Source organism: Streptacidiphilus sp. MAP5-3, from assembly GCF_041262505.1.
Taxonomy (GTDB): domain Bacteria; phylum Actinomycetota; class Actinomycetes; order Streptomycetales; family Streptomycetaceae; genus Streptacidiphilus.
Genome location: NZ_JBGCCL010000015.1, coordinates 55415 through 111867, shown reverse-complemented (window position 1 = coordinate 111867; position 56453 = coordinate 55415). Strand labels below are relative to the sequence as shown.

At 71.5% G+C, this 56453-nt stretch carries 52 protein-coding genes (2 of these 52 running past the window's edge); 24 read left to right on the top strand and 28 right to left on the bottom strand.

Annotated features, from left to right (window positions below):
• Positions 1-533: the 5' portion of a carbohydrate ABC transporter permease gene (locus ABH928_RS22440; RefSeq protein WP_370069235.1), read on the bottom strand. It extends 376 nt beyond the left edge of the window; 533 of the gene's 909 nt are visible here — the first part of the coding sequence; its start codon is at positions 531-533; its stop codon lies beyond the left edge, outside the window.
• 81 nt (positions 534-614) lie between these two features.
• Positions 615-1928, bottom strand: coding sequence for an ABC transporter substrate-binding protein (locus ABH928_RS22435; RefSeq protein WP_370069233.1), 1314 nt, complete (start codon positions 1926-1928; stop codon positions 615-617).
• Positions 1929-2319: 391 nt separating this feature from the next.
• On the opposite strand from ABH928_RS22435, the gene ABH928_RS22430 reads away from it, so the two are divergent.
• On the top strand, positions 2320-4449 hold the full coding sequence (locus ABH928_RS22430) for an alpha-galactosidase (RefSeq protein ID WP_370069231.1): 2130 nt from the start codon (positions 2320-2322) through the stop codon (positions 4447-4449).
• 185 nt (positions 4450-4634) lie between these two features.
• Here ABH928_RS22430 and ABH928_RS22425 read toward each other — a convergent pair whose 3' ends face one another.
• The 5 genes from ABH928_RS22425 to ABH928_RS22405 form a co-directional block, all read right to left on the bottom strand.
• Positions 4635-4751, bottom strand: a complete 117-nt coding sequence (locus tag ABH928_RS22425; protein ID WP_370069229.1) for a GMC oxidoreductase — start codon at positions 4749-4751, stop codon at positions 4635-4637.
• 225 nt (positions 4752-4976) lie between these two features.
• Positions 4977-5822, bottom strand: a complete 846-nt coding sequence (locus tag ABH928_RS22420; protein ID WP_370069227.1) for an isocitrate lyase/phosphoenolpyruvate mutase family protein — start codon at positions 5820-5822, stop codon at positions 4977-4979.
• A gap of 273 nt (positions 5823-6095) precedes the next feature.
• The gene (locus ABH928_RS22415; RefSeq protein WP_370069225.1) at positions 6096-6332 is read right to left on the bottom strand and encodes a hypothetical protein; all 237 of its coding nucleotides are present in this window, start codon (positions 6330-6332) and stop codon (positions 6096-6098) included.
• 179 nt (positions 6333-6511) lie between these two features.
• Entirely contained in the window at positions 6512-7762 is a 1251-nt protein-coding gene (locus ABH928_RS22410) for a styrene monooxygenase/indole monooxygenase family protein (RefSeq protein WP_370069223.1), read from the bottom strand.
• Positions 7763-7987: 225 nt separating this feature from the next.
• Positions 7988-8299, bottom strand: a complete 312-nt coding sequence (locus tag ABH928_RS22405; protein WP_370069221.1) for a hypothetical protein — start codon at positions 8297-8299, stop codon at positions 7988-7990.
• A gap of 145 nt (positions 8300-8444) precedes the next feature.
• Here ABH928_RS22405 and ABH928_RS22400 point away from each other — a divergent pair, with 145 nt between their 5' ends.
• Positions 8445-9728: an FUSC family protein gene (locus ABH928_RS22400; RefSeq protein ID WP_370069219.1), complete on the top strand. Its 1284-nt coding sequence runs from the start codon at positions 8445-8447 to the stop codon at positions 9726-9728.
• Entirely contained in the window at positions 9712-10260 is a 549-nt protein-coding gene (locus tag ABH928_RS22395) for a MarR family winged helix-turn-helix transcriptional regulator (RefSeq protein ID WP_370069217.1), read from the top strand. The genes ABH928_RS22400 and ABH928_RS22395 overlap by 17 nt, the downstream gene beginning before the upstream one ends.
• 57 nt (positions 10261-10317) lie before the next feature.
• Here the strand turns inward: ABH928_RS22395 and ABH928_RS22390 are convergent, their stop codons facing one another.
• A complete protein-coding gene (locus ABH928_RS22390; protein ID WP_370069215.1) occupies positions 10318-10548 on the bottom strand; it encodes a DUF2277 domain-containing protein in 231 nt (76 codons plus the stop codon).
• A 125-nt stretch (positions 10549-10673) separates the two neighbouring features.
• Between ABH928_RS22390 and ABH928_RS22385 the strand changes: the two genes are divergently transcribed.
• Positions 10674-10862, top strand: coding sequence for a hypothetical protein (locus ABH928_RS22385; protein WP_370069213.1), 189 nt, complete (start codon positions 10674-10676; stop codon positions 10860-10862).
• Positions 10863-10986: 124 nt separating this feature from the next.
• Here the strand turns inward: ABH928_RS22385 and ABH928_RS22380 are convergent, their stop codons facing one another.
• The gene (locus ABH928_RS22380; protein WP_370069211.1) at positions 10987-11598 is read right to left on the bottom strand and encodes a hypothetical protein; all 612 of its coding nucleotides are present in this window, start codon (positions 11596-11598) and stop codon (positions 10987-10989) included.
• Between the two features lie 377 nt (positions 11599-11975).
• Between ABH928_RS22380 and ABH928_RS22375 the strand changes: the two genes are divergently transcribed.
• The gene (locus ABH928_RS22375) at positions 11976-12488 is read left to right on the top strand and encodes a DUF6069 family protein (RefSeq protein WP_370069209.1); all 513 of its coding nucleotides are present in this window, start codon (positions 11976-11978) and stop codon (positions 12486-12488) included.
• 34 nt (positions 12489-12522) lie between these two features.
• Here the strand turns inward: ABH928_RS22375 and ABH928_RS22370 are convergent, their stop codons facing one another.
• On the bottom strand, positions 12523-12936 hold the full coding sequence (locus tag ABH928_RS22370; protein ID WP_370069207.1) for a DUF779 domain-containing protein: 414 nt from the start codon (positions 12934-12936) through the stop codon (positions 12523-12525).
• Entirely contained in the window at positions 12936-14453 is a 1518-nt protein-coding gene (gene adh, locus ABH928_RS22365; RefSeq protein ID WP_370069353.1) for an aldehyde dehydrogenase, read from the bottom strand. Before adh ends, ABH928_RS22370 begins: the two co-directional genes overlap by 1 nt.
• Before the next feature lie 388 nt (positions 14454-14841).
• Between adh and ABH928_RS22360 the strand changes: the two genes are divergently transcribed.
• Positions 14842-17361, top strand: coding sequence for an alpha-amylase family glycosyl hydrolase (locus ABH928_RS22360; RefSeq protein WP_370069205.1), 2520 nt, complete (start codon positions 14842-14844; stop codon positions 17359-17361).
• 367 nt (positions 17362-17728) lie between these two features.
• On the opposite strand, the gene ABH928_RS22355 is transcribed toward ABH928_RS22360, so the two are convergent.
• Complete coding sequence (locus ABH928_RS22355; protein WP_370069203.1) at positions 17729-18910, bottom strand: helix-turn-helix domain-containing protein; 1182 nt, start codon at positions 18908-18910, stop codon at positions 17729-17731.
• Positions 18911-19164: 254 nt separating this feature from the next.
• Here ABH928_RS22355 and ABH928_RS22350 point away from each other — a divergent pair, with 254 nt between their 5' ends.
• Positions 19165-20280: a 3D domain-containing protein gene (locus ABH928_RS22350; protein ID WP_370069201.1), complete on the top strand. Its 1116-nt coding sequence runs from the start codon at positions 19165-19167 to the stop codon at positions 20278-20280.
• 73 nt (positions 20281-20353) lie between these two features.
• Here the strand turns inward: ABH928_RS22350 and ABH928_RS22345 are convergent, their stop codons facing one another.
• Positions 20354-21034, bottom strand: coding sequence for a response regulator transcription factor (locus ABH928_RS22345; protein ID WP_370069199.1), 681 nt, complete (start codon positions 21032-21034; stop codon positions 20354-20356).
• Positions 21031-22221: a sensor histidine kinase gene (locus tag ABH928_RS22340; protein ID WP_370069197.1), complete on the bottom strand. Its 1191-nt coding sequence runs from the start codon at positions 22219-22221 to the stop codon at positions 21031-21033. Before ABH928_RS22340 ends, ABH928_RS22345 begins: the two co-directional genes overlap by 4 nt.
• A gap of 167 nt (positions 22222-22388) precedes the next feature.
• On the opposite strand from ABH928_RS22340, the gene ABH928_RS22335 reads away from it, so the two are divergent.
• From ABH928_RS22335 to ABH928_RS22315, 5 genes are all read left to right on the top strand, one after another.
• Entirely contained in the window at positions 22389-23321 is a 933-nt protein-coding gene (locus ABH928_RS22335) for an ATP-binding cassette domain-containing protein (RefSeq protein ID WP_370069195.1), read from the top strand.
• A 41-nt stretch (positions 23322-23362) separates the two neighbouring features.
• Complete coding sequence (locus ABH928_RS22330; RefSeq protein ID WP_370069193.1) at positions 23363-24868, top strand: hypothetical protein; 1506 nt, start codon at positions 23363-23365, stop codon at positions 24866-24868.
• A complete protein-coding gene (locus ABH928_RS22325; RefSeq protein WP_370069191.1) occupies positions 24865-25611 on the top strand; it encodes an ABC transporter permease in 747 nt (248 codons plus the stop codon). The genes ABH928_RS22330 and ABH928_RS22325 overlap by 4 nt, the downstream gene beginning before the upstream one ends.
• A gap of 277 nt (positions 25612-25888) precedes the next feature.
• A complete protein-coding gene (locus ABH928_RS22320) occupies positions 25889-26806 on the top strand; it encodes a polysaccharide deacetylase family protein (protein ID WP_370069189.1) in 918 nt (305 codons plus the stop codon).
• A gap of 132 nt (positions 26807-26938) precedes the next feature.
• On the top strand, positions 26939-27787 hold the full coding sequence (locus ABH928_RS22315; protein ID WP_370069187.1) for an SAM-dependent methyltransferase: 849 nt from the start codon (positions 26939-26941) through the stop codon (positions 27785-27787).
• Between the two features lie 50 nt (positions 27788-27837).
• Here ABH928_RS22315 and ABH928_RS22310 read toward each other — a convergent pair whose 3' ends face one another.
• Positions 27838-28212, bottom strand: coding sequence for a DUF4267 domain-containing protein (locus ABH928_RS22310; protein ID WP_370069185.1), 375 nt, complete (start codon positions 28210-28212; stop codon positions 27838-27840).
• Between the two features lie 45 nt (positions 28213-28257).
• Positions 28258-28707: a zinc-binding dehydrogenase gene (locus ABH928_RS22305; RefSeq protein ID WP_370069351.1), complete on the bottom strand. Its 450-nt coding sequence runs from the start codon at positions 28705-28707 to the stop codon at positions 28258-28260.
• Positions 28708-28859: 152 nt separating this feature from the next.
• Between ABH928_RS22305 and ABH928_RS22300 the strand changes: the two genes are divergently transcribed.
• The 6 genes from ABH928_RS22300 to ABH928_RS22275 all read left to right on the top strand — a co-directional run bounded on the left by ABH928_RS22300 (position 28860) and on the right by ABH928_RS22275 (position 38485).
• Positions 28860-28982 (top strand): hypothetical protein, encoded by a 123-nt coding sequence (locus ABH928_RS22300; protein WP_370069183.1) that lies wholly within the window; start codon positions 28860-28862, stop codon positions 28980-28982.
• Between the two features lie 140 nt (positions 28983-29122).
• Positions 29123-30856 (top strand): ricin-type beta-trefoil lectin domain protein, encoded by a 1734-nt coding sequence (locus ABH928_RS22295; protein ID WP_370069181.1) that lies wholly within the window; start codon positions 29123-29125, stop codon positions 30854-30856.
• A 152-nt stretch (positions 30857-31008) separates the two neighbouring features.
• Positions 31009-33990, top strand: coding sequence for a glycine--tRNA ligase (locus ABH928_RS22290; protein WP_370069179.1), 2982 nt, complete (start codon positions 31009-31011; stop codon positions 33988-33990).
• Positions 33991-34080: 90 nt separating this feature from the next.
• Complete coding sequence (locus ABH928_RS22285; protein ID WP_370069176.1) at positions 34081-34722, top strand: class I SAM-dependent methyltransferase; 642 nt, start codon at positions 34081-34083, stop codon at positions 34720-34722.
• Positions 34723-34965: 243 nt separating this feature from the next.
• Entirely contained in the window at positions 34966-36201 is a 1236-nt protein-coding gene (locus tag ABH928_RS22280; protein ID WP_370069174.1) for an MFS transporter, read from the top strand.
• Between the two features lie 55 nt (positions 36202-36256).
• Complete coding sequence (locus ABH928_RS22275; protein WP_370069172.1) at positions 36257-38485, top strand: SpoIIE family protein phosphatase; 2229 nt, start codon at positions 36257-36259, stop codon at positions 38483-38485.
• Positions 38486-38555: 70 nt separating this feature from the next.
• Here ABH928_RS22275 and ABH928_RS22270 read toward each other — a convergent pair whose 3' ends face one another.
• Positions 38556-39815, bottom strand: coding sequence for a GAF domain-containing protein (locus ABH928_RS22270; RefSeq protein ID WP_370069170.1), 1260 nt, complete (start codon positions 39813-39815; stop codon positions 38556-38558).
• 284 nt (positions 39816-40099) lie between these two features.
• Between ABH928_RS22270 and ABH928_RS22265 the strand changes: the two genes are divergently transcribed.
• Both ABH928_RS22265 and ABH928_RS22260 read left to right on the top strand, forming a co-directional pair.
• A complete protein-coding gene (locus tag ABH928_RS22265) occupies positions 40100-42184 on the top strand; it encodes a SpoIIE family protein phosphatase (RefSeq protein WP_370069168.1) in 2085 nt (694 codons plus the stop codon).
• 30 nt (positions 42185-42214) lie between these two features.
• A complete protein-coding gene (locus ABH928_RS22260) occupies positions 42215-42763 on the top strand; it encodes a GNAT family N-acetyltransferase (RefSeq protein WP_370069166.1) in 549 nt (182 codons plus the stop codon).
• Here the strand turns inward: ABH928_RS22260 and ABH928_RS22255 are convergent.
• The 8 genes from ABH928_RS22255 to ABH928_RS22220 all read right to left on the bottom strand — a co-directional run bounded on the left by ABH928_RS22255 (position 42733) and on the right by ABH928_RS22220 (position 49446).
• Complete coding sequence (locus ABH928_RS22255) at positions 42733-43272, bottom strand: hypothetical protein (RefSeq protein WP_370069164.1); 540 nt, start codon at positions 43270-43272, stop codon at positions 42733-42735. The two genes, ABH928_RS22260 and ABH928_RS22255, sit on opposite strands and share 31 nt — an antisense overlap.
• A 121-nt stretch (positions 43273-43393) precedes the next feature.
• Positions 43394-43630 carry a hypothetical protein gene (locus tag ABH928_RS22250; protein WP_370069162.1) on the bottom strand — a complete coding sequence of 79 codons (237 nt, stop codon included), beginning with the start codon at positions 43628-43630 and terminating at the stop codon, positions 43394-43396.
• A gap of 126 nt (positions 43631-43756) precedes the next feature.
• Positions 43757-43939: a YegP family protein gene (locus ABH928_RS22245; protein ID WP_370069160.1), complete on the bottom strand. Its 183-nt coding sequence runs from the start codon at positions 43937-43939 to the stop codon at positions 43757-43759.
• A gap of 175 nt (positions 43940-44114) precedes the next feature.
• Positions 44115-45545: an adenylosuccinate lyase gene (gene purB / locus ABH928_RS22240; RefSeq protein ID WP_370069158.1), complete on the bottom strand. Its 1431-nt coding sequence runs from the start codon at positions 45543-45545 to the stop codon at positions 44115-44117.
• A 24-nt stretch (positions 45546-45569) separates the two neighbouring features.
• Entirely contained in the window at positions 45570-46451 is an 882-nt protein-coding gene (locus ABH928_RS22235) for a TetR/AcrR family transcriptional regulator (protein ID WP_370069156.1), read from the bottom strand.
• Positions 46452-46562: 111 nt separating this feature from the next.
• Positions 46563-48134: an MFS transporter gene (locus ABH928_RS22230; RefSeq protein ID WP_370069154.1), complete on the bottom strand. Its 1572-nt coding sequence runs from the start codon at positions 48132-48134 to the stop codon at positions 46563-46565.
• A gap of 122 nt (positions 48135-48256) precedes the next feature.
• On the bottom strand, positions 48257-48703 hold the full coding sequence (locus ABH928_RS22225; protein ID WP_370069152.1) for a DUF3037 domain-containing protein: 447 nt from the start codon (positions 48701-48703) through the stop codon (positions 48257-48259).
• Positions 48703-49446: a HipA family kinase gene (locus tag ABH928_RS22220; RefSeq protein WP_370069150.1), complete on the bottom strand. Its 744-nt coding sequence runs from the start codon at positions 49444-49446 to the stop codon at positions 48703-48705. The genes ABH928_RS22225 and ABH928_RS22220 overlap by 1 nt, the downstream gene beginning before the upstream one ends.
• A 151-nt stretch (positions 49447-49597) precedes the next feature.
• On the opposite strand from ABH928_RS22220, the gene ABH928_RS22215 reads away from it, so the two are divergent.
• Both ABH928_RS22215 and ABH928_RS22210 read left to right on the top strand, forming a co-directional pair.
• Complete coding sequence (locus ABH928_RS22215) at positions 49598-50956, top strand: NAD(P)/FAD-dependent oxidoreductase (protein WP_370069148.1); 1359 nt, start codon at positions 49598-49600, stop codon at positions 50954-50956.
• A 166-nt stretch (positions 50957-51122) separates the two neighbouring features.
• Positions 51123-52661 (top strand): glycoside hydrolase family 47 protein, encoded by a 1539-nt coding sequence (locus ABH928_RS22210; RefSeq protein ID WP_370069146.1) that lies wholly within the window; start codon positions 51123-51125, stop codon positions 52659-52661.
• A 23-nt stretch (positions 52662-52684) separates the two neighbouring features.
• Here the strand turns inward: ABH928_RS22210 and ABH928_RS22205 are convergent, their stop codons facing one another.
• The 3 genes from ABH928_RS22205 to ABH928_RS22195 all read right to left on the bottom strand — a co-directional run bounded on the left by ABH928_RS22205 (position 52685) and on the right by ABH928_RS22195 (position 54516).
• Positions 52685-53176: a hypothetical protein gene (locus ABH928_RS22205; protein WP_370069144.1), complete on the bottom strand. Its 492-nt coding sequence runs from the start codon at positions 53174-53176 to the stop codon at positions 52685-52687.
• Between the two features lie 174 nt (positions 53177-53350).
• A complete protein-coding gene (locus tag ABH928_RS22200) occupies positions 53351-53998 on the bottom strand; it encodes a maleylpyruvate isomerase family mycothiol-dependent enzyme (protein WP_370069142.1) in 648 nt (215 codons plus the stop codon).
• Positions 53995-54516, bottom strand: a complete 522-nt coding sequence (locus ABH928_RS22195; protein ID WP_370069140.1) for a hypothetical protein — start codon at positions 54514-54516, stop codon at positions 53995-53997. Before ABH928_RS22195 ends, ABH928_RS22200 begins: the two co-directional genes overlap by 4 nt.
• 177 nt (positions 54517-54693) lie before the next feature.
• On the opposite strand from ABH928_RS22195, the gene ABH928_RS22190 reads away from it, so the two are divergent.
• Both ABH928_RS22190 and ABH928_RS22185 read left to right on the top strand, forming a co-directional pair.
• Complete coding sequence (locus tag ABH928_RS22190) at positions 54694-55965, top strand: hypothetical protein (protein ID WP_370069138.1); 1272 nt, start codon at positions 54694-54696, stop codon at positions 55963-55965.
• Between the two features lie 17 nt (positions 55966-55982).
• Positions 55983-56453 carry the start of an RNA polymerase subunit sigma-70 gene (locus ABH928_RS22185; protein ID WP_370069136.1) on the top strand. The gene runs 504 nt beyond the window's last position, so 471 of the gene's 975 nt are visible here — the first part of the coding sequence; its start codon is at positions 55983-55985; its stop codon lies off the right edge, out of view.

Sequence of the window (56453 nt, the reverse complement as noted above, 5' to 3'; positions counted from 1 at the left end):
TGCCGCCAGCAGGCCATGACCAGTACGGCCCAGATGTTGAGGTTCGGGTTGCCGAGCCAGTCGATGACCGAGGAGCCCTGGGTGTGGCCGGTGAGGTTGTTGATGAGGCCCTGTGTCGGCGAGAAGATCAGCTCGGTCATGAAGCCGACCAGTGCCAGCGACAGGACGACCGGCATGAACAACACGCTCTGGTAGAGCCGGGAGAACCGGATCTGCTTGTCCAACTGCACGGCGAGGAAGAGGCCGAGTGGCGCCGGCACGCAGAAGAAGACCACGAGCCAGAGCAGGTTGTGCTCCAACGCCGGGTGGAAGGGCGGGTAGATCGAGAAGATGTCCCGGTAGTTCTGCAGCCCCACCCAGTGGATGTTCTGCACCCCGCCGATGCCGGGCCAGCTGGCGAAGGAGAGCACGACGGAGGCCAGGGCGGGCAGCCAGACCAGCGCCACGGTCAGGATCGTGGGTACGCCCGCCATCAGCGTCAGGGTGGTGCGGTCGCGCGCGGACAGGCGCCGGCCGCGTTGGCGAGTGGTCATGAGCGTCTCGTTTCGGTGCCGGGTCGGACGAGAGATGGCGGCCCGGGCGCAGGGGCCGCCATGGTGCGGGTCGTCGTCCCGTCAGCCGTTGCTCGCCCAGATCGACTTGGCCTGCTTGTCGATGGAGGAGATGATCGAGCCCACGTCGCCCGGGTTGTTGAGGAACTGCTGGATCGCCGGGATCATCACCGGGTCGGCGAAGTCGGGCCGGGTGTCCCGGTCCATGAACTGCGAGATGTTGGCGGCCTTCTGAATCAGCGCCACCGAGGCGGTCTGCGCCTGGGTGTACTTCGCCGTGTCCACGCCGTTGGCGGTGGCGATGTCGGCGGGGTTGCTGCCGAGCCAGAACTGCTGCGACTTGGCGGTTCCCAGGTACTGGAGCAGCTTGACGGCGCCGGTGTGGTTCTTCGGAGAGGCGCTCATCATGAAACCGTCGATCGGGGCCTCCACGCTGTCCTGACCGTGTTGCGGGTCGATCTCGGGGAAGGCGAAGAAGCCGAGGTCGGCCGCCTTGGCACCGGTGAAGATCGTGCCGATCTGGTCGAGACCGAGCACCATCATCCCCGCCTGCTGGCCCAGGAGTTGCTGGGCTCCCTCCTGCCAGGTCAGACCGAGCGCGCCCGGGGAGTAGTACGGCAGCAGCTGCGCCCACTGGTCGAACACGGCCTTGACCTGCGGCGTGTTCCACTGGTCGCCCTTGCGCATCAGGTTGATGTGGAAGTCGAACCCGTTCATGCGCATGTTCAGGTAGTCGAACGTGCCCATGGCGGGCCAGCCGTCCTTGTCCGTGAAGGCGATCGGGATCAGGCTGTCGCTCTTCATCTTCTTCGCCAGCGCGATGAACTCGTCCCAGGTGGTCGGCTCGGTGTAGCCCTTGGCCTGCCACAGGCTCTTGCTGTAGTAGACGGCCCACGGGTAGTAGTCGAAGGGCACGAAGTAGTAGTGGCCGTCGCTGCCCTTGCTCTGCGCCTTCATGGCGTCGGTGTAGTTGGCGCCGATGGTCGCCCACACGTCGTCGACCTCGTGCAGCAGGCCCTGCCCGGCGAAGAACTGCATCCGCTCACCAGCGAACCAGTTGAACACGTCCTGCGGGTTGCCCTGCAGGTACGTCGAGATGTTCTGCTGGAACGTGTTGTGGTCCACCCAGTTGACATCGACGCCCAACCCGATGTCCTTCTTCGCCTGGGCGAACAGTGACTGGTAGGCGCCCTTCGGCTCCGGGACCGCGGCGTTCGAGCCGAAGGTGACGGTCTTGGCGTCGGTGGCGGTCGTGGTGCCGCCACTCGCACACGCCGCCAGGAACGGGGCCAGACCTGCGGCGCCGGCTCCCAGGGCTGCGAAGCGAAGCAGCGAGCGTCGAGACAGACCGTCGAGTTCCGCAGAAGAACGCGCCACAACCACTCCCAGGGAATCAATTTCCAACAAGCCCGAACATCGGGTCGAGATGCAACCAGTCTCCCGACTCCGCGTCAAGGAGATTCACAAGACCTCCCGTCCTTGCCGGTTGCCGAAGGCTCGGCGGTCCGGGGACGAGAATCCGCCGCAGGGAGCCTTGACTGTGCGAGCCGATGTCGCTGAAATGCACCTCGCGTTAGGTTTCGTTTAGTCCTGTTCATTTGTGTCTCAAGTCCGAGCCGGAGGTCAATCCACCGTGACCTGGTCGAGCCGCACCACCCGAACAGCACCGGCAGATCCTCGGAGCCACCCGCGCCAACGGCGCCGCAACCTCGCACGGACGCTTGGCGCTTGCCTCCTTGCGCTCGCCCTGCCGACCGTCCTTCCGGTCGTGTCAGGTACGGCGCCGGCTGCCCAGGCCGAGGCGAACGGCGTGGCCGCCACGCCGCCGATGGGATGGAGCAGTTGGAGCTTCGTCCGACGAAGTCCCACCGAGGCGAACATCGAGGCCGAGGCCAAGGGCATGTCCACCAGCGGCCTGGTGTCGCACGGCTACAGCTACGTCAACGTGGACGACTTCTGGTACCTCAACCCGGCGACAACCGTGGACAGTTACGGCCGCTGGGTGACCGACGCCAGCAAGTTCCCCGACGGCATGGCGTCGGTGGCGAGCTACGTGCACGGCCTGGGCGAGAAGTTCGGCATGTACCTCACCCCGGGCATACCCGTGGCCGCCTACCAGCAGAACACTCCGATCCAGGGCACGAGTTACCACGCCCAGGACATCGTCTCGAACACCAGCAGCTATGAGACCAACTACAACTACGGCAACGGTTCGATGTACTACATCGACTACAACAAGAACCCCGCCGCCGCCCAGGCGTACCTGAACTCCTGGGCCGACCAGTTAGCCTCCTACGGCGTCGACTACCTGAAGATCGACGGCGTCGGCGACTGGGACGTCGCGGACATCCAGCACTGGTCCCAGGCGCTCAACCAGACGGGCCGCCCCATCCACCTGGAGCTCTCCAACAACCTGGACGTCAACAACGCGGCCACCTGGAAGCAGTACGCCAACGGCTGGCGCATCGACGGCGACATCGAGTGCTACTGCGGAGCGGGCGGCTCCTCCTACCCGCTCACCGACTGGAACAACGTCGCCGGCCGCTTCAACGACGTCGCCCGGTGGACCCAGGACGCCGGGCCCGGCGGCTGGAACGACCTCGACTCGCTCGAGGTCGGCAACGGCAGCAACGACGGCCTCACCGTCGACGAACGCCGCACCCAGATGACCCTGTGGGCCGTCGAAGGAGCACCGCTGCTCCTCGGCACCGACCTCACCGCCCTCGACCCGACCGACCTCGCCATGCTGACCAACGACCGGGTCATCGCCGTCGACCAGGCCGGCAACCCGGCCCGCCCCGTGGACCGGACCACCCAGCAACAGGTCTGGTACGCGGCCAACCCCGACGGCAGCTACACCGTGGCCCTGTTCAACCTCGGCGGCAGCACCGCGAGCGTCACGGCCCACTTCGCCGACCTCGGGTTCAACGGAACCGCCGACGTCCAGGACGTCTGGAACAACACCGATCTGGGCAACTCCACCGGATCCTTCTCCGCGAGCCTGAACACCCACGCCTCGATGCTGCTGAAGATCACGCCTGCTTCCGGTGACGCGTTCGCCGCGATGCACTACAACATCGTCAACGCCTCCAGTGGCCGGTACCTGGACGTCTCCGGCGCCTCCACCGCCGACGGCGCAACCCTGGTGCAGCAGACGGCGGATGGCGGAACCGACCAGCAGTGGCAGCTGGCGGGAGCCGGCAACCAGCTCTACCGGATCGCCGACGTCAACAGCGGCGACCTGGTCGACATCCCGGGCGGCACCGGCACCAGCGGCACCCAGCTGGTGCAGCGCCACGACGACCACAGCTCGGACTCGCACTGGACCTTCACCCCGACCGGCAACGGCACCTACACCATCGCCTCCGCCCTCGACGGCCAGGTCCTCGACACGAACGGCAGCGCGGTCGTCCAGAACCCCGCCTCCGGCGCCGCCACCCAGCAGTGGAAGCTCGTGCCCGTCCTGGTGGCCGGAGCCCAGTACCGCCTCGTCAACGGTGCCACCGGCGGCAGGATGGACGTGAACAGCGACTCGACCTCCGACAACGCCACGGTCCTGCAGTGGTCGGACAACAGCCAGACGGACCAGCTGTGGGCCTTCCGGCAGCAGTCCGACGGCAGTTACACCGTCGTCAACGACCACAGCGGCCTGCTCCTCAACATCCCCGGGCCCACCACCACCCAGGGCACCCAGCTCATCCAGTACCACGACGACGGCAACAGCAACTCCCGCTGGACCCTCGTCGACGCCGGGCCCAACCTGGTCCAGCTCAAGAGCTCTTACGACGGCCAGCTCGTCGACCTCAGCAACAGCTCCCTGAACCTGGGCGCACCCGTGCTCCAGTGGCCGTCCGACGGCGGCGCGAACCAGACCTGGACCCTGACCGCGCCCAACTGAACCCGCCCACTCGCTGTCGGAACAGTCACCGCGCCTGCAGGCGCACGGCGGCCAGCCTGGGGATCAGGGTGGTCGCCGTGCCGCCGAGGACGGCTGCGCACTCCGGGGCGGTGAGCTCGGGACTGGTCTCGATTCGCCCGCGGGTGGAGACGGCGAGGTCGCGAACGTCATGGCGATCCCCCTGGTCAGTGGGCGTAGACGCGCTGGTGGACGTGCTCGGCCAGCATGATGGTGGTGACGTTGGTGACGGTGGAGGGCACCTCCGGGATGATCGAGGCGTCCACCACGCGCAGCCCGCTCACCCCCTTGACGGCACTCCCTGCGTGTGAGTCTTCTGGATCCACGAGAGCCCGCCGCTGACGGGAAGTTGCCTGGCAGCCATGGCGATGCTCCCGTGCCGGGTAGCTTCACTGCACGCTTCAACCATGACACGCTTGACTTGAAGGTTCAAGTCAAGCGACGGCGTCCGGCGGCGAACCTCCGCCTGGTGCAGCTTCGGTCCGCCGACGTCCGGGAGACCAGCGCGATCAGCCCAGCAGCAGGCTGTTCAGCTGGGGATGGTTCAGGCTCGTCTCCACCTGCTCCGGGTAGCTGCCGGTGGTCAGCAGGGCCTGGGCGAGGCGAGCGGTGTGGGCGTAGGCGGACTCGGCGATGGCCGCGCCCGCGCTGACCCGGGCTGCGCCGGCGGCAGCGAGGCCGGGGATCGGGAGGGTACCCGGGGCCACGCTGACGTTGAGCGGGACCTTCACCGCCTCCACGACGGCGGTGATGCTCTCGGCGCTCAGCGCGCCCAGGAGGAAGACGCCGTCCGCGCCCGCCTCCGTGTAGGCGGTGGCGCGGGTGACGACCTCGCGGAACCAGTCCTCGGGGTCGGGGTCCTGCATCCGGAACACGTCGATCCGGGCGTTGACGTAGAGCGGCACCCCGGCGGCGTCCGCCGCGTCCCGGGCGGCGGCGATCCGGGCCGCGCCCTCGGCGACGGGCCCGAGCGCGTCCTCCAGGTTGACGCCGACCACGCCGGCCGCGAGCACGCCGCGGATGGTCTCGGCGACACCCTCGGGGTCGTCGGCATGGTCGGTGTAGCCGCGCTCGATGTCGGCGGTGACCGGGATGTCGACGGCTCCGGCGATCCGGGCGATCGCGGCGAGCCCCGTCGCGCGGTCCAGGTGGCCGCCGTCGCCGAAGCCGAGGCTCCAGGCCACTCCCGCACTGGTGGTGGCCACCGCCTTGGCTCCCGCCTCGACCACCAGCGCCGCGGACGCTGCATCCCAGGCGTTCGGCAGGATCAGCGGCCTGCCGGGGACGTGCAGGGCGCGGAACGCCCGGGCCTTCTCGACCAGAACTGCCGTGCCGGTGTCAGTTGTCGTCGCCATGCGGCCATCAGATCACAGAACGCGGGCCCGGAGCGGGCCACACGATCATTCCGTCGGGGTCCGATTCGCCGCCGCACCACCCGCGCGCGAACGTCCCGCGCCCGACGGCCACCGGTGGGCGGCACGGGCGCGGGACGTTCATGGCCCCGCAGGTCACGGCGGGTCGGACCGCACCGTGACGCACTGCGTCAATGCGCTTGGGCGTCCCTGCGCTGTTCCATGCGCGCTATGCGCTATGCGCCAGGACTCCGAGCGGAGTTGATCAGCGTCGGCTCAGTTGTGGCCGAAGCGCTTCTCCTTCTTGTGGGACGGCATGCGCATCCCACCCTCCGGCATCGGCGACGACGTCATCATCGGCTCACCGGAGTGGGCCTTGTCGTCCATCATCGCGGCCTTGCCGTGCTGGTGCCGGTCCGGCACCGCCTGCGGCGCGTGCTCGCCGTGGGCCATGGCGGCCGGCTTCCGCTGGCCGGACTTCTGCTTGCGGGGCTGGTTCTTGACCTTCGACATGGTGTGTACTCCCGAATGGGGTGAGGCGCCGTGCCCGGTGCACATGGGACCGGACAATGAAGCGGCGCGCGCTCACCACGATTACAGGGGCCACCGCGCTCCGCATCCCGAACGGATGCGGAGCGTCACCTTTGCAGGTCAGGACCGTTGAAGCCAGGGTGAATCGGCGCGGAGCGCACTCAACTCCCGGACACGGAGGCGAGGTAGGCGCCCGCTGCCTCCGGGGTGAAGAACCAGGACGGGAAGTCCTCGGGGCTGTCGAAGCCGTTGGCGAACCGGTGCGCGACGGCGGGGAGTTGACCGGCCGCGCCGATCAGCTGCAGCACGTGCTCCGGCGGCGGGGCCAGCATCGCGTTGGTCCACGCCGTGACCGGCTCACCGGTCTGCGTCCAGAAGGCGTCGAAGGCGCCCTGCAGGAACTCGCGGTCGAAGGGGCGGTCGCCGTGGGCGCGGATCGACGCGAGGTAGCTCGCGGCGCACTTGGAGGCGGTGTTGGAGCCCTGACCGGTGATCGGGTCGTTGGTGACGACGGCGTCGGAGACGCCCAACACCAGTGTGCCGCTGGGCAGTTCCCCGACCGCGCGGCGCACGGTCGGGGTGAGGCGACCGGCCAGGGTGGCGCGCTCGTCGGTCAGTTCCACGCCGCCACGGGTGCGCTCGTACTCCCACGGGACGTAGGTGCGCATCAGGTCGAGGATCGTGTCGAGCTGCTGCTGCGGGGCAAGTGGCGCACTGGCGTCCTGCTGGAAGACGTCGACCGGACCGCCGGGGACGCCCTCCCAGAAGAGGATGTCGCACGCGCCGGAGTGGGTCAGCGCCGGGATGACGAAGAGCTCGCCGACACCGGGAACCAGGTTGCAGCGCACGGCGGCGAAGTCGTGCTCCGGGCGCGGCCCGAGGCCGTGCACGTAGGCGAGGGCGAGCGAGCGCTGCGGGGCGGTGTAGGGCGAGCGCGCGGGGTCCCGCTCGAGCAGGGCCGACAGGTCGCCCTTGCCCGTGGCGAGCAGGACCAGGTCGTAAGCGGGGGCGACGGAGTCGAGGGAGGCCGCGGTGACCGTCTCCACGACGACCTTGCCGCCACGCTCCGCGAACAGCTCCAGCCAGCGCGGCATCTTGATCCGCTGGTCCACCGAGCGGCCGGGAGCGTCGAGGCGGCCGACCCAGTCGATCACCCGGGCCGCCTCGGGGCCGCTGACGGAGACGCCGAGCCCCTCGACGGTGGGGGCCTCGTCAGCCCAGAGGTCCAGGCCGAGCGCGGCCTCGTGGGCGAGTGCGCCGCCGAACATGCACTGCGTCGACAACACCCGCCCCTCGCGGACCCGTTCGGCGGTCCGGTCGGTGGTCACGATGACGTCGTGGCCGTCGGCCTGGAGGCCGAGGGCGAGTTGCAGTCCGGCCTGGCCGGCGCCGACGACGAGTATGTTCGCCACGGAGAGGCTCCTGATCGCGGGTGTGGTGGGACGGTCTCGGATACAGCGGCATGCGGATGCGTACGGGTACGAGTACGGGTACGGCGGCTGAGCAAAAGTCAGACACCCTGCTGGTGCAGGGTGTCTGAGATTCGTCGTCACCTTATCCGGTGGCTGTTCGAGCGGAACCTCTCCGGCCGACTCCGCGACCTGTCACCGTAGGCCGGGCGGCCGGGCGGCCCGGGGTCACCTCCCGCTGAGCGCCGAGTGCTGTTCCGCGCCGCGGTGCCGGTGGCCAGGGACCAGGTCGTGCGCGGCGGCCAGCGGGGACTGCCCGCGACTGCGCCTCGCACCGCCGGCGTGGTGGGCGAACGGGGTGGCCATCGGCCCGGCTCCGGCTGTGCGGGGCATGCCCGACCCGGCAGCGGGCATCCATTCCATGGCCCCCGGCTCCATGGCTCCCGACATACCAGGCATGCCCGGCATGGCCATCATTCCCTTGCGTCGCAGCAGGTCCTCCGCGTCGCGACGCAGCTTCTTGGACTGGTGAGCCGCCATGACGGCGCTCCCTCCTGGTCCGCGCCCCGGCCGCACACGACACGCGGGGGGCTTATGGGGTAGTTCGACCAGTTTAGGGAGTCGCGCCGCCAGGGAGCCACGCGGAATATCTTTCACGAGTAAAACACCTGCTAATATTCATGGCATGGTCGGCTTCCCTTCCCTCCCCCTGCGCGGAACTCTCCGCCTGCGTCCCGCCGTCGGGCCGTGGCACCGTCCTGCCCTGAGCGTCGCGGTCGCGACGCTGCTGCCGAACCTGCTGCTGCTCGTCCTCGGGCGGCTCGACCTGGTGCTCTACACCTCCGCCGGAACGATGTGCGCACTGTTCACGCACGCCCTCCCGTACCGGGAGCGGGCACGCGCGCTGGCCTGGGTGGTGCTGGGGATGGCCGCGACGGTGGGCGTCGCGCTGACCGCCGCCGCGACAGTGCGGTCGACCGTCGTGCTGATCGCGCTCGCCGCGCTGCTCGCCTGCCTCCACAAGCTGCTCTGCGACGCGACGCGGCTCGGGCCACCCGGCAACGTGATCTTCACCTTCGTCGGGGCGTCGGCGTTCTTCGTACCGCAGCGACTCGGCGAGATCCCGGCGCATCTCGGGCTGGTCCTCGTCGGCGGCGCGGTCGCCTGGGCGGTCTGCCTGGCTCCGGCACTGGTCAAGCCGCACGGTCCGGCGCTGACGCTGGGCGTCCCGCGTGCGCCGCAGGGCCTGGGCAGCCTGCTGCCGCTGGCGGTCAGGGTCGGCGTGAGCTGCGCGTTGGCCGGGTGGGCCTCGCTCGCGGCCGGGGTCGGGCACCCGTACTGGGCCGTGGTGACGGCGGCGGCCGTCCACCGCGCCAACACCAGCGTCTCCTGGCAGCGCGCGCTGCAGCGGACCGTCGGCAGCCTGCTCGGCCTGGTGCTCTTCACCGCGACCGTGCCGCTCAGCCGGGCCTCGGGTTACGGCGCGCTGGTCGCACTGCTGCTGATCGGCGGGTGCCAGATCGGCGCGGAGGCGACGATCACCCGCAACTACTGGGTGGCGCAGGTCTTCGTGACGCCGATGGCACTGCTGCTGGTCTCGATCGGCGACCTGGCCGGCACCGGATCCGCCGAACCCGTGAGCGCGCTGGTCGGCGACCGTTGGCTGGACACCGTGCTCGGCGCGGCGTTCGGCATCCTCAGCGCGGTGCTGGTCACCAACCGCCGTGCCAGCGACCGGCTGGCGCGGGCGCTGCGGCGCACCGAGGCGGCGGTCGCCGCCGTACCGCAGGTCAGCCGGGTCCGGCTCGCCGACTCCCTGCACGAGCTGCGTGAATCCGCGGACGGTCATGCGGGAGAGTGGTGGCAGCGACCGATCGCGATCGAGGAGGTACAGCGCGTGGAACGCGAAGGACACCGGGTGCTCGCCCTGCTGGGAGAACGGGAGTCCGCCGATGTCCGAGCTGCCTGACGGGACGGACGCACACGGGGAGACCCGTGGCGAGGACATCGTCACCGGCGTCATGCGGCAGTGGCGGGCCGTCCACCCCGACCTGGACGTGGAGCCGATGGGCTTGGTCGGCCGGATCAACCGCTGCGCCGCGCTGCTGCAACAGGCCTCCGACGACCAGCTGCGTCACGAGGAGCTGACCCGCGCCGAGTTCGATCTGCTTGGGACGCTGCGCCGCTCGGGCCGATCACTGACCCCGGGCGAGCTGGTCCGCGAGACCTTCGCGTCGGGCGCGGCGGTCACCAAGCGGCTGCGCCGCCTTGAGGAGCGCGGCCTGGTCGAGCGCCGGTCGGACGGCCGTGACCGCCGCGTCGCCCGCCTGACGCTGACGGAGGCCGGTCAGAAGCTGACCGACCGCATTCTGCCCGCCCAACTCGCCTTCGAGCGCTCGCTGTTCTCCGGCCTCCCGGCCACCGAACGTGCCGGGCTGGCGGACGGACTGGCCGACCTGCTGCTCCTGCTGGAAGGCCGCCTCGCGCGTACCCTGGGCTGAGACCGTTACGGCCGGCCCTGAGCCATAAGACAGGCCCCCTGAGCCATGAGACAGGCCCTAAGCGTCGGCGGCGGCACGGGGCGCTCCGCGGACCACCAGGGTGTCGAGGAGGTCGCGGGTGGCCGTGGCAACGGCCTCGACGGCCTCGTCGAAGACCTCCCGGTTGTGCGCGGCCGGGGCGCGGAAGCCGGAGATCTTGCGCACGTACTGCAGCGCGGCGGCGTGGATGTCGGCCTCCTGTGGATCAGGGGTGACCGGGGCGCGGAGGGTCTTGATCGATCGGCACATGCATCCAGCGTAGGACGTGCCTGTGACAGTCCGAGAAGGCCGGAAACGGTGGCGTGCGGGTGGGGCGTCGGCGGCCTACAGTGCAGGGAGTAGGACGACGCGTACGCACCGGCCAGGAGGTACAGATGTCCCAATCCGAGGATGAGTCGCGACCGACCCCGGACCGGCTGCTCCACACCGGGGCCGAGCACCCCGTCGACCCCGAGGACATGGTCCGCGCCAGCGGTCGGGAGCCCACGCCGGAGCTGATCGAGAAGGCGCGCAAGGCCCTCGAGAAGGAGGGGGCGGCGGCGGTCGAGCGCCTGCTGCCCTGACGGTGCCCGCGGCACACCGGGTGCGGCGGCCGACCGGTCCAGTCGCTCGCCGCACCCCGGTCGCGGCTGCGCGCCCCTAGGCCCTGTACCTCCCACTCCGCCGCGCTGAGCACTACGCCTCGCGCTACGCCGCGCTGAAGCGGATGGCCACCGGGCGGCCTCGGGTCGACCCGGCGGGACGGGTCTGCGCGTGCCGCTTGACCAGGCCGCGGTTGGCCGCGCTGTGGAGCACGAAGCGCAGCCAGTCCGCGTCCGCCCCGATCAGCGCCGCGATCTCCGGCGCGCTCCAGTGCCGCTGCGGCTCGCCCGCCAGCACCTCCATCGCGCGGTCCAGATGCCGCCCCGGCCGCTCGCGCGACGCGCCGTCCGCCACGCTGCCACCCGCTCCACCGGTGATCGACCGGCCGGTGATCGACCCGCCGGTGGCCGAGCCGTTGACCCCGCCCCCGTTCGACGCCGACCGTGCCGATCGTGCCGGCCCACGCATCGACCCGCGCCCCGGCGCGGGGACGCGTGGCCGGGCCAGCAACGCGGCATGCGGCTCGTCCTCGGCCGGCTCGCGGCCGTCGAGCAGGGCTTGCAGCCGGTCCTGCGCGCCCACAATGCGCGTCAGTTCCCGGACGATGCTGTCCAGTTGTTCCAGCCGGAGCTGCTCGATCCGCACCCTGTCCTCGAAGATGGCCAAGCAGCTGACCGGATCGGCCACCATGTCGGCAGGTGTCAGGTCCGCGATCACGGCCGTGACGCTAGCGGCCCATGGAGGCAGCGGGCCAGCGAGCCCGGCCCCTTCCACTCAAACGAAGGAAATGGCGAAACCTCGGTGGGGACTTGGTGGGGACAACCCCCTGCCGAATCCACCGGTCGGCGGGAGAGCCACAGCAGCGGCCCCGGCGGCGAGATCGCCGTGGGGCTGGCGACCCGGCTCCCGGTGTTCGCGGCCGCACTGCTGATTGCACGTCAGATGTGGGCGGGCCAAAGCTGGTAGGCAGCGGGCATCCGCACCCCGGTGGCCGCGATCGTTGCGAAACCTCCCCAAAGGGCACGCTTCGCCTGCAATCCCCGCTGTTAGCGTGGCTGGCCGCGCCGCCCATACCGACGGAGGAGAGCCCCCAAGTGACCCATCCCTATCCCGAGGACGACGGACCGCGGATCGATGCCGGACGCCTGTGGGGCGGCGGCATCGCGACGGCCGTGGTGGCGGGGCTGCTCACCGAGGTCGGCATTCTGATCGCGCGTGGAATGCTTCACCTCGCCATCCTCGCTCCTCAGGGCGAGGGCCTGTGGGGCGACGCCAGCACCACCAGCTACGCGGTGGCCGCGGGTGTCGTCGCCCTGGTCGCGACCGGCCTGCTGCACTTTCTGCTCTCGACGACGCCGAGCGCCACGGTCTTCTTCGGCTGGATCATGGCCCTGCTGACCGTCGTCGCCGTCATCATGCCGTTGAAGGTCGTCGGCACGAGCACGGAGGTCATCGCGACGGTCACACTCAACCTCGTCCTCGGAGTCGTGGTCACCCTGCTGCTGATCAGCGCGGCCCGCGGAGCCCAGGAAACCGCGCGACGACGCCCGTACGCCCAGCCCCAGGGCCGTCCCCAGCCGCAGCGCTACGACGCGCGCGAATGGTGACCGGTCTGTGACCGGTCCGGCGGCGGGTCTGCGGTCATGACTCGGGCGGGTCGGCTCCGGTAGGCAGCCGTGGTTCGGCTTCGAGGCGGGCGAGTTCGGCCTCGGTGAGCAGCCGGGAGCGGATCAGGAAGCGGACTCCCTCCGGGGCCTCGACCGAAAAACCGCTGCCTCGGCCGGGCACGACGTCGACCGTCAGATGCGTGTGCTGCCAGTACAGGAACTGATCGGCGCTCATCCAGAACGGGGTGTCGCCGTCGACCTGCCCGAGCAGCACGTCCTGGCCGCCCACACGGAACTCCCCGCGCGGGTAGCACATCGGCGAACTGCCGTCGCAGCAGCCGCCGGACTGGTGGAACATCAGCGGGCCGTGCTGCCGCGCCAGCCGCCGCAGGAGCACGGCGGCCGGCGCGGTCAGCTCCACCCGCGCGGTACGCGGGCCGGGGGCCATCAGAAGAAGCCGAGCTTCTTGTCGGAGTAGCTGACCAGCAGGTTCTTGGTCTGCTGGTAGTGGTCCAGCATCATCTTGTGGTTCTCGCGCCCGATGCCCGACTTCTTGTACCCGCCGAACGCGGCGTGCGCCGGGTAGGCGTGGTAGCAGTTGGTCCAGACACGGCCCGCCTTGATGGCCCGGCCGAAGCGGAAGGCGGTGTTTCCGTCGCGGGACCAGACGCCCGCGCCGAGGCCGTAGAGGGTGTCGTTGGCGATCCGCAGCGCCTCGTCCTCGGTGTCGAAGGTGGTGACCGAGACGACCGGACCGAAGATCTCCTCCTGGAAGATCCGCATGTCGTTGCGGCCCTTGAAGACCGTCGGCTCGATGTAGTAGCCGCCCTCCAGTCCCGGGACCTTGCGCGGACCACCGCCGGTCAGCACCTGCGCACCCTCCTGCACACCGATGTCCAGGTAGGAAAGGATCTTCTCGTACTGGTCGTTGCTGGCCTGGGCGCCGATCATCGTCGCCGGGTCCAGCGGGTCGCCGCCCACGATCGCCTCGGTGCGGCGGAGGCAGCGTGCCATGAACTCGTCGTAGATCGAGGAGTGGACCAGCGCCCGCGAGGGGCAGGTGCAGACCTCGCCCTGGTTGAGCGCGAACATCACGAAGCCCTCGACGGCCTTGTCGAGGAAGTCGTCGTCGTGGGCCATCACGTCCGGCAGGAAGATGTTCGGGCTCTTGCCGCCCAGCTCCAGCGTCACCGGGATGATGTTCTCCGACGCGTACTGCATGATCAGACGCCCGGTCGTGGTCTCACCGGTGAAGGCGACCTTGGCCACGCGCGGGCTGGACGCCAGCGGCTTGCCTGCCTCGACGCCGTAGCCGTTGACGATGTTGACGACACCGGGCGGCAGCAGGTCGGCGATCAACTCCATCACCACCAGGATGCTGACCGGGGTCTGCTCGGCCGGCTTGATGACCACACAGTTACCGGCCGCGAGCGCGGGGGCGAGCTTCCATGTCGCCATCAGGATCGGGAAGTTCCACGGGATGATCTGCCCGACCACGCCCAGCGGCTCGTGCAGGTGGTATGCGACGGTGTCCTCGTCGATCTGGGAGATGCTGCCTTCCTGCGCCCGGATCGCGCCCGCGAAGTAGCGGAAGTGGTCCACCGCGAGCGGCAGGTCGGCGGCCAGCGTCTCGCGTACCGGCTTGCCGTTCTCCCATGTCTCCACGACGGCGAGGCGCTCCAGGTGCTGCTCGATCCGGTCCGCGATCCGGTTCAGCGTGTTGGCACGCTCCGTCGGGGACGTCCGCCCCCACGCCTCCGCCGCGGCGTGGGCGGCGTCCAGCGCCCGCTCGATGTCCGGCGCGGTGGAGCGGGCGACCTGACAGAACGTCTCACCGGTCACCGGTGTCGGGTTGTCGAAGTAGCGGCCCTCCGCCGGAGCGACCCAGTCACCGCCGATGAAGTTGTCGTACCGGGGCTTGAAACTGACGATGCTGCCCTCGGTCCCGGGCTGGGCGTAGACCATCGCGTCCTCCTCGTCGAGCACGTCCGGTGAATCCGGTGAATCCGGTGAGTCGCCGCACACTCTCGCCGACGGAGGTTGGCAAAAGGTTGGCGCCGCGTCCCGCGCTTCCGGCGCGTCAACTCCGGGGAACTGCCGCGGTGAACGCGTGGGCCTGGGCCGACGGTGGCTGCCAAGGCAGCTGGAAGCCTGGTCCGCAAGTTGCAGAAAATGCTTTCAGAAGCCTTGACGCCGCCACCGCAGGGCGGGATTGTCATGGTCCGACGCACCGTGCCCGGGATGCGCGGTGCCTCGGCCTGACCAGGAGGCTTCCCCGCCGATGCGCCTGACCCATCGAAAGACCAGCTGCCGAAGGACCCGCCCCCGAAGGACCACGACAGCCCTCCGCCGGATGGCGGCGCTCGCCGCCGCACTCGCGTTGCTCGGCGGCGGGGCCGTGACCCGGTCTGCGCCCGCGCATGCCGACGCACCCGCGGAGGTGAGTCTGGGGGGGACGTTCGACACGGCGATCGGCTGCTCCGCCACCTGGCAACCCGCCTGCGCGCAGGCGCAGATGACGCTCGCCGCGGACGGCCGGTGGAAGGCGTCGCTGGACCTGCCCGCGGGGAGCTACTCGTACAAGGTCGCCATCGACGACGCGTGGACCGTCAACTACGGCGCGGGCGGGGCGCCCGGGGGCGCGAACATCGAGATCACCGTCCCCGCCGGCGGGGAGGCGGTCGCGTTCGTCTACGACCCGGACACGCACGTCGTCACCGACAACTCGGCCATGCCGGTCGTCACCGCCACCGGCGACTGGCAGACCGCAGCAGGCTGCAGCGCGACCTGGGACGCCACCTGTGCGGGCACCACGATGACGGATCCGAACGGCACCGGGGTCTCCACCTGGTCCACCACCGCGATCCCGGCCGGGACCTGGAACACCAAGGTGACCCTCGGACAGTCCTGGACCACCAACTACGGTGCGGGCGGCGCCGCCAACGGTGCGAACATCCCCTTCACCGTGCCGGCCGACGGGGACACCACGACCTTCTCCTACAACGAGGCCACCCACCTGCTGACCGTGGTGAGCAACTCGGGCAGCACCGCGCCGCTCGACACCCTCGGTGCGCTGTACACGTCGACCGCGACGACCTTCCGCATCTGGTCGCCGGACAGCTCCAATGTCACCCTCAGCGTCAGCGGCAGCAGCTACACCCTCACCCCGACCACACTCGCGGGCTACTCCTCCGTCTACCAGACCGTGGTCACCGGGAACCTGCTCGACCAGGACTACCAGTTCTACGTCAACGGCGTTGCCGTGCCCGACCCGTACGCGCAGATGGTGGTGCCGAACACCACCGAGGGCGTCGTGGTGGACACCGCCGCGGTGACGCCGACGGACGGGGGCTGGGATCCGCGACCCGCGCTGGTCAACCGGACGGACGCGGTCGTCTACGAGTTGAGCGTCCACGACTACACCGTCGACCCGAGTTCGGGCGTCGACCCGGCCAAGCGCGGCAAGTTCCTCGGCCTGGTCGAGAACGGGACGACCTACGACGGCGTCAGCACCGGGATCGACCACCTCAAGCAGCTGGGCGTCACCGCGGTCCAGATCATGCCTGCCTTCGACTTCGGCAGCACGGTGCCCAACTGGGGCTACGACCCGGTCGACTACAACGTTCCCGAGGAGCAGTACTCGCAGTTCACCGCGCCGGAGGACCGGATCCGCGAGTTCAAGGACATGGTCAACGCGTTCCACAAGAACGGCATCCGCGTGATCATGGACGTGGTCTACAACCACACCTACAGCAAGAACGTCTTCGGCAACATCACCGGCAAGTACTACACGTCGACCGACCTGTCCGGCACCGGCAACTCGATCGACGACGGCAACCCGATGGTCAGTCAGATGATCCAGGACTCGCTCGAACACTGGGTCCGCGACTACAACGTCGACGGCTTCCGGTTCGACCTGGCGGGCGTCCACTACTACAACAACGTCTACAACTGGACGAACTACCTGGAGACCACCTACCCCGACCGCGACCTGATGTTCTACGGCGAGCCGTGGAACGGCGGGGCCAGCGACCCGAACGAGCCGCAGAAGGTGCGCTACGGCAACATGCCCGCTCTCGCGCCGGTGCACTTCGGGGCCTTCAACGGCGTCTACCGCGACGCGATCCGGGGCGGCACGGACGACAACGTGATGGCGTACATGGGTGACAACGGCAATCCGTCCGCCATCGCGTTCGGGATGACCGGCTCACCGACCGACGCCGACAGCACCACGCCCGTCTCCTCCAACCTGTGGACCCCGGCGTTCGCGCTCAATCCCGAGCAGACGATGAACTACGTCTCGATCCACGACAATCTCAACCTCTACGACAAGATCACCTACTCCGGGGCGACCGGCGGAGCGTCAGGAGCGGCCGGGGCGATCGACAGACTGGCCGTCGGCACGATCCTCACCTCGCAAGGCGTTCCGGTGATCGCCGAGGGCGACGAGTTCCTGCGCTCAAAGGTGGTGAACGGCGACTACACGACGGCGATGAACTCCTACAACGCCCCGGACCCGGTCAACGCGATCCACTGGGGCGACCTGGTCACCAACGCCTCGATCGACAGCTACTACCAGGCCGCGATCGCGCTGCGGAAGGCCACCGCCTCGCTGCGGCTGACGACCTGGTCGGCCGTCAAGAACCAGATGACGACGCAGGTCAACGGCTCCGTCGTGGTCGCCGAGACCAGCGACAACCCGGCCGCGCCGACGACCTACGACACCGTGGTGGTGGTCAACCCCACCACCAGCGCCTACAACGTCACGCTGCCCGCCGGGACGTGGACCAAGGTGCTCAACTCCCAAGGGGCCACCTCCGCGACCGACACCTCGTGCGACCCGCAGGCGGTGACCGTCTTCACGGCGAGCTGAGGCACTGCCCGGACCGTCGGCGGACCGCCTCCGCGAGCTGCGGGGGCGGTCGGCCGCCGGTGGGCGTCATGCGGCCTGCCCGTGCTCGGCCTGACGGTGACGGTTCCGCATGACGCGCACGTCGGTGAGCCGGGACAGGTCGCCGCTGAGGAGGGCGGCGCGCGCCTGCTCGCGGAGTCGGCCACACTCTTCGCAAAGCGGGCCGGGTCGCTCCCGCCACCCGCCCGTATCGTCCGCACGCTCCATCGCCGCCTCCTCGTCCTGGCCGATCAGCGGCTTTCGTCCGCCGCGCTGTCGACGCTATGGGGGTGATGGGCGTCAGTCATTGGCACTTTGGTGCGTGATCGACCAGAAGTGCCACCGGGCGTTACAGCGGCAGTTGCACCGCTTCCGCAAGGGCGCGCATGTCCGGAGTGAGCGTGCGGCGGCGCGCGATCACCAGTCCCAGGATGTCGCGGGCGTAGCGCTGGTTGGGCAGCCACTCCGGGGCCTCGTGGCTGATCTGCGTGAGGACGGAGACAGCCTCCCCGTACCGGCGGAGTCTGGTGTGAGCGTTGGCGACGTCGAGCAGGTGCCGGTTGCGGTTGTTGGACGTCGGGCGCAGTCCGCCCGTCGGGAGGCGCGCGGCCAACTGGAGCACGAGGTCGGGCTTGTCGTCGATCATCGCGTTCTCGGCGCGCTTGAGCTCAACGGTGAGCGGGCCGAAGGTTTGCAGGAAGTCGTGCTTGGGCGCGTACTCGCGTCCCATCGCGAGGGCTGCGGTCCTGGCGTACCTGAGGGTGTCGTCCGCCTCGCCCTCGCGCGCGTCGCGGATGGCCGCGGCTGAGGCGCGCAGCAGCAGCCAGCCCCAGGCGCTCAGCTCGGCCGGCGTGGCCTTCGACAGCCGCGGCTCGGTCTCGTCAGCCCACTGCGTCGCCAGTTGACGCGCGTCAGCCAGTCGTCCCCTGCGCAACAGCAGCCAGCACATGGTGCTGACCGTCGTCGCTGCCTGCACGCGGTCCGGCGCTTCGTCCAGGGCGCGCTCCAGTGCTTCCTCGGCGGCGTCGAACTGCCGCGTCTGGGTGAGCAGCCAGCCCGTGAGGTGCAGCAGGCGCGCCCGTACCGCCCGACCCTCCGGGCCCATGCCGGCGACCTCGTCGGCGTCGCGCAACAGCGTGGGCAGCAGCTTGCCCAGCTCGGAGAGCCGGTCCCCCGAGAACAAGGGCAGTGCCGCGTCGAGCGTCGCCTGCACGCCTACGACGGTCGGAGCCTCGTTCATGTCGCCGGGCCGCTGCGGCGGGCCGAGCAGGGCTTGCCGAACGGGTGCCCACCGGTCCACGGTGGCGGTGCCGGCTGTCTCCTCGTGGGCGTCGACGATCAGGCGCGTGGTCGGTACGCGAAGCGTGACGGCCAATTGCCGGACCGTCTCCAGCCATGTGTCCTGGCGCTCGCCCTGTTCCAGCTTGCGGATGAGGGACAGCGAAACGCCGGACTCGCCGGCCAGCTCACGCTGCGTCAGCCCGCTCCGCTTGCGGATCTCCCGCAGCCGTTCGCCCACGTTCGCACCCATGCCTCCGAGCGTACGCGCGCTCCAGACGGCGTGGAGCCGATCAACGCGCTCGCCTGTTCCGCCCACGAATTGGTCTAGACGTTATTGGTCTGGACCTATTGACGACGACTCGGCAGATCCGATTCACTGGGCACAACGCTGAGTGGGGTGTACATGCCATACAACCCCGCCGCCCGCCCTCCCCCACACCTCGCCGAGAAGGAAGCACAGCCATGCCTCCACTCACCACACGCGCGCGGTTATGGTTCGCCGCGATGGCCGCAGCCGCCGTGGTCGTCGCCCTGTCCTCCCTGCTGCTCGGGTCGCCCGCATCGGCCAGCACCACCACCACCCGGCAGCCGCAGGCAGCGAGCTCACTGCCCGCCTGCCCGTTCTGGGCCTCCGGGATCACGCCGCCGCCCCGGACCACCACCCCCTGGGTCCCGCCGCTGCAGACCGCCTCCGCCGTCGACTTCTCCACGCGGCCGGCCGCGCCCACGATCAGCGGCACGCTGACGAACGGTCAGGTCACGGTCACCGTCAACCCGGTGCCGAACGCCGTGGCCTACAAGGTGTGGCGCGACGGCGTGGACATCGGCTACATCAGCTACTGGGGTCAGACCGGCCCGCTGACCGTCACCGACACCGCGCCGTGTCAGGGCGCGTACTACGACGTCGTGGCGATGTACGACACCAGCAACTCGGACGCCTCGCTCGGCCAGCTCTCCGTTCCGTACTGGCTCGGCGCGGACGGGACGCTCGCTCCGGGCGCGGGTGACGTGCCGGTGGGGACGCAGATCCCCATGATGGTCACCTCCTACGACAACACCGGCCAGACGGCCTCCGGATACAACTCCCAACTCGGCGTCTGTGCAACCGATCCACGGGTGATCCCGTGGGGCACCTACTTCACGGTTCCGGGCTACGGCACCTGCTACGCCGCTGATCTCGGCACCTGGATCCAGAACGACACCGTCGACGTCTGGCTTCCGGGCGACCAGGCGAACAACTGGGGTGTGCAGGACCGGACAGTCACGGTGATCGCCGATCCGTACGCGAGCGGAGGCGGCTCGCCGAGCCCCTCGACATCGGCGTCGGCGTCCGCATCGGCGTCGGCGTCGGCGTCGGCGTCGGCGTCCGCATCGGCGTCGGCCTCACCGAGCCCGTCGGCCAGCGCGTCGCCGTCGGTCAGCGCTTCGCCGTCCCCCTCCCCGACATCGAGCGGTGCCGCAACCTGCGCGACGGCGTGGAGCGCCGCCACCACGTACGTGACAGGTGCCGTGGTCTCCTACAACGGCGAGAACTACACCGCGAGTTACGGCTCCACCAACGCCGCGCCGGGTGCCGCGACCTCCTGGGCCGTGTGGACCGCCGACGAGCCCTGCACCTAGGCACCTAGCGACCCAGCCAGCGACGGAGCAGCGACTGCCTACGACCGCAGGAGGCGCTGCTCCATCGACCACGTCACCGACCCGGACTGCCCGGCCCGTCCACGATCCGGTAGCCGACCGTGGGGACGGTGGTGATGACCGGCGGATCGCCGAGTTTGCGGCGGAGTCGGCCGACGGTGACGGCGACCGTGTTGGTGAACGGGTCGGCGTGTTCGTCCCAGACCTGTTCGAGCAGGGCTTCCGCGCTCAGGAACGCGGGGCTGGCCTGGAGCAGTGCCACCAGGACCTCGAACTCCTTGACCGAGAGATCCAGTCGGCGCCCGTCGCGGGTCGCGCTGCGCCGGACCGGGTCGAGTTCGATGTCGGCGGCGCGCAGCAACCGGGCCTTCGCATAGGGGCGGCGGCGCGCCAACCCACGGAGCCGCAGCACGAGTTCGGGGAAGTGGAACGGCTTGACGAGGTAGTCGTCCGCGCCCAGGCCCAGGCCGCCGACGCGGTCGGCAGCGGAGTCCGCGGCAGTCAGCATCAGCACCATCGGCCGCTCGTCCCGCTCGGTGATCATCTGGCACAGGGTGTCGCCATGCAGGCCCGGCAGGTCCCGGTCCAGGACCACCACGTCGTAGCCGTTGACGTCCAGCTTGGCCGCCGCCTCCAAGCCGTCATGGGCGACGTCGACAGCCATCCCCTGGTCACGCAGGCCCTCGACGACGATCTCCGCCAGCGCGCGGGCGTCCTCCACCACAAGCACCCTCATGGCGCGTCCGCCTCCTCGACCTTGGCCTCCACCTCGACCTCGACCTCGGCGGGCAGGGTGACGACGACGCGCAGACCGCCGCCGACCCGTGCCGTGAGCTCCAGTCGGCCGTCGTGCGCAGCGGCGACGGCCGCGACGATCGCCAGCCCCAGCCCCGATCCGGTGGTGTCCGTTCGTCCCGGTCCCGCTCGGCGGAACGGGCGGGTGAGTTCGGCCACCTGATCCTCCGTCAGTATCGAACCACCGTTCTCGACGACCAGTTCGACCTCGGTCCCCGCCTCACCGATGGCGACCCGGACCCAGCCGCCCGGCTCGTTGTGGACGACCGCGTTGTCGACCAGGTTCTCCACCAACCGCCGCAGCAGCGTCCGGTTTCCGCGCACCAGAGCGCCGGGCGCGGCATCCAGCACCTGATCGACGGAGAGACCCCGCGCGGCCAGCGCCTCCTCGGCAAGGTCGTTCAGCGGGACGGACTCCGGCTCCGGCAGGTCGTGCTGGGCGCGGGCCAGGGTCAGCAGCCCGTCCAACAGCCGGTCGACCTGGTCGAGTTCGGTCCGTACCCGGCCGGCCAGGACGCGGGTCTGCTCCGGCAGCGGGCTGGGCTTGGCCAGCGTGACGTCCACCGCCGCACGCAGGGTGGCCAGCGGGGTGCGTAGTTCGTGCGAGGCGTCGGCCACGAAACGGCGCTGTGCGGCAAAGGAGTTCTCCAGGCGGGAGAGCAACTCGTCGACGGTGTCGCCCAGGTCGCGCAGTTCGTCGTGCGGGCCGTCGACGGCGAGGCGCTCGTGCAGGCTGTCGGCGGAGATCCGTCGGGTGGCGGCGGTCATGGCGCTCAGCGGGCGCAGCACCCGACCGGCGGCGTACCAGCCGAGCAGCAGCGAAAGCAGACCCATCACCAGCAGTCCGACCGCCGAGCCGAGCAGCAACTGCTCGTTCTGCCGGGCCTGCGCCTGCGCGAGCTGGTGCTGAAGGCTCGCGATCCGTGCCAGCGCCGCAGCCGACGCGCCGTACAACGCGCCACCGGAGCCGGGCCCCGGCCCGACGTCGACGGAACCGCCCGCGAAGGCGGCGACCACGGCCAGCGTCGCGGCTCCGGAGGCCAGGAACAGCCCTGCGTACAGGTAGGTGAACCGCCAACGCACGCTGCGGCGACGCGGCCCACGCCCGGACACTCCCTCGTCCCTCACCAGCGCTCCTCACTCGTTCACGGTCACGGTCACGGTCACGGTCACGCCTGATCAGGCTAGGCGAGCCGACCTAACAGCGGCATGACAGCGGCCGTTCCGGCCTTGTCATGCGCCCTCGCGCAGCCTGGCGACACCGAGTACGGACGGACGAGTCGGAGAGGTGACCGATGGACGGCGGGATCGAGATCGAGGGCCTGCGCAAGCGCTTCGGCGCGACCCAGGCGCTGGACGGGATGAGCTTCGTGGTGCGGCCGGGCCGGGTGACCGGCTTCGTCGGGCCGAACGGAGCGGGCAAGTCCACCACGATGCGCGTGGTGCTGGGGCTGGACGCGCCCGACGCGGGCCGCGCGCTGGTCGGCGGGCATCCGTACCGGAGTCTTGCGGAGCCGCTGCGCCGGCTCGGCTCGCTGCTGGACACGGGTGCGCTGCAGCCGAGCCGCACCGCCCGCAACCATCTGCTCTGGCTCGCTCACACACAGGGCCTGCCACAGAGCCGGGTCGACCACGTGCTCGGCCAGGTCGGGCTGGCCGACGCGGCGCGGCGCCGGGCGGGTGGCTTCTCCCTGGGGATGCGGCAGCGGCTCGGAATCGCGGCCGCGCTGCTCGGCGATCCACCCACGCTGATGCTGGACGAGCCCTTCAACGGCCTGGATCCGGAGGGCATCCGGTGGATCCGCGCGCTGCTCGTCTCGCTGGCCGCAGAAGGTCGCGCCGTGCTGGTGTCCAGCCATCTGATGAGTGAACTCGAAGGCGTCGCCGACCACCTGGTCGTGGTCGGTCGAGGGCGTGTCGTCGCCGACACCGGCGTGCGCGAGCTGCTGGACGGCGTCGCCGCGGGCCGGGTGATCCTGCGGACCACCTCCCCGACGGCGGCTGCGACGGTCCTCGCCCGGGCCGGGGCCACCGTGCGGCCGTCCGGGCCGGACGCGCTGACCGTCACGGGTGTCAGCGGCGAGGCGATCGTCTCCCTGCTCGCCGGCAACGGTGTCTCCTTCGCCGAACTGTCGGCGCACCGGGTCACCTTGGAGGAGGCCTACCTCGAACTGACCAGGGAGGCCGTGCAGTTCCGCGCCTCGTCCGACCCGGAGGCCGGGCGATGAGGACGACGAGGGAGGTCAGGAAGATGAGGCCGACGGGGTCGATGAGGACTCTCCATGCGGAGTGGACCAAGTTCCGCACCGTGCGCGGCTGGGTGCTCGGCTGCGTCGGCGCGGCGCTGGCCACGGTGCTGTTCGTGCTGATCGGCACGGTCTCGTCGAACCAGCACCCGGGCGGCGCCGCCGCGCTCCCGGTCGGACCGGGCGGGGAGGCGGTCGACGACAGCTACTCCTTCGTCCACCGCACGCTGACCGGCGACGGTTCGCTCACCGTGCAGGTCACCGCACTCACCGGCGTGCTCAGCGACCCGAACGGCGGCCCTGGTCGCACGTCACCGGGCGTCACGCCGTGGGCCAAGGCGGGGATCATCGTCACGCCGAGCCTCACGCCGGGCTCCTCGTACGTGGCGGTGACGGCGACCGGCGCCCACGGCGTCCGGATGCAGGACGACTATGTCCACGACCGCGCCGCCGACCTGACAGGTGTTCCGTCCCCGGCCACACCGCAGTGGCTGCGGCTGGTCCGGGCCGGGCGAAACGTGACTGGCTACGACTCGACGGACGGCACCCACTGGACCGAGATCGGCACCGCCTCGGTCCCGGGGGGCGCCGTCCAGGCGGGGCTCTTCGTCACCTCCCCCGCCGCCGTGCAGACGGACGGAGGCGGCGGCAGTTCCCCCGCCACGGCAACGGGCACCTTCGGTCGGCCCGCGCTCACGGGAGCGTGGCAGGGCGGCTGGGCCTACGCGCAGGTCGGCCAGGACGCGGGCGCCTCCGGCAGCTACGTGCCCGGAACGACCGGGGGCTACCGCGCGAACGGGGACGGGGCCGGGGTCGGCTTCAGCATCACCGGCGCGGGCGACATCGCGCCGGTCGTCGGCGGACCGGCCGGTGGTCCGGCGTTCACCGTCGAGACGTTCCTGGTCGGTACCTTCGTCGGTCTGATCGTGCTCGGCGTGCTGGCCGCGCAGTTCGCAGCCGCCGAGTACCGACGCGGACTGCTCGGCCTCACTCTGGCCGCCACCCCGAAGCGAGGCCGGGTGCTGGGTGCGAAGGCCGTCCTGGTCGCTGCGGTCGCCTTCGTGGTCGGCGCAGGTGCGGCCGCAGTGACCCTGCCGTTGGGCGAAGCACGCGCTCACGCCGTGCACTTCGCGGTCCTGACGGTGCCGGCGGCGGAGCAGCTGCGAGCCGTACTCGGGACCGGCCTGCTGCTGGCTGCGGCAGCGGTCCTGGCGCTGTCGCTCGGCGTGCTGCTGCGCCGCAGTGCCACGGCGATCACGGCCCTGGTCGCGGTGACCGTCCTGCCCTACCTGCTGGCGCTCGGCGGCATGCTGCCGACCGGTCCGGCCCAGTGGCTGCTCCGCCTCACCCCGGCGGCCGGCTTCGCGGTCCAGCAGGCCCTGCCGCGCTACGAGCAGGTGCTCTCCGTCTACACCCCGGCCAACGGCTACTTTCCGCTGCCGCCCTGGGGTGGGTTCGCGGTACTCGCCGGGTGGGCACTCGCCGCCCTGGCCGCCGCGGCGTTCGTGCTGCGCCGGAGGGACGCATGAACACCGTCGTGCTGGGGCGTGCCTGCCGCGCGGAGTGGACCAAGTTGCGGACGGAGACGGGCTTCCGGTGGCTGCTGGTCGGCCTGGTCGCGGTCACGGTGGCCGTGGGCGCGGCGAGCTGTGACGGGGCACGGAGCGTCGGAGACCCCGCACGGCTCGCGCTCAGCGGGGTGACAGCGGGTCAAGCGGTGGCCGTGGTCCTGGCGGTGCTGAGCGTGAGCGGCGAGTACGGCAGCGGGCTGATCCAGCTGACGCTGTCCGCGGTGCCCGCGCGGACGACGGTTCTGGCCGCGAAGGCGGCGGTGCTGAGTGCGACCGTCGCGGTGACGGGCGGCGTCGCGGTCCTCGGGTCGCTGCTCCTCGGCCACCTACTGCTGGCGGGCGGACCTGCCCTCACCGACGGGTCCTCGCTGCGGGCTGCCCTCGGGTCCGTCCTCTACCTGGTCCTGGTCACGCTGTTGGCGCTGGGCGTCGGCTTCGCGGTCCGGGACGGCGGGGTGGCGTCGGGCACGGTGCTGGCGCTGCTGTACCTCTTTCCGCTGCTCACCCACGTCGTGACGGATCCCTGGCTGCAACGGCAGTTGGCCCGCGTCGGCCCGATGCCCGCCGGGCTGGCCGTGCAGGCGACGACCGGCCTCGACAGGCTGCCGATCGGTCCGTGGACGGGGCTGGGCGTGCTGGCGCTCTGGACCGGCGCCGCGCTGCTGCTCGGCGGTGCGGTCCTGCGGCGGCGCGGCGCCTGAGACGCACGTCGTGGCCCGCAGAACCCACTGCGGGCCACCACGCTGCGACAGGCAGGAATTCACGTTCGTCAGTTCCCATTCTCGCGCCGTTCCCGATCGGCACCAGCGTGGCGGCTTCCTCTGTACACCCGCAGTTCAGCCGGCCGTCAACCGCGTTCAGGCCGTGTCCGGCGGGCGGATGGCACCCTCCGTCGGCCGGAGCAGCAGCAGTCGTGACAACACCGACCGGCCGAGTGCGAGTTGATCACCGGTCGGGCCGCCTGACATGCTCAGACCTGTGACGGTTTCACCTGCCTCGTCTTCCTCGTCTGTCTCATCCACCTCTACCTGGTCCACCTCTACCTGGACCCGTCGGCGTCTGCTGGGCGGCGCGGTCAGCCTCGCCGCCCTGGGATCGTTCGCCACCGCGTGCGGTGGCAACTCCTCCTCGCCATCGGGTGACGCGGCGAGCGCATCCACCGCGCCGTCCGCGAGCCCGTCCCTCCCCGTCGGCAGCTCCGTGGACGCAGAGCTGATCGCCCGTCGCTATCCGGGGCTCAAGCCCTTCGCGCCGGCTCCTCCGCCGCCCGCCGTCAAACCGATCACGCTCAGCCTGGCGCACCCGCAGGTCTTCTCCCGGGTGCCGATCACCGAGAAGGTCGTCTTCGTCACCATCGACGACGGCCTGGAGAAGGACCCGGCGTTCATCCAGATGGTCAAGGACTTCCAGGTCCCGCTGACCGTCAGCCTCGCCGACACGCTCATCAAGGACGACTACCGGTACTTCGCCCAGCTGCACGCGACCGGGTTCGTGTCGATCCAGAACCACACGCTCACCCACCCCCTGGACATGCCACGCCTCTCCGCCGAACGGCAGTTGGCGGAGATCGCCGGGCAGCAGGAGAAGCTGCGCAAGGAGTACGGCGTGGCGCCGTACCTGTTCCGGCCGCCGGGCGGCAACTACGACACCGCGACCGTCACGGCGGCCAGGCAGGCGGGCCTGCGGGGCATGATGCTGTGGAAGGAGTCGATGGAGATCCACGACATGCAGTACCAGGACCCCGCCCACCGGCTCCACCCCGGCGACATCATCCTCTGCCACTTCCGCGGACCGGCCCAGCTCAAGGGCGAGACCATGGTCCAGATGATGGCCAACCTGTACCGGCACATCCAGGCCCAGGGCTTCACCGTCGCCGACGTCACCGACTACGTCTGACCCGTCTGACCGGATAACTGACGGCACGTCCGATTGCCGGGCCGGACCAACCGCTCGCGCAGGCGTAGCATGCTGCCGACGTCGGGCATGATCGACTCGACGGCGGACCGGCGGATCAGGAGTTGGCGCACGATGACGCACAGTCAGGATTGGATGCGGGCAACCGCACCGGAGACCGCGCCCGCGCCGTCGCTGCGTCCGGAGGTGCCGCACTCCGCGCGCATCTACGACTTCTTTCTCGGTGGCAAGGACAACTTCCCCGCCGACCGGGCGGCCGCGGTGGAGATCGCCCGGGTGTGGCCCAGCCTGCCCGTGTCCATGCGCGCCAACCGGCAGTTCATGCGGCGCGCCATCCACCGACTGGCCGCCGAGCACGGCGTCCGCCAGTTCCTCGACCTGGGCACCGGGCTGCCGACCGAGCCGAACGCCCATCAGGTCGCCCAAGCCGTGCACCCGGACGCCCGAGTGGTGTACGTGGACAACGACCCGCTCGTGCTCGTGCACGCCCGGGCCCTGCTCACCGGCACCCGCGAGGGCCGGATCAGCTACATCGACGCCGACCTGCACGACACCGAGGCGATCCTCGCCTCGCCGCAGCTGCACCGGATCCTGGACCTGACGCAGCCGGTGGCGGTCAGCCTCTTCGCCATCCTGCAGTTCGTCACCGACGAGGACGCCGCCCGCGCCATCATCCGGCACCTGGTCGCCCCGCTCGCCTCCGGCAGCTTCCTGGCGCTGTCCACGGTCACCGCGGACAGCAACCCGAAGGAGGTCGAGGAGGGCCTCGCGGTCTACGCCGCGCGCGGCATCCCGGAGCGCGCCCGCACCAGGGACGAGGTCGCGGCGCTCCTGACCTCCGCCGGTCTTGAGGTCCTCGACCCCGGCGTGCAGCTGGTGCACCGCTGGCACCCGGACGAGGAGTCCGCCGCTCTGCTCGACGCACACGTCCAGATGCACGGCGCGATCGCCCGCAAGCCGTAACGGCCCAGAAGTCCCCCGAAGTCCCGGCCCTCGCGCCAGGAACCGGCGAGTCAGACCAGCAGACCGATGCCGGTCGCCAGCATCACCAACGCCGTTGCGGCGTGGACGCCGTACGCGATGGCCTTCGGCCCACCGCTGCGCAGCACGACCACCGCGTCTCCGGCGGGTATCGCGGCGAACACCAGCATGTACCAACCCAGCACTGACGTGGTCGAGACGAGCATCAACACGAATACGAACACCCCGGGCACGATCTCGCGCAGACCCTTCACGCGCAGCCAGGGCCAGAAGGCGGGGTCGTCGGCCGGTGCGTCGGGAATGCCGAAGCCGGCGGCGGTCCGCGGCCTGGTGACGGCATTCCCGCCCATGAGGATGAGGGCCGCGCCGATCAGGCCGGCGAGGACAGTGGCACTGGTGGTGAGCATGGGCTGTCCTGTCCGTTGAGGGAATCATTTTTGACGAATCGGTTGTCAAGGGACAAGAACGATCCGGCCGCGGACGCCGCCCTTGGCCATCGCCTGGTAGGCACCGGCTGCTTCGTCGAGCGGCACGACCGCGTGGACGCGAGCCGGGAGTTCCCCCGTGGCCACCCGTGCGAGCAATCCGGCGAGCAGCGCACCGTCGGGATGGGCGAACACGACCTCGACGGCGATGCCGCGCTCCTCGGGAAGTCGCGCGGCCGGCTGCACGCCGACGAAGCGGCCACCGTCGCGCACCGCCCGTAGGGCCTGCTCCTGCAGGGCTCCGGCGTCGGCAACGGCATCCCAGTCCCGCTCCTGCCCGAGATCGGTGGCGAAGTCGACGCCGAGACCCCGGACGAACGGCTCGTCGACCGCTCGGGCCAGCCCGGTCACCCGCCAGCCGCGGTCCTGGGCGAGCACGGCGACGTGCGCGCCCACAGCACCGGCCGCGCCGGTCACCAGCAAGCGCCGAGCCTCGCTCGACGGCTCACCGAGGAGGTCGACGAGCTGGGCCGCGGCGGTGCGTTGAGCGGCACCGTCGCCGCCTCGACCAGGTCCAGGCCGTCCGGAACGACGGCGACATTCGCGGCGGAGACCAGGAGGTGCTCGGCATGGGATCCGTGGTCGCGGTCGAATCCGTCGACGAACCCGGCAATACGGGTGCCGACCCGCAGCTCGACACCGGGTCCGGCGGCATCGACCGATTCGAAGAGAAGTCGACCGTCATCTCCTGACGACGACAGCAAGTGGCCTGGCGTGTCCGGCGGTTGATCCCGCGCGCCCTCGACCTGTCCCAGCTCTTGCCGCCTGACGGCGCATTCGCTTTCATGTTCATGACCAAGTGAACATGAGTGAGCAGAAAGGAGCCTGATCCATGCGCACCTTACGCATCCGCGCGGCACGCGCCGCGCTCGGAGCCGCGCTCGCGCTGACCGGGGCCCTGGCGGGCGGCGGTGCCGCGCAGGCGTCGACCACGGCGACCTCCGGCGACGGCGCGGCGCTCGCCGTCACCCCGCCGATGGGCTGGAACGACTGGGCCCACTACCAGTGCGGGGTCAGCGAGGCGGTCGTCAAGGCCAACGCCCAGGCCCTGGTCAGCTCGGGCCTGGCCGCCAAGGGCTACAACACGGTCACCGTGGACGACTGCTGGCTGGCCTCCAGCCGGGACGCCAACGGCAACCTGGTCGCCAACCCGACCCTCTTCCCGGACGGCATGGCCGCGCTCGGCAGCTACCTGCACGGCCTCGGCCTCAAGTTCGGGATCTACGAGGACGCGGGCTACCAGACCTGCGGCGGCTACCCGGGCAGCGGCGTCCCCAACGGCGGCGGGGCCGACCACTTCGCCCAGGACGCGAAGCTCTTCGCCTCCTGGGGCGTCGACTACCTCAAGCTGGACGGCTGCAACCTCTACCAGGCCAAGGGCCAGACCCAACTCCAGGCCTACCAGGGCGCGTACGCGGCGGAGAACGCCGCGCTCAAGGCGTCGGGCCGGGACATCGTCTTCTCCGAGTCCGCGCCCGCCTACTTCCAGGGCAGCGCAGAGCGCGGCACCCCGGACTGGTACAGCGTCCTCGGCTGGACCGGCCAGTACGGCCAACTCTGGCGCGAGGGATGGGACATCGCCACGTACGATGCCAGCAACCCGACCGCGGACCGCTTCTACAGCGTCCTCGACAACTACGGCTACGACCGCTGGCTCGGCCGCTATGCCGGGCCCGGCGACTGGAACGACCCGGACTTCCTGATCGCGGGCGACTCCGGGATGACCCCGGACGAGTCCCGCAGCCAGATCGCGCTCTGGGCGATGCTGAGCGCGCCGATGATCCTCTCCTCCGACGTGTCCTCACTGTCCGCGCAGTCGGTCGCCGACCTGGGCAACAGCGACGTCGTCGCGGTGGACCAGGACCCGTTGGGCAAGCAGGGCGCGGTGCTCTCCTCCGACGGGACCACCGACATCCTGGCCAAGCCGCTGGCCAACGGTGACCGCGCGGTGGCCCTGCTCAACCGCGGCGGAACGGCCGAGACGGTCACCACCACGACCGCCGACGTCGGCTTCACCGGCGGCAGTGGCTGCACCTGGTCGGTCAAGGACCTGTGGACCGGCACCAGCACGACCAGCACCGGCGCCCTCACCGCGACCATCCCCTCCCACGGCACGGCGATCCTCCGCGTCAGCCCGGCCTCGGGGTGCGGGGCCACCGTCCCGACGGGGCAGCTCGTGGGCAACGGCAGCAAATGCGTCGACGACTCCGGCAGCGGCACCGCCGACGGCAATCCGGTCATCCTGTACAGCTGCACCGGCAATCCCAACCAGCGCTGGCAGTTGGCCCCCGACGGCGCCGGCAGCTCCGACGTCACCGTTCGCACGCTCGGCAAGTGCCTCTCCGTGCAGAACGGCGGCACCGCCGACGGCACCGCGGTCGTGCTGGCGACCTGCACCGGCGCACCGGGGCAGACCTGGAGCTACCAGCAGAACGGCAACCTGGTCGACACCCACTCCGGCCTCTGCCTCGACGTCAACGGCGGTGGCACCGCCGACGCGACCCCGCTCGACGCCTGGCCCTGCGGCAGCAACCAGCTCAACCAGATCTGGTCCCTGCCGGTCTGACCCACCTCGCGCGCGAACCCCGAGGTCGGTGACCGGCCGTAGTCAATACAATCACGGGACCGTCGGCTTTCCGGGGCCGCACTCTGCCGCAACGCAGGGTGCGGCCCCGGAAGGCCAGTTCACCAACTTGTGGGGTTGCACCAATGCTGACGATGCAGGAAGCTCTGCTCGCCCTCAACACGTACTGGTCGAAGCAGGGGTGTCTGGTCGCCCAGCCGATGAACAGCGAGGTCGGCGCCGGAACGCTCAACCCAGCCACCTTCCTTCGGGTCCAGGGCCCGGAGCCGTGGCGGGTCGCCTACGTCGAGCCCAGCGTGCGCCCCGACGACTCGCGCTACGGCGAGAACCCCAACCGCCTGCAGACGCACACGCAGTTCCAGGTGATCCTCAAGCCCGAGCCGGGCAACGCGCAGGAGCTCTACCTGGGCAGCCTCAAGGCGCTCGGCATCGACATCGAGGCGCACGACGTCCGCTTCGTCGAGGACAACTGGGCCTCACCCGCGCTCGGCGCCTGGGGGCTCGGCTGGGAGGTGTGGCTGGACGGCCTGGAGATCACCCAGTTCACCTACTTCCAGCAGGCCGGCGGCCTGACGCTGGACCCGGTGTCGGTGGAGATCACCTACGGCCTGGAGCGCATCCTGATGGCCCTTCAGGGGGTCAGCCACTTCAAGGACATCGTCTACGCGCCCGGCGTCACCTACGGCGAGGTCTTCGGCCAGGCCGAGTACGAGATGAGCCGGTACTACCTCGACGACGCCGACGTGGACACCAACCGCGAGCTCTTCGAGGCCTACGCCCGCGAGGCCCGTCGCCTGCTCGACCTGCGGCTGCCGGTCCCGGCCTACTCCTACGTGCTCAAGTGCTCGCACTCCTTCAACGTGCTCGACGCCCGCGGCGCCATCTCCACCACCGAGCGCGCGCGTTCCTTCGCCCGGATGCGCGGCCTCGCCCACGAGGTGGCGCAGCTGTGGGCCGAGCGCCGCGCCGAGCTGGGCCACCCGCTGGGCACCGGAGCGGGCGCGGCCGACGCCGCCACCCAGGACACCGCCGAGCCCGTTCCCGCCCCCGGCACGGACGGACGACGGACGCTCGCCTTCGAGATCGGCTTCGAGGAGCTGCCGCCCGCCGAGGCCGACCGCGTCGTCGACCAGGTACGGGAGGCCATTGAGACCGGGCTCGGCGCGACCCGGCTCGGCCACGGCACCCTGCACGTCGCGGCCACCCCGCGCCGCGTGGTGGTGACCTTGGAGGGCGTCGAGGCCACCGAGCCCGACCACGAGCAGTCCGTGCGCGGCCCGCGCGTCTCCGCCGCCTACGACGCCGAGGGCGCGCCCACGCCCGCGCTGCTGGGCTTCGCCCGCAGCCAGGACGCGGACCCGGCCGAGCTGACCCGCGCCGAGTTCGGCGGACGCGAGCACGTCGTGCTGACCCGCCCGGTCCGCGGCCGGTCGGCCGAGGAGGTGCTCGCGCAGGTCCTGCCCGCCGTCGTCTCCGGCCTGCGTGCGGAGAAGAACATGCGCTGGAACGCCTCCGGCCTGTCCTTCAGCCGCCCGATCCGGTGGATCCTGGCCCTGCTCGGCGACGAGGTCGTGCCCTTCGAGGTGTCCGGCCTCGCCGCAGGCCGCACCACCCGCGTCCACCGCACCGCCGAGCAGCCGGTCATCGAGGTCCCCGCGGCCGACGGCTATCTGGAGCTGCTCGCCCGCCACGGCATCGTCGCCGACACCGCTGCCCGCCGCGCGGCGATCGGGGCCGCCGCGACGCGCCTGGCCGCCGAGGTCGGCGGCGTGGTGGACCTCGACGCCAACCGCGCGCTGGTGGACGAGATCGCCAACCTGGTCGAGTACCCGACCCCGATCCTCGGCACCTTCGACCGCAAGTACCTGGAACTGCCGGACCAGATCCTCACCACGGTCATGCGCAAGCACCAGCGCTACCTGCCCGTCCTCGACGCCGAGGGCAAGCTGCTGCCGTACTTCGTGACGGTCGCCAACGGCGCCTGCGACCAGGACGTGGTGCGGCGCGGCAACGAGGCCGTGCTGCGGGCGCGTTACGAGGACGCCGCGTTCTTCTGGCGCGCCGACCTGGACACCCCGCTCGCGTCGATGCAGGAGCGGCTCGAACTGCTCACCTTCGAGGACAAGTTGGGCTCTATGGCCGACCGGGCGCAGCGGATCGCGTCCACGGCCACCGAGTTCGCCTCGCAGCTGCCCATCGGGGCCCGCGACCTGATCACCCTGGAGAAGGCCGCCGGGCTGGTGAAGTTCGACCTCGGCTCGCAGATGGTCACCGAACTCTCCAGCCTGGCCGGGGTCATGGCCGAGGTCTACGCCCGGCAGGCGGGCCAGCCCGAGGAGGTCGCCCAGGCGCTCTTCGAGACGGAGCTGCCCCGCCACTCCGCCGACCGGCTGCCGGAGTCGACAGCGGGCGCACTGCTCGCCCTGGCCGACCGCGCCGACCTGCTCGCCGGCCTGCTGCCCCTGGGCGGCGCGCCGACCGGCGGTTCCGACCCCTTCGGCCTGCGCCGGGCCGCACTCGGCGTGGTCAACATCCTGCGCGCCCACCCGGCGCTCTCGCCGTTGACGGTCTCCGGCATGCTGCGGATCGCCGCCGAGCGGCAGCCGCTGGACGTCACCGCCGAAAGCCTTGACGAGGCCCAGCAGTTCGTCGTCCGCCGGTTCGAGCAGCAGCTGCTGGAGGCCGGACACGCCGTCCAGGACGTGCGCGCGGTCCTGCCGCAGGCGGACCGTCCGGTGCGGGCCGCCGGGCGACTCGCGGAACTCGAAGCAGCCCACGGCACCGCGCCGTTGGCGCTGGCGACCGCCGCGGTCCAGCGCGTGCTGCGCATCGTCCCGACCGGAACGGAGCCCACGCCCGACCCCGCGCTGTTCTCCGCCGGGCCCGAGCACGACCTGCACCAGATCGTCCTCAAGCTGCGCACCATCCTGGGCGACCAGCCCGACCTGGCGGCGTTCCTCCAGCAGAGCAGCCCGCTGGTGGAGGCGGTCGACGCCTTCTTCGACGGCGTCATGGTGATGGACCAGGACCTCACCATCCGCGCCAACCGCCTCGCCCTCCTGGCCACCGTCCAGCAACTCGTCAGCCCCGTCCTCGCCTGGACCGAGCTCAAGTGACGCGCGGCCGTTAGCGCCGATGCCGTTCCGTCCTCTCCGCGCGGACGGGACGGCAACAGGCGCCACGGTGAGAGCACTACCGTGTCTGCCATGTGGACGGACGACTGGCTGACCGACACCCGCACCTCCTACGACACCGTTGCAACGGACTACGCGGACCTGATGCGCGACTCCCTCACCCAGGGCCGCTACGTCCGCGCCGCCCTGGCACTGTTCGCCGACAGCGTGCGGGCGGCAGGCGACGGGCCGGTGGCGGACGTCGGCTGCGGCCCCGGGCACGTCACCGCCCACCTGCACGGCCTCGGTCTCGACGCCTTCGGCATCGACCTCTCCCCCGGCATGGTCGACGTCGCCCGGCGCGACCACCCCGGCCTGCGGTTCGACGTGGGCTCGATGACGGAACTCGACCTCGCCGAGGCCTCGTTGGCCGGCCTGCTGGCCTGGCAGTCACTGATCCACATCCCCGACGACCAGGTGCCGGTCGTCCTCGGGCAGTTCCGTCGGGCGCTACGTCCGGGCGCGCCACTCCAGCTCCTCTTCCACATCGGCGACGGCGCGCGGACGAAGACCGAGGGCTACGGCGGCCATCCGATGCGGGTCCAGGTCCATCGCCGTCAGCCGGAGCAGGTGACGGCCTGGCTGCGCGAGGCCGGTTTCGCGGTCGAGGCCCAGCTGGTGCTGGGGCCGGGCGAACAGTCGTCGCAGGCGGTTCTCTTCGCACGGCGTAGTTGAGGGGATGCCGGGCGCAGTTCCATCGTCGGAACAGACGATGCGTCAGTTCGTGGCCGTACGTGGTTCATAGGGTCCTCCAACGCTGGCCGGAGAGCCGCCCGACCCCCGGATCCGCGTGCGAGACTCCGGCTCTCTCGATCCGTTGGGGTGGCAGTGAGCGGAGAAAAGGCCCTTCTACCGAGCCCGGTCCAGAGCCCGTGCGCGAGCCCGAGCCCGGTCGACGGCGCGCCGGACGAGGCTGGCGTGCGCGAACTGCTGGTCCTCACCGGGCCGTGGCTTCCGGTCACCTCGTTCCTCGCCAGACTGCCGGCGGCCCTCGCCCCGACCGGCACGCTCATCATGATCACGGCCGGCTCGGGCATCGGGAACGCGAGTCTGGCGGCCGGGCTCCTCTGGGTGGGTCAGGCCGTCGGCGGCCCGCTCATCGGCCGGATCGCCGACCGCCGGGGCCATCGGGGCACCCTCGTCACGGCGTCCCTGGTCAACGGCGTGGCCACGGCCGCCCTGGTGGCCGCCGTGACCACCGGGCGGTCGCTCGCCGTCGAGGCGCTCTGTTCCCTGGCGGCCGGGCTGACCGTCCCTCAGATCGGGCCTCTCTCCCGGGTCCGCTGGGTCGCGCTGGTCGCAGGGCTCCCCGGCGAACGTCAACTCGTGGCCCGCGCCCTGTCGTTGGACACCCTGTTGGACGAACTCGGCTTCATGGTCGGCCCCGCGCTGGCAGGCGTGCTCGCCGTCGGCATCCATCCCGCCGCCGGCGTGGCCCTCGCCGCGCTGCTGACAGCCGTGGCCGGAACGGCCTTCGCGCGGCATCGGTCCGCGCCCGGCCCGTGCGCGCGCTCCGGGAGCGGCAGCGGACCGCGTCTCCTCTCGACGCCCCTGGTCGTGCTGCTGGCCCTGGCGCTGCTCCAGGGGATGGTCTGGGGTGCCGCCAACGCCGGGGTGAACGCCCTCGCCAGGACACTGGACGATCCGGGGATGGCCGGACTCGTCTGGAGCAGCATGGCGGTGACCAGCAGTGTCGCCGGTCTGGTGGTGACACTCCGCCGGAGCGCGGTCCGGCTCACCTCGCTGCTGCGCGTCGCGGTCGTGGGCCAGGCGGTGCTGGCCCTGCCGCTCCTCGCCGTGCACGGGCTCCCGGCGGCGGCCCTCGCCGTGGCGGCGGTGGGGGTGGCCGTCGCACCCCATCTGATCGCTATCTTCGGGCTCGCCGAGACCGTGGCACCGGCCCACCGGATGGGCGAAGCGATGACCCTGCTCGGCAGCGGTCTCATCGTCGGCCAGGGGACCGCCGCCGTGGCGGCCGGACGACTCGCCGCGACCCACGGATACCCGGCGGCCCTCGGCACCGCCTGGGCCGCCTCCGTCGTCGCCGCGGTCGTCGCCCTGCTTCTCGTGCGCCGGGCACGCTTCGATCCGCCCGCCACACCGGGACCGGCTGCGGTGGCGAAGGGCTCGGACACCGTGATTTCATCGCCATGAGCCCTGGCCCGCTCCATCCGGCCCGCCGAGCAGCATGCGCAGGAGACGTGGCGACGTGACCAGATCCCCCCAGGAGGCCGGAGCGTCCGGTCCCGGGCTGGACGAGGCAGTGCTCGGTGCGCTCTTCACCCAGTCCCCGGTGGGGCTCCAGGTCTACGATCCACGGCTGCGCTTGCTCCGGGCCCACACCACGACACGGTTCCGCAGCGACCTCCCGGTCGAGGAACTGCTGGGCCTCCCGATGGCGGAGGTGCTGAACGCCTTCCACGTCGAGGACGTGGAGGACCTGATCGCGGGCTGCCGGGAGGTGCTCGCCACGGGCACTCCGGTGCGGGAGCGTCGGGTGCGGCTGCACGACCCGAACCCGGCGGCGCCGGTCCGGGTGGCCTCGGTGTCCAGCTTCCGGCTGCAGAACGCCGACGGCACCGTGCTCGGCGTCGCCGCCGCGATCGTCGACATCACCGAGCGCGTGCGCGCCGAGGAGCGGCTGGAGCTGCTGGACCTGGCCGCCAACACCGTCGGCACCACCCTGGACCTCTTCCGGACCGCCGAACAGCTCGGCGACGTCGTGGTCCCGCAGCTCGCCGACACCTTCTCGGTGCACGTCTTCGACGCGGTGCTGCGCGGCGAGGCGCCCCCGTCGGACACGGACCTGCCGACGCTCCCCCTCCGCCGCGCCGTCTTCCGCCGCGCCGACACCCGGGCGCAGCAGGCGCCCAGGACCACGGTCACCCGCAAGGACGAGGTCGGCGAGTACCTGGCCGGCAGCCCGTTCCACCGGGCGCTGACGGAGCTGCAGCCGCTGCTGATCGACCGTCTGGACCCCGACTCGCAGCCGTGGCTGGACCCGGACCGGAGCCGGCGCGACGAGCTGCTGCTCGCCTCCGGCGCGCACACGATGATGGTGGTGCCGCTGCTGGCCCGTGGCGTGGTGCTCGGTCTGGCGTCCTTCTACCGCTGGCGCAGCCCCGCGCCGTACGACCACGACGATCTGACGCTGGCCGAGCAGCTCACCTCGCGGACGGCGTTGTCCATGGACAACGCCCGCCTCTACAGCCGGGAGCGGTGGGTCGCGGGCGTCGTCCAGCACACCGCCAGGGACACGGGGACCTACTCCCAGTCCGCCGTCGAGGCCGCGCAGGCCTACCGCCCGGCCGGTGCCGCGGACGTCTGGTTCGACGTGCTGCCGCTCTCCGGCGCTCGAGTCGCCCTGGTCGCCGGGGAGGCCCTCGCGCCGACCGCCAACGCGGCCGCGGCCCTGGGCGAGCTCCGCGCGGCGGTCGCGGCCCTGTCCGAGCTGGACCTGCCACCGGACGAGCTGCTGACGCGGCTTCAGGACATCGTCAGCCGCAACACCCGCGGCGGCGGCCCCGCCGATGCGGGAGCGGATGCGGGAGCGGATGCGGGAGCGGATCCGGGATCGGATGCGGGAGCGGATCCGGGCCGGCCCGTCCCGGCCGCCTGCCTGTACGCGGTCTACAACCCGGTCAGCCGGCGCCTGCGCGCGGCGAGCGCCGGCTATCCGGCCCCGGTGGTCGTCACCCCGGACGGAGCGGAGCTGCTCGACGTCGACCCCGGCCCGGCGCTGGGCCAGGGGGTCGGCGACTACGCCGTCGCCGGTCGCACGCTCCCGGAAGGCAGCCTGGTCGTCCTGCGGAACGGCGCGCTCGCTCCCCTCGACCGGCGCGACGGGATTAGCGGCGGGATTGGCGGCGTTGACGGGAATGACGCGAACACCGCCTCGGCCTACGCCGACCTGCTCGGCCCGGCGCTCGCCGACACACAGCTCCCGCTGCGCGACCTGTGCGTGACCGTCCTCGACGCCCTCGCCCCGCATTCCCCGCACGAAACGCGCCAGGACGCGGCCGTCCTGATCGCGCGGCCCCGCGCACTCGGGCCGGACCGTGCCGTCACCTGGGAGCTGCCGAACAGCTCCGAGTCGGTGGGGCAGGCGCGCGCGCTGGCGACGGCGCAGCTGACTGACTGGGGTCTGACCGAGCTGGTCGACGACGTGGCCCTGGTCGTCAGCGAGCTGGTCACCAACGCCGTCCGGCACGCAGACGGTCCCGTCCTGCTGCGGCTGATCCGCGACCGCGCGCTGATCTGCGAGGTCAGCGACGACAGCAGCACCGCGCCGCACCTCCGCCGCGCCCTGGACACCGACGAGGGCGGACGTGGCCTGTTCATCACCGCCCAGCTCTCCGAACGCTGGGGCGTCCGCCCGGCCCTGCGGGGCAAGGCGATCTGGGCGGAGCTGCCCCTGCCCGCGCCGCCCTTGGGGTGAGTTCGCGGCCGGGCCCTCTCCCGGCTTTCCCGCCGCGGTCGCCGCCACTGACCCCGCCTCACCCGCCTGCTCACCCTCCCGCTGCACGCAGCCGCGCGGCGGCGATGCCGCGGCGGGGGTCGTGGCTGTCGAGCAGGGCGAGCGCATGGCGGTGCAGGGCAGCGTCGTAGCGGGCGTGGCGGCCGAAGTCGAGGGCCAGCGCCGGGTCGACGGCGCTGAGCACCACCTCGCGCAGCGCGACGTGCAGGTGGTCGCGCCACTCGACGACGCCGGGAGCCTCCGAGCGCGGCAGCAGCGGTCCCGAGTAGGCGGCGACGGCCGCCGCCGGATCGGCGCGTCGGAGGGCTGCCACGACCTCGACGGCGTCGCAGGCCAGCGCTGCGGTGAGCGCGTAGCGGCGGGTCGCGATCCCGCCGCCCAGTGCGCTGCGCAGATGGGAGACCTCGGCTTTGAAGGTCGAGGCGGACACCGAGCGGTCCCCGTAGAGTGCGTCGTGCAGCCGCTCCGGCGTGAAGCCCTCGGGCTCCAGCGCCAGCAGCGCGAGTATCTCCAACTGGCGTGGGCGCAACGGTAGTTCTACACCAGCGCGGTGCAGCGCGGGCGTCTCGCCGAGGGCCCGCAGGCGGAGCGTGGCAGCACGGGCTCCCGGCTCGTCCTCGCGCAGCCGCTCCTCGATCCCGGCGGCCAGCAACCGCACCGTGGACAGCGCCAGCGGGTGCGACCGGTCCCAGGTCGTCGACAGGTCCAGCACGCCGAGGACCCGGCCCGCCGCGTCGCGGATCGGCGCGCAGTAGCAGACCCAGCCGTGCAGCGCGGCCAGGTAGTGCTCGGCGGAGAAGACGGTGGCGGCCTGTCCGCGCAGCAGGGCCATCGACAGCGCGTTGGTCCCCATCGCCTGCTCGTCCCACCGGCCGCCCGGCGCGAAGTTGAGCTTCTCCGCCTGCGCTCGCATGTGCCGCCCGCCGCAGGTCCACAGGATGGTCCCGGACTCGTCCGTGACCGCCGCGACGAAGCCCGCGTCGTCGGCGATCCGGCGCAGCTCGTCCGCGACGGCCGTGATGGGCTCGCGCAGCCGCGAGTGCGCCCAGAGCGAGCGGGCCGCGTCCGCGTCACCGACCGGTGCCTCCACGCAGGCCCGGTCCACGCTCGCCCCGCTGCGCGCCCACGACTCGGCCACCTCGACGCGTAGGCTCTCGGCCTTCTCCTCCGGTCTGGCCAGCCCGGACCAGGCACGCTCCAACTCGGCACGGCGCCGCCGCAGTCCGGCCGCCGTCGCCACCTGTCCGGCCGTCCCGGCCGACCTGCCCGCCCGCACGCGTCCAGCACTCACGTCATCCATTTACAGCGCCCCGGCCGTGCCCGACAAGGGAGCCTGCAAGGCGACTGCCCCCGCCCGCCCTGCCTGGATGCGTGGCCAGTATCCGTCACGGCAGCTGATCCCGAGGAGATATGACGTCCTATCACTCCAACGAGTGGTTGGCAGACGACTCGGCCCGCGCGGCGTGCCATGGGGTTAGCGTCGGGACAGAGCCCGCCGGGGCAGGGGCGGGTTCAGATGCGGGTGCAGGTACAGGAACGCAAGGAGCTGGCGCTGACTGCGGGGAGGGTGCCGTGATGGTGACGTCCTGGGTGCACGGTCGGCGGTCACGCCCCGAGGACCCAGCTACCCCTGGTGACGCAGCGAGCGTCTGGGCGCTCCTGGGAGCCGACGTCCGCTCGGCCGCCGCCCGCGACCGGTTCCGGCTGCAGGCCCTGGGCCGGGCCCGGGGCGCACCGTACGGCCACGCTTTAGGCCAGGCCCTCACCGACGAGCCGGTGCGTCTGATCGGCGCCACCCGCGTTCGCCCGCCCGACCCTCCACCCGCAGCGCTGGAGGCACCGCCAGGGCGGGCCGGGCAGGCGAGGCAGGCACGGCAGGACGGGAGGGCAACGAAGATGGCCGGGACCACCGCAAGGGCCGACGACGACACCCACGGCATCACCACCAGCAGCAACACCGGCGCCACCCACGCGCAACTCGCGGTCGCCGCGCGGAACCGGCTCGCACTACTTTGGGAGGCCGGGGTCCGGATCGGCACCACCCTCGACGTGGCGCAGACCGCCGAGGAGCTGGCCGAGGTCGCACTGCCGGAGTTCGCCCAGTACGCCACCGTCGACCTGGCCGGGTGGGTCCGCGCGGGCCAGGAGCCCCCGCCCGCCGAGACCGGCGAGCCCCTGCACCGCGCGGCGACCCGGACGATCCGCGCGGGCGGGCCGCTGCTCCCGCTCGGCGCCGAGGTCGCGTTCGCGAAGGAGGGTGCGCAGGCCCGGGCGCTGCGCGTCGGGCGGGCCGTGCTGGACGAGTGCTCGGAGCGCGTCACCGGCGCCGAACCGGGCCTGGCTGCGTACCGGATGGCTTCCGTCATCGCCGTCCCACTGCGGGCCAGGGGCACGGTGCTCGGCGTGGCCTCCTTCTACCGCTCTCGGGACGCCGGGCCGTTCCGCGCGGACGACCTGCGGTTGGCCGAGGAGCTGGCGCAACGCGCCTCCGTCTGCCTGGACAACGCCCGCCGCTTCACCCGCGAGCACTCCCTCGCACTGACCCTGCAGCGCAGCCTGCTGCCGCACGCCCTGCCCGCACTGCCCGCTGTCGAGGTGGCCCATCGCTACCTCCCGGCCCAGGAGGGCGTGGGCGGCGACTGGTTCGACGTGATCCCGCTCTCCGGCGCGCGGGTCGCCCTGGTGGTCGGGGACGTCGTCGGCCACGGCCTCCACGCCGCCGCCACCATGGGCCGGTTACGCACGGCGGTGCGCAACTTCGCGGCGCTCGACCTGCCGCCGGAGGAGCTGCTCGGCCATCTCGACGCCCTGGTCGACACCATGGACCGGGAGCTGGACGGCGATCCGGACGCCGGTCTGCACAGCGGCATCGGCATCATCGGCGCCACCTGCCTCTACGTCATCTACGACCCGGTCAGCGGCAGTTGCACCATGGCCGGGGCCGGGCACCCCTCCCCCGCGCTGATCCTGCCGGACGGGACGGTCCGCTTCGCGGAGGTGCCCTCGGGTCCCCCGCTCGGCCTGGGCTCGACGCCGTTCGAGGCGATCGAGCTGCCGCTCCCGGAAGGCTCCCGGATCGTCCTCTACACCGACGGCCTCATCGAGGACCGCGGCCAGGACATCGACATCGGCATGGCAAGGCTGGGCGCGTCCCTCGTCGGACGCGACCGCTCGCCCGAGGAGCTGTGCGCGTCGGTCCTCTCCCGGCTGCTGCCGCAACGGCCCAGGGACGACGTGGCGGTGCTGGTGGCCCAGACCCGCGGCCTGGACGACGACCGGGTCGCCCGCTGGTCCGTACCGCTGGAGCCGTCCGCCGTGGCCGGGCTGCGGGCCGAGGTCTCCGCGCGGCTCACCGGCTGGGGCCTGCACTCGCTGGCGACCACCGCCGAACAGCTGGTCAGCGAGCTGGTGACGAACGCGATCCGACATACCGACGGCCCGGTCGAGCTGCGGCTGCTCCGCGACCGCTCGCTGATCTGCGAGGTCGCCGACGGCAGCGGCGTCTCCCCCCGACTGCGCCGGGCCCGCAGCGAGGACGAGAGCGGACGCGGCCTCTTCCTGGTCGCGCAGCTGGCCTCCCGCTGGGGCACCCGGTTCACCGACGACGGGGGAAAGGTGATCTGGGCCGAGCTCACCACGCCCGGCGGCGCGGCCGGATGAGCACGTGTCCGCGTCCGGCTAGGGTGAGGCATGCCCGAAATGATCTCCACACCGCAGCCGCGCCCCTGGCCGACCCGTGCCGAGGCCGTCGACGGCTCCGACGCCGCGGCCGTCCGCCGAGTCAACCTCGCCGCGTTCCCGACGCGCAACGAGGCGGACCTGGTCGACGCGCTGCGCACGGACGCCCGCGCCTGGCTGCCCGACTCCTCGTTCGTCGCCGAGACCCCGGACGGGACCGTCGTCGGACATGCCCTGCTGACGCGCTGTCATGTCGACGGCGCCCCGGCGCTGGCGCTCGCCCCGGTGGCCGTGCTGCCGCAGCGGCAGCGTCTCGGTGCGGGCACGTCGGTGGTCCACGCGGCGCTGGACGCCGCGCGCGAGGCGGGCGAGCAGCTGGTCCTGGTGCTCGGTCACCCCGCGTACTACACGCGGTTCGGGTTCGTGCCCGCCTCCGGCTACGGCATCAAGCCGCCGTTCGACGTCCCGGACGAGGCGATGATGGCCCTCGCCCTGGACCCGGGCCGCCCGGTCCCGACCGGATCGATCCGCTACGCCGACGCGTTCGGCGTCGAGGACTGAGCACTCCCGGAGGCGGCAGCCGCCGCGGCCGGAGCCGTCGCAGCAGCAGAAGCCGCCGCAGTAGCCGGAACCGCGCCGGGCACCGCCGCGGGAACCGCTGTGGGAACCGCAGCCGGAGCCGTCCCGCCCACGAGCGCGTGCGTGGCGGAGCTGGTGTCCACAAAGAGCATGCCGAAGGCCGTGGCCATGGCCACGAAGGCGTCCGAGGCATTGACATGCCGGCCACCGTCGACAACCAGCGCGGCGGCGGCCACCAGCAACGCGACGCAGCCGATGACCGCGTGGGCGGCCCACACCCCGTCGATGACGGGCGGGTGCGGCTGCGTCAGGCCCTTCTGGGCCTGTTTCGACGTGGCCGGGTTGATCACCGCGCCCATCAGGCCCGCGGCCAGAGCCGTGAAGACCTTGGCCACGCCCGAGAGGTCGATCTTCTCGGTCTCCCAGGCCACCCCGGCCATCGCCGCCATCAGTCCCAGATAGGCCACCATCAGCGCCGCGCGCGACCACATGGCCGGGTTCCTCACCGCATGCTCCCGTCGACTCCCCTGTCGTACATGCGTCAGAGAATCGACCACACCGGACTTTTCGGCAAGTCCGGCCGGGTAACGATGTGGGCGAGGTGACCGCCAGTCAGACCTGCGGCGGGAACTCCGCCTCGATCACCTCGGCGGAGTCGCCCTCGAACTCGAAGTTCTCCAGCGGCACGCCGTAGCGGCGCGCGATCTCGTAAAGGTCGTGGCGCTCGGTGATCACCGTCTCGTCGCCGACCGGGTTGTTCAGCGCGTCGAACACCTGGGCGACCACCTGGCGGGGGTCGATCTCAATCTTGACCCAGACCCGCACCGATGTACCGGACTGTCCCGTCATGATCCAATCATCCGTCCGCAAGGCCCTCGGTTCCAGTCGGCACGCCGGGCGCGCGCCCGCGCTCCCGTCCCGACGGCGGGCGGAGGCGCGGGCGTGGGCGCGCAGGCCGCTGCCACGCCGGCTCGCCTAACCGGCCGCCTCGACCAGCTTGGCGTAAGGCGCGTTCTTGCGCACCGCCTCGATGCTCTTCTCGCACGCCTCACGGCTCTCGAAGGCCTCGCTCAGGGCGATGACCTCGCCGGACGCCGACTTCAGCGTGAAACGGAACTCCTGCGCCTTGTCCTGGTGGACCTCGAACTTGCCGGGCATCCCCGCACTCCTTCGCTCTTCGTTCGACTCGACCTCGCCGTCCGCCCACCAGAACGACGTGAATCAGTCACTCTTCGTGGCGAACCGGCTACAGCCGAAGCTAACGCCGATCGCCCGCGTCGGCATCCGGAGCGGAGCGACGCGGGCGATCAGGAGGCGGTGAGCCGTCGGCCCGTCAGAGAATGGCGCCGGGGCGGTACTTGGCGGCCTCGGGGTAGCGGGCGGCGACCTCCTCGACGCGGCGGACCACCTCGGCGACCTGGCCGGACGCGGCGCCGGTGAAGGAGAGCCGGTCCGCCAGCAGCGCATCCAGACCGGCCCGGTCCAGCGGGATCCGCTCGTCCGCCGCCAGGCGATCCAGCAGCTGGTTCTCGCGGACACCCTGGCGCATGGCCAGCGCGGAAGCGACGGCGTGCTCCTTGATCGCCTCGTGCGCGGTCTCCCGGCCGACGCCGGCGCGCACCGAGGCCATCAGCACCTTGGTGGTGCCGAGGAACGGGAGGTAACGGTCCAGCTCGGCGGCGATGACCGCCGGGAAGGCGCCGAACTCGTCCAGCACCGTCAGGAAGGTCTCGATCAGGCCGTCGAAGGCGAAGAACGCGTCCGGCAGCGCCACGCGGCGCACCACGGAGCAGGAGACGTCGCCCTCGTTCCACTGGTCGCCGGAGAGCTCGGAGACCATGGAGGCGTAGCCGCGCAGGATCACGGCCAGGCCGTTGACGCGCTCGCAGGAGCGGGTGTTCATCTTGTGCGGCATGGCGGAGGAGCCGACCTGGCCCTCCTTGAAGCCCTCGGTGACCAGCTCGATGCCGGCCATCAGCCGGATCGTCTTGGCCAGGCTGCCCGGCGCACCGGCCAGCTGGACCAGGGCGGTCAGCACGTCGTAGTCGAGCGAGCGCGGGTAGACCTGTCCGACGCTGGTGAACGCGTGGTCGAAGCCCAGGTGGGAGGCGACGCGCTGCTCCAGCTCGGCCAGCCTCTGCTGATCGCCGCCGAGGAGGTCGAGCATGTCCTGGCTGGTGCCGACCGGACCCTTGATCCCGCGCAGCGGGTAACGGGCGATCAGCTCCTCCAGCCGGGTGAAGGCGACCAGCAACTCGTCGGCGGCGGAGGCGAAGCGCTTGCCCAGGGTGGTGGCCTGCGCGGCGACGTTGTGGGAGCGGCCGGTCATGACCAGCTCGCCGTGCTCGGCGGCGAGCGCGGCCAGACGGGTGAGCAGCGCGACCGTGCGGTCGCGGACGTGCTCCAGGGACTGGCGGATCTGCAGCTGCTCGACGTTCTCGGTCAGATCCCGCGAGGTCATGCCCTTGTGGATCTGCTCGTGCCCGGCGAGGGCGCTGAACTCCTCGATGCGGGCCTTGACGTCGTGGCGGGTGACCCGCTCGCGCTCGGCGATCGAGGCCAGGTCGACCTGGTCGACCACGCGCTCGTAGTCGGCGACGGCGCCCTCGGGCACGTCGATCCCCAGGTCGGCCTGGGCCTTGAGGACGGCCAGCCACAGCTGCCGTTCGAGGACGACCTTGTGTTCGGGGGACCACAGCCGCGCGAGCTCGCCAGAGGCGTAGCGGGCGGCCAGGACATCGGGGATGAAGGGCTTGGCGCTCACGCTGCGCCATTCTAACGGTCCAGCTCAGCGCCGCGCGGACCGGGCCGCCGGACCTGCGGTGTCGCGGACCACCCTGGCCTCGATGCCGTCGAGGGCGAGCTCCAGCGAGTCCGCGAAGTAGCGGTTCCGCTTGGCGGCCATCGGCTCGCCCTCGACAGGAGGGCTGATCCGGTCCGAGTTCTCGACGAAGGTCTCGTCGACGTGCGCCGCCAGGTCCCTGACCTCCTGCATGTACGCGTCCTCGGTCACCCCGGCGGCGCGGATGCGGATCATCTGCTGGCCCTCGGAGGTGGCGAAGCCGTAGACGAACTGGAAGACCAGCCCCAGCACGGCCACGTACTGCTCGGGCGGCAGACCGGTCCGCTCGATGGCGCTGATCGCGCTGGTGGAGAAGAACAGCGCGTTCGGGCCGAGCGGCAGCACCTCTCCCGCGATCCGGACCGCCCACAGGTGGCGCTGGTAGAAGGCCCGGTACTCGTGCGCCATGGCCCGCAGGTGGTCGCGCCAGTCGGTCTCCTCGGTGAGCGGGGCGATCCGCATCTCGCCGAGCGCCTCGTCCAGGGCGAGCTCCAGCAGGTCGGACTTGTTGTCGACATACCAGTAGACCGACATGGGAGTGACGCCGAGTTCGGTGGCCAGGCGGCGCATCGAGAAGCCCGCCTCACCCTCGGCGTCGAGCAGGGCGATGGCAGCGCGGACGATCTTCTGCCGGGTCAGGCCGCTGGGGGCGGTGCCGCGCTTGCGCTCCTTGGGCGGCGCGGCCCAGACGCTGACGCTCGGCAACGCGGTCCGCCGCTTCGCGCTCTCCCGCGACGCACCGCCCTCAGCTGCGACGCCCTCCGACTCACTGTCGTCCTGCGCGCTGTCGTCCTGCGCGCTGTCCTCCTGCGCGCTCTCCTTCGCCATGCGGCGCCTCTGCCTTCCCTCGCCTGCCCCCGGCCGATCGATGTGCGGGCGGCGGCCGTCGGCCACGACAGGCCGCCTTTGCCCGCACATCGATCGTAGTCAGCGTGGGGCTCAGGCTGCCGGGGCGGGCTCCGGCTCGCGCGTCTCCGGCCGGCCGGGGACCGGGCCGCCGCCCACGGGAGCCGTGCCCGCCCGGCCGATCAGCCAGGCCGCGACCAGCCCGCCCACCAGCACCGCGATCGCACCGATCAACTGAGCGTTCGTCAGCGAGTCGGCGAAGGCGCTGTGCACCTGGTGGGCCTTCCCGGGTCCGCCCGCGACCAGTGCGTCCGGCAGCGAGCGAGCGGCGGCCTGCGGCACGCCGGCGGGCAGCGAGGCCGCGAACCCGGCCGTCAGCACCGCGCCCAGGACCGCGACACCCAGCGAGTTGCCGAGCTCGCTCATGGTGCCCATCAGCCCGGAGCCGATACCGGCCCGTTCCGGCGGGATCGACGACATCACGGCCCCGCCCATCGCGGGCTGGGCGCACGCGATACCCGCGCCCATCAGCACCAGGCCGAGGAGGATGCCCGGGTAGGAGCCGCTGTGCCCGAGGACCGCGATGGCCGCGAGGCCACCCGCCATCAGGGTCAGCCCGACGGCGATGGCGACGGGCGGCACCAGCTTGGTGGTCAGCCGCATGCCGGTGCCGGTCAGGTTGAGCAGCACCACGGTCAGCGCCATCGGCGCGGTGCGCAGCCCGGCGGAGAGCGGCCCGTAGCCGAGCACGAACTGCAGGTGCTGGGTCAGCAGGAAGAGCGAGCCGCCCATGCCGAAGGAGACCAGCACCCCGCCCGAGACCGCGCCGCGGAAGCGCGCGTTGCGGAAGAACGACATGTCCAGCAGCGGATGCGGCGTGTGACGCTCCCACAGCACGAAGCCGGTCATCACCACGACGCAGACCGCGGCGGGGAGCAGGGTGCGGCCCGAGGTCCAGCCGTAGCCGGGGCCCTGGATGATCGCGTAGACGCCCGCGACCAGGCCGACGGTGGACAGCGAGGCGCCCAGCAGGTCGGGACGGTCGCCACGTGGGTCCTTGGACTCGGGCACCAGCCGGGCGACGGCGATCAGCCCGAGCACGCAGACGGGCAGGTTGACCAGGAACACCGACCCCCACCAGAAGTGCGCCAGCAGCAGCCCGCCGATCACCGGGCCGAGGGCGAAGCCCAGCGAACCGACGCCCATCGCCGCGGCCATGGCCTTGGGCTGCTCCTCCGCGTCGAAGGTGCGGACCACGATGGCGATGCTGGTGGCAAGCAGCATGCTGCCGCCGATGCCCATACCCGCGCGGGCGGCGATGAGCTCACCTGCGGTCGACGACAGCGCCGCGCCCGCCGAGCCGAGGCCGAAGAAGACCAGGCCGAGCAGCTGCGTCCGCTTGCGCCCGTAGCGGTCGGCGAAGCCGCCCGCGGCGATGAGCAGGCCCGCCTGGGCCAGCGAGTAGGCGCCGATCACCCACTGGGTCTGTGAGGTGGTCGCGCCCAGCTCCTTGGTCAGGGAGGGGACGGCGACGTTGAGGATGGTGTTGTCGAGGATCACCACGAGCTGGACCAGGCAGAGCACTGCCAGGATCACCCAGCGGTCCGGTCTGCGGTGGGCGCCCGCCCCTGCGGTCCCCACCTGGTCCGGTTGACTGACGGACACTGCGGCCACCCCTTCTACGGCGTACAAGACTTCTACACTGTAGAAGGACGGGCACGGCAAACGCCACGGATTATTTCCGGCATCGCGACCCCGGCTCTGACCTGGTCTTCTACCCGGCCCGCCTACCTGACGAGCAGCTCCAACAGCCGCTCCGCCTCAGCCGCCGGGTCGGCGGAGAGGCCGCAGTGGACCGGGCCCGGCTGGACCACGGTGCTGCGCGGCGCGGTCAACCAGCGGAAGCGGCGTCCCGGCTCCTCGCCCTCGGCCTGCCCGGCCGCCGCGCCGCCGGCGCAGATCCCGGCGACGGCGTCCAGCGCCGCCCGCACGCCCGCCACGTCCGCGTCGGGGTCGAGCGCCAGCAGCCGCGCCTCGTCCAGGTGCACGGCGGCCCGCAGCACGCCCGCCTGGCGGCTGTAGACCAGCACCCCGGCGTTGATCTGCTCGCCGCGCTCGACCCGCGGGACCACCCGCACCAGCGCGTACTCGTAGACCAGCTTCTCGCCCAGTTCGGGAACCGTCCGCCCGGGAACCCGCCCGGACACCGTCCCGGAAACCGTCTCGGGAACCATCAGAACCACTCCTTCGAGGCCCGCACCCGCGCCGTCAGCTGCGCGACATACGCCGCGCGGACCTCGTCCGGGGAGCCGAAGCCGGGCTCGTCCGCCAGCCAGACGTCCGGGACCAGGGCCAGGACCTCGGTCAGCAGTGCCTCGGTGACCTGCGGCGCGAGCGCGGCGTCGGCTGCGGCCAGGTCCGGCCCGAAGGAGCGCAGCACATGGGCGGACGCGTCGTAGGCCTTCTGTGCGGAGGCTGCCGCGCGCGGCCAGTTGTGATGGAAGATCAGGCTGGCGCCGTGGTCGATCAGCCACAGCTCGCCGCCGGAGACCAGCATGTTGGGGTTGCGCCAGGAGCGGTCCACGTTGCCGATCAACCCGTCGAACCAGACCACGCGTCCGGCCAGGGCCGGGTCCACCGGGAACGCCAGCGGGTCGAAGCCGAGCGCGCCGCTCAGGAAGGCCATGCCGAGGTTGGTGCCACCGGACGCCCTTACCAGGTCCTGGACCTGCTGGTCAGGCTCGCCCACGGCAACCCTCGGGTCCACCTCCAGCCGCACCAGCTCGGGGACCCTGAGCCCCAGCCGTCGGGCCAGCTCGCCCGCGACGACCTCCGCGACCAGCGCCTTGCGCCCCTGCGCGGCCCCGACGAACTTGGCGACGAAGAGCGTCCCGCGCTCCGACTCGACCAGGCCCGGCAGCGAGCCGCCCTCCCTCAGCGGCGTCACATAACGATCCGCCGACACCTCACGCAACATGCGCCCCACCCTATCCAGCAGCGGGCCCGAGCCCGGCCACAGCGGCCTCGTGCCGGTCGGACGACCGTTCCTGTCCGACCGGTGGCGGGCACTCCTGGTCCGTGCGAGTGTGGCCAGGAATGGTGACCTCGACCGTCAAGGGATGGGCACGATGGAACGACCCAGGATCCTCGTGGTCGGCGGCGGCTTCGCCGGCGTCGAGTGCGCACGGCGGCTGGAGCGGCAGCTCGCGCCGATCGAGGCGGAGATCGCGCTGATCGCGCCGTTCAGCTACGAGCTCTATCTCCCGCTGCTGCCGCAGGTCGCGGCCGGTGTGCTCACGCCGCAGTCGGTCGCGGTCTCGCTGCGCCGGATGCTGCGGCGGACCCGGATCATCCCCGGCGGAGCGGTCGGCATCGACCCCAAAGCCAAGATGGTGATCCTCCGCAAGATCACCGACGACCTGGTGGCCGAGCCCTATGACTACCTGGTGCTGACCCCCGGCAGCGTGACCCGCACCTTCGACATCCCCGGCCTCGTCGAGCACGCGCGCGGCATGAAGACGCTGGCCGAGGCGGCCTACGTGCGCGACCACGTGATCGCACAGCTGGACCTCGCCGACGCGGCCACCAGCCAGCAGGAGCGGATCTCCCGGCTCCAGTTCGTGGTGGTCGGCGGCGGCTACGCCGGCACCGAGACGGCGGCCTGCCTGCAGCGCGTCACCACGTCCGCGATCCGCCGCTACCCGAGGCTCAACCCGAACCTGATCAAGTGGCACCTGATCGACATCGCCCCGAAGCTGATGCCCGAGCTCGGCGAGAAGCTGGGCGACGACGCGATGGAGATCCTGCGCAAGCGCGGCATTGAGATCTCGCTCGGCGTCTCGGTCGCCGAGGTCGGCGACGAGTCGGTCAAGCTGACGGACGGCCGGGTCATCCCCTCCCGGACGCTGATCTGGACCGCGGGCGTCGCCGCCAGCCCGCTGGTCAACACCCTGGACGCGGAGACGGTCCGCGGTCGGCTCGCGGTCACCGCGGAGATGCGGGTGCCGCAGTTCGAGAACATGTTCGCGCTCGGCGACGCCGCCGCCGTCCCCGACCTGGCCAAGGGCGACGGCGCGGTCTGCCCCCCCACCGCGCAGCACGCGCAGCGTCAGGGCAAGGCGGTGGCCGACAACGTCATCGCCCTGATCCGCGGCCACGAGCTGAAGCCGTACTTCCACAAGGACCTCGGCCTGGTCGTCGACCTCGGCGGCGCGGACGCGGTGTCCAAGCCGCTCGGCATCGAGATGCAGGGCGTCGCCGCGCAGGGCGTGGCGCGCGGCTACCACCTGATGGCGCTGCGGACCAATGTCGCCAAGGTCCGGGTGATGACGAACTGGCTGCTCAACGCGACTGCCGGCGACGACTTCGTGCGCACCGGCTTCCAGTCCCGGCGGCCCGCCCGGCTGCGCGACTTCGAGTACACGGACTCGTATCTGACCAAGGACCAGATCCGGGAGTACACGGCGGAGTTGGAGGCCAGGAAGTAGGGCCTTCCTACGAGCGGACGCCCTGGGCGGCGGGTTGTGACCTGCGCCGTCCAGGGCGCGCCAATTCTGGCATGGGCATGCAGTCATGTCACCCGTCCTGGCGCACTTCGACGCGACACGAACGGCGCTACCGGCCTGACAGACAGAAGGTCATAACTTTGCGTGCATGTCCGACGACTTCACGCATGCGCAGTCCCTGCCGCGTCCGTCCCTGCCTTCGCGCCGTCTGCTGCTCGGCTCGGCCGCCGGGGGCGTCCTGCTGGGCGCTGCCTCCTCGGTCCTCGCCGCGCCGGCGTTCGCCGTCGGACGTCCGATCCCGGCCCGCCCGACGCCCGGCGCCGCCAGGCGCCCCGTCAAGCCTGTGGCGGCCAAGCCCGGTGCCAAGCGCCCCGCCGTGCCCGCCGTGCCCGCCGACGCGCAGGCCGCCGCGGCGATCAAGGCGGAGTACCTGCACGGCTGGAACGGCTACTGCGCCAAGGCCTGGGGCCACGACGAGCTCATGCCGCTCAGCGGCGGGCACAACGACTTCTTCGCCCCGGGCCACACCTTCGGGCTGTCCATGGTCGAGGCCCTCGACACCCTCTACGTGATGGGCTGCGACGCGGAGTTGGCCCGCTCGCAAGCCTGGGTGGAGGCGCACCTGGACCCGACACAGGACGTCGACATCCACGTCTTCGAGGCGGTCATCCGCCTGGTTGGCGGCCTGCTGGCGAGTCATCTGGCCACCCGCAGCAAGGCGTTGCTGACCCGCGCCCGCGAGTTGGCCGACCGGCTGCTGCCCGCGTTCACCTCCTCGCCGACCGGCATCCCCTACACCCACGTCAACCTGCGTACGGGTCAAGTGCAGGGCCGTGAGGTGCCGCTCGCCGAGGCGGGCACCAGCATGATGGAGTTCGGCCTGCTCTCCCGACTCGTGGGCGACTCCCGTTACTACGACGCCTCGTTGCGCGCCTACCGGGCCGTGCTGGCCAGGCGCAGCGCGCTCGACCTGCTCGGCACCACCATCGACGCGGAGACGGGCCGTTGGCTCGACCGCACCTCCATCGCACCCAACCCGCCCGCCGACTCCTTCTGCGAGTACCTGTGGGGCGGCGGCAAGTTGCTGAACGATGCCCAACTGACGCAGTGGTACCGGATGTTGACCCGGGCGGTGCAGACGCACCAGACCGACGTGCGCGGCGGACTGCCCTGGTACCACCCGGTCGACGCCACCACCGGCGCCCGCACCGGCGGCACGGTCCAGTCCGAACTCGCCTCGTTCTACGCGGGTCTGCTCGGCAAGGGCGGCGATCTGCCGCGCGGCGAGGCCTACTTCCGCTCGTGGACCGCCGTCCTGGATCGGCACCCCGTGCTGCCGGAGACGATCGACTACGCGACGTTCGGCGTCGTCGACTGCGGCGCCCAACTGCGGCCGGAGTACGCCAACTCCGCGTTCGACCTGTGGCGGCTCACCCGTGACCCCGGCTACAAGGCGGCGGCCTGGCGGTGGTTCGAGAACATGCGCACGCACCATCGCGTGGCGGGCGGCTACACCGTCATCGACGACATGCGCCCCGCCCGGCCGGTGCTGGGCGACCTGACGCCGGGTTACTGGTTCGCGGAGAACCTCAAGTACCTGTGGCTGATGTTCTCCGGCACGCCGCGCTTCGACTACCGGACCGGCATCCTGTCCACCGAGGGGAAGATCCTGGCCGGGGTGCGGTAACGATTCCGGGCGTCCCCGCCCGGTCAGACGCCCCCGCGCGCGGAGCCCTCCGGCCAGACCCGGACCACCGCCAGGCCCGCCGCCCGACTGCGCCGGACCACGTCCCCGGTGCCGCCGGGACCGGCGGGCGGCTCGCCGTCCCAGACCGCGACCACCGTGTCGGCGCGGCTGAGCAGCACCTCGTTGGCCGCCTGGTACGCCTCCTCGGAGACCTGGGCGTAGGAGAGCTCGTGCACCTCCGCAGCGGCCAGGACCAGCCGGTCGAAGGTCTCGGCCTGCTCGGCCCGCACCTTGTTCTCCCGGTAGTGCCGCGACGGCAGCACGACGACCAACCTCCCCCCGGCGTCGACGAGTTCCTCGGCGAAGATGGTGTCCGCGCCCCTGGCCAGACAGGAGAGCCCGGTGAGCGGCCCCCGTTCGGCGAGGGAGGCCAGCAGCTTGCGCAGTTCGATCCGGACCAGCTCGGCGGTCCGCTCGGTCAGGTTCCTGTGCCCGGTCACCGCGAGCGTCACCACGGTCTCCCCTTCGTCGACGCCGCCACCGGGGCCCGGCTCGCGCGGTCCGCTCCGTTCCTTCGGCTCCCCCGTCGCCGCGACTCCTCGGTCCGCCGCGGGGCCCCCTCTTCACCTATGCCCGGCCGGTCCGGTCGGGATGCGGTCGCTTTCGGCCGTGCGGGAGCACGACGGGGCTCAGCAGCGCTCGCGCAGGGTGGCGACGCCTTCACCGTCGAGTTCGTCGCAGTACGACGCGCGGCCGGCCATGGCCATGATGAGCGCCAGGGTCGTGCCGGACACCTGCGGCCCGTCGCCGGCGGCGAAGGGGCCGTCGGTGGCCGTCAGCCGCAGGCCCTCGGCGCGCGTCTTGGAGAGGACGGGCATGTCGGAGCCCGCGTAGTACTCGGCCACCGTGGTCAGGGTGGCGACGGGATAGGCGCGCTCGATGCCGAGCGGTCGGCGGATGTCCTCGCCGTGCACGATGTTCTCGCCGAGCATCGCCACTTTCGAGAGCGGCGGCTTGGTCGTTCCGCTGATCACCCGGCGGAACCGCGCGAGCGTCTCATCCGGAGTGGCGCCCAGCTGCTCGGCCAGCCGCACGGCGACCTGCCGGTCGAAGTCGAAGCGGCAGCGGATCACGCCCACCATCCACCGCACCGGGTTGAGGCTGGCCCCCGCCGTCAGGTGCGCGAGCACCTCGCGGACGGTGAGCCCCTCGCAGAGCGACGGGACGGCCCACTGCTGCTCGGTCAGGTCCGCGAGGTCGGCGGCCAGGGCGGCCCGCTCGGCGTGGATCAGCCGCCAGACGTCGGTGGGCGGTGTCGGCTGTACCGGCGGTGTCATTCGGCGCTCCGGAGTTGCGCGACCTGCTGGACGTGCTGGACGTGCTGGACGTGCTGGAGTTGCTCGAACTTGTCGAACATCGGCCGGGCGAGGCGGTGGAGGGACGACGGCTCGGCACCTACGTGCCACCACTGGCACGCGCCCTTCCAGGTCATCCTGTTCCCCTCCGGCACGGGGACGTCGAACGCGAGTTGCAGCACCTCGTTGCCGTCCGGCGTCGTGTAGCCGGCGGAGGTGGCGAACTCGGCGCTCCAGGAGCGCAGGCCCAGATGCTCGTTGCAGAGCCAGTCGAGAGTGAGCGCCACGTTCTCGGTGGGACGGACCTCGGCGACGGGAAGGGCCCAAACGTCGTCGCCCTGGTGGTCGAGCAGGAGCACGTAGTCGTCGGCGTCGCCCGGGTGCACCAGGGCGACGACCTGGAACCGGGTGATGCCGTCGCGACGGGCGCGCTCGACCAACTGCTGCGTGGTACGGAGGTCCGGCTCGGCGAGAGGCGACAGCTGCTCAGTCTGGTTCACAGGTCAAGAATGCCAATCCGGGATGTCGCCCGCGGACCCGGCTCCGCCAAACGGACCGCCTCCACTCTCCACATTCGGCACATTCGGGTCATTCATGGATATCACGCAGCGTGGCGTCCGCAATGGTGGGAATCACCACATGATCGGACAGCAGCAGGACGCAGACAGGAGGCCCGCATGGAGCCCGTCGGTCGACGCACGATCCTGACGGCCGCCTGCGCGTCGGCCGCCGCCGCGGCCGCCGGGCTGGCCGGCTGCTCGAACGGGGCGTCTACCCCCACACGGCGGCTGTCGTGGGGCCGCGCTCCGTCGGCGGCGGACCACGCCGACCGCGCGGGCAGCGGGCAGGAGGACCAGGCGCGGCCGGTGACGTTGATCGGTGACGGTTCGATGGCGGACACGGGTCCGCAGCCGTTCCAGCCGGTGCCGGAAAAGTTGCAGCCGGGCCAGCGTCCGCCGCAGTTCGTGGTCTTCAGTTGGGACGGTGCGGGTGAGGACAGCAAGAAGCTGTTCTCGCACTTCCGTGGAGTGGCGCAGGAGGTGAAGGCGACGATGTCGTTCTTCCTCTCCGGGATCTACGTGCTGCCGGAGGGCAAGAAGGACCTCTACCTGCCGCCGGGCCACCGGCCGGGCGCGTCGGACATCGGCTACCTGGCCGACGACCACGTGAAGATGACGCTGGACCAGGTACGGGGGGCGTGGCTGGAGGGCCACGAGATCGGCACCCACTTCAACGGCCACTTCTGCAGCCCCGCCACCGGCGTGGGCACCTGGACCCCGGCGCAGTGGCGCAGCGAGCTGGAGCAGGCCATCGGCTTCGTCGAGACCTGGAAGACCAACACCGGCCGCGCCGAGTTGGAGCCGCTCCCGTTCGACTACCGCAAGGAGCTGATCGGCGGCCGGACGCCCTGCCTGCTGGGCCAGAAGCACCTGCTGCCGACCGTGGCCGCGATGGGCTGGAAGTACGACGCGAGTTCGCCGGGCGGGCTGCAGATGTGGCCGGGCAAGACGGCGCACGGGCTGTGGAACTTCCCGCTGCAGTCGATCCCGTTCCCCGGGCACAGCTTCCAGGTGCTGTCGATGGACTACAACATGCTCGCCAACCAGACCGGCGGCACTCCCAACGGCAATCCAGCCAAGCGTCCATACTGGCAGCAGCAGTCGTACCTCTCCTACATGGCGGGCTTCAACCGGGCGTACACCACCAACCGGGCGCCGTTCTTCATCGGCAACCACTTCGAGAGCTGGAACGGCGGCATCTACATGAAGTCCGTCGAGCAGGCCCTGCGCGACATCGCGGGCAAGCCCGACGTCCGGCTCGTCTCCTTCCGGCAGCTCGTCGCCTGGCTGGAGGCACAGGACCCGTCCGTCCTGGCCAGACTGCGCACCCTCCGCGTCGGCCAGAAGCCCGCCGACTGGCGCGAGTACACCACCCCGCAGCCCGTGTGAATCGGCAGGATGGGCACATGTCCACCGAAGCAGCGCTGGAATCGCTCCGCACGCCGTTGACCGGCTACTGCTACCGCCTGCTCGGAGCGGCCACCGAGGTGGACGACGCGGTGCAGGAGACGATGATCCGCGCGCACCGGAATCTCCACCGCTACGACCCGGGGCGCGCGAGCCTGTCCACCTGGGTGCACACGATCGCCACCAACGTCTGCCTGGACCTGCTGCGCGGGGCGCGCCGCCGCGCGCTGCCCTGGGACCTGGGACCAGCCGCGACCGGCGGCGCGTTGGGGACGCCACTGCCGTCCGACCGGTGGGTGGAGCCGATGGCGGACTCCCGGCTCGACCGGGCGGCGGATCCGGCCGAGCTCGCGGTGCGCCGGGAGTCGGTCCGGCTCGCCTTCGTCGCGGCGCTGCAATGGCTCCCGCCGAGGCAGCGCGCCGCGCTGGTGCTCCGGGACGTGCTGGGCTTCACCGCCGAGGAGACCGCG

Excerpts from the sequence above, each read along its gene's own strand:
- ABH928_RS22210 (WP_370069146.1), top strand. The coding sequence starts at position 51,123 with ATGTCCGACGACTTCACGCATGCGCAGTCCCTGCCGCGTCCGTCCCTG.
- ABH928_RS22310 (WP_370069185.1), bottom strand. The coding sequence starts at position 28,212 with ATGCTCACCACCAGTGCCACTGTCCTCGCCGGCCTGATCGGCGCGGCC.
- ABH928_RS22295 (WP_370069181.1), top strand. The coding sequence starts at position 29,123 with ATGCGCACCTTACGCATCCGCGCGGCACGCGCCGCGCTCGGAGCCGCG.
- ABH928_RS22330 (WP_370069193.1), top strand. The coding sequence starts at position 23,363 with ATGAGGACTCTCCATGCGGAGTGGACCAAGTTCCGCACCGTGCGCGGC.
- ABH928_RS22315 (WP_370069187.1), top strand. The coding sequence starts at position 26,939 with ATGACGCACAGTCAGGATTGGATGCGGGCAACCGCACCGGAGACCGCG.
- ABH928_RS22300 (WP_370069183.1), top strand. The coding sequence starts at position 28,860 with ATGGGATCCGTGGTCGCGGTCGAATCCGTCGACGAACCCGGCAATACG.
- ABH928_RS22255 (WP_370069164.1), bottom strand. The coding sequence starts at position 43,272 with ATGTGGTCGCGCGCGGCGCTGATGGTGGCCTATCTGGGACTGATGGCG.
- ABH928_RS22400 (WP_370069219.1), top strand. The coding sequence starts at position 8,445 with ATGGTCGGCTTCCCTTCCCTCCCCCTGCGCGGAACTCTCCGCCTGCGT.
- ABH928_RS22235 (WP_370069156.1), bottom strand. The coding sequence starts at position 46,451 with ATGGCGAAGGAGAGCGCGCAGGAGGACAGCGCGCAGGACGACAGCGCG.
- ABH928_RS22350 (WP_370069201.1), top strand. The coding sequence starts at position 19,165 with ATGGCCGCAGCCGCCGTGGTCGTCGCCCTGTCCTCCCTGCTGCTCGGG.
- ABH928_RS22405 (WP_370069221.1), bottom strand. The coding sequence starts at position 8,299 with ATGGCGGCTCACCAGTCCAAGAAGCTGCGTCGCGACGCGGAGGACCTG.
- ABH928_RS22245 (WP_370069160.1), bottom strand. The coding sequence starts at position 43,939 with ATGCCCGGCAAGTTCGAGGTCCACCAGGACAAGGCGCAGGAGTTCCGT.
- ABH928_RS22370 (WP_370069207.1), bottom strand. The coding sequence starts at position 12,936 with ATGGCCCCCGGCCCGCGTACCGCGCGGGTGGAGCTGACCGCGCCGGCC.
- ABH928_RS22250 (WP_370069162.1), bottom strand. The coding sequence starts at position 43,630 with ATGACGGGACAGTCCGGTACATCGGTGCGGGTCTGGGTCAAGATTGAG.
- ABH928_RS22415 (WP_370069225.1), bottom strand. The coding sequence starts at position 6,332 with ATGTCGAAGGTCAAGAACCAGCCCCGCAAGCAGAAGTCCGGCCAGCGG.
- ABH928_RS22355 (WP_370069203.1), bottom strand. The coding sequence starts at position 18,910 with ATGGGTGCGAACGTGGGCGAACGGCTGCGGGAGATCCGCAAGCGGAGC.
- ABH928_RS22335 (WP_370069195.1), top strand. The coding sequence starts at position 22,389 with ATGGACGGCGGGATCGAGATCGAGGGCCTGCGCAAGCGCTTCGGCGCG.
- ABH928_RS22390 (WP_370069215.1), bottom strand. The coding sequence starts at position 10,548 with ATGTGCCGATCGATCAAGACCCTCCGCGCCCCGGTCACCCCTGATCCA.
- ABH928_RS22385 (WP_370069213.1), top strand. The coding sequence starts at position 10,674 with ATGTCCCAATCCGAGGATGAGTCGCGACCGACCCCGGACCGGCTGCTC.
- ABH928_RS22265 (WP_370069168.1), top strand. The coding sequence starts at position 40,100 with ATGGTGACGTCCTGGGTGCACGGTCGGCGGTCACGCCCCGAGGACCCA.
- ABH928_RS22420 (WP_370069227.1), bottom strand. The coding sequence starts at position 5,822 with ATGGCGACGACAACTGACACCGGCACGGCAGTTCTGGTCGAGAAGGCC.
- ABH928_RS22215 (WP_370069148.1), top strand. The coding sequence starts at position 49,598 with ATGGAACGACCCAGGATCCTCGTGGTCGGCGGCGGCTTCGCCGGCGTC.
- ABH928_RS22200 (WP_370069142.1), bottom strand. The coding sequence starts at position 53,998 with ATGACACCGCCGGTACAGCCGACACCGCCCACCGACGTCTGGCGGCTG.
- ABH928_RS22260 (WP_370069166.1), top strand. The coding sequence starts at position 42,215 with ATGCCCGAAATGATCTCCACACCGCAGCCGCGCCCCTGGCCGACCCGT.
- ABH928_RS22360 (WP_370069205.1), top strand. The coding sequence starts at position 14,842 with ATGGCGGCGCTCGCCGCCGCACTCGCGTTGCTCGGCGGCGGGGCCGTG.
- ABH928_RS22345 (WP_370069199.1), bottom strand. The coding sequence starts at position 21,034 with ATGAGGGTGCTTGTGGTGGAGGACGCCCGCGCGCTGGCGGAGATCGTC.
- ABH928_RS22220 (WP_370069150.1), bottom strand. The coding sequence starts at position 49,446 with ATGTTGCGTGAGGTGTCGGCGGATCGTTATGTGACGCCGCTGAGGGAG.
- ABH928_RS22225 (WP_370069152.1), bottom strand. The coding sequence starts at position 48,703 with ATGGTTCCCGAGACGGTTTCCGGGACGGTGTCCGGGCGGGTTCCCGGG.
- ABH928_RS22285 (WP_370069176.1), top strand. The coding sequence starts at position 34,081 with ATGTGGACGGACGACTGGCTGACCGACACCCGCACCTCCTACGACACC.
- adh (WP_370069353.1), bottom strand. The coding sequence starts at position 14,453 with ATGGTCTACGCCCAGCCCGGGACCGAGGGCAGCATCGTCAGTTTCAAG.
- ABH928_RS22190 (WP_370069138.1), top strand. The coding sequence starts at position 54,694 with ATGGAGCCCGTCGGTCGACGCACGATCCTGACGGCCGCCTGCGCGTCG.
- ABH928_RS22395 (WP_370069217.1), top strand. The coding sequence starts at position 9,712 with ATGTCCGAGCTGCCTGACGGGACGGACGCACACGGGGAGACCCGTGGC.
- ABH928_RS22290 (WP_370069179.1), top strand. The coding sequence starts at position 31,009 with ATGCAGGAAGCTCTGCTCGCCCTCAACACGTACTGGTCGAAGCAGGGG.
- ABH928_RS22325 (WP_370069191.1), top strand. The coding sequence starts at position 24,865 with ATGAACACCGTCGTGCTGGGGCGTGCCTGCCGCGCGGAGTGGACCAAG.